Origin of the sequence: Bifidobacterium ruminantium DSM 6489 (assembly GCF_000770925.1) — a bacterium.
Lineage (GTDB): Bacteria > Actinomycetota > Actinomycetes > Actinomycetales > Bifidobacteriaceae > Bifidobacterium > Bifidobacterium ruminantium.
In genome coordinates, this window is record NZ_JDTK01000017.1 from 1 (window position 1) to 57,671 (window position 57,671).

The following is a 57,671-nucleotide window of genomic DNA, read 5'->3' on the forward strand; positions in this document are numbered from 1 at the left end:
AACGGCACACCAGCGCTTGACAAAACACACTTCAACTCCAGGCTGCCGGACAGGTGCCTGGAGCTCGGCGGGAAACCCCACCACGCCAGGGACGAGGAGGAGGCGCTCCTGTTCGACGAGGACCGCGGGGCCCTGCTGCCCCTGCCCGCCAAGCGCTTCGACGTGGTCACGTGGAGGCGCATGAGGACCGACAAGTACGGCATGGTCACGCTCGACGGCAGGCACCGCTACTCCACGGACGCGTCCCACGCGCGGAGCGACGTGCTCGTCGGCCTGCGCCCTCGAGATAGAGATCCTCGACGTGGAGGGAACCTGCCTGGCCGCGCATTCGAGGGCGTACGGCCAGGCCAGCACCAGCAGCGAGGACCCGTCCATGCAGTTGGCGATGCTGTGCAACAGGCCGAACGCGTGGCGCAACAGCCTCGTGCGGCAGATGCTGCCCGACCCGTTGCGCGAATGGCTCGACCTGCAGGACGAGACGGCGAGGCGAGGCGCGTTGCAGACCCTCAAACGCGTGGACAGGGAATCCGGCTGGGCCGACGCGGTCGAGGCGATGCTCACGGCCCTTGAATCGACCGGCGGGGTCGGCAGGGCCGACGTCACGCTCCTCGCGGCCAGGCTCGCGGAGGGCGTGGAACGCGTCGAATACGAGGACGACAGGCCCGACCCGGGCGAATACGACATCGCCTTCACCACCACGGACGCGGAAGGAGCGCAATGATGGCCGCGAGGAAAGACGAGGGGCTCTACGCGAAGGCCAGGAGACTGTTCATATCCAAAGCGACGATGGACGATTTCACGGGCTGGGCCACGCCCCGGCAGACGGAGGCCGTGTCCAGGCTGTTCGACACGGAACTGGCCAACAGGGAACGCTCGAAACGCGAGCGTCTCCTGCGCCGCGCCAGGTTCCCCGTCGTCAAGGGCCTGGACGGCTACGACTTCTCGAACGTGAGGCTCCCGGACGGGTACGCGCTCGACGGCCTGCTGGACCTGGACTTCGTGCCCCGCGCGCAGGACCTGGTGTTCTACGGCAAGACCGGCAGGGGCAAGACCCACCTCGCGATCGGCCTGGGCATGAGGGCCGTGGAACGGGGCCTGAACGTGCGGTTCCACCAGACCGCGGAGCTCGTGCTCCAGCTCGGCAAGGCCAAACGCGACGGGAGCCTGGACGCGATGCCCGGGGACTTCGGCAGGGCCGACCTGATCATCCTGGACGAGTTCGGCTACGTGCCGTTCGACATCGACGGGGCCCGTCTGCTCTACCAGATCATCGCGGGCAGTTACGAGAGGCGGAGCATCGTGTCCGCCACGAACATCGAGTCCGGCAAATGGGGCACGATATTCGCGGACGACAAGCTCGCTGCCGCGATCATCGACAGGATCGTGCACCACGGACGCCTGCTCGAGTTCACCGGGCAGAGCCGCCGCGTCAGCGAGGCGCTCATGTTCGGCAGGACTCCCGCGGGGACCGCGTCCGGGTCCAAGGAGAAGACAAAGGAACCGGCCGGAGCGCTCCTTGACTAAAACCGAAAATTTTTCGTGACTAATCACGAAACGCCAACTTGACTAAATGCAAACCACCGGAATCCCTCGTGACGCTTCGAAGGCGGAGGGAACGAGCCTCTTTTGGGAATCCCGGCCGACGGCCTCCACGCGCGCTGCTGGGCGTCTCGGATAATGAGACAGGACGGGGTTATAACGCGTTATCATCCGGCGTCAATTCGCGTTTCTGACACGTCCTATAAACAAAACATATGGCCGAGGATTTTACATCCCCCACTTTCCCGGCGTACCGTCCTACGTCATATACGGTAACGCTTTCCGAAGAGAGGGAGACAAATGAGAAGGAACAAACTGTTCACCACGGTGGTCGCGGCGCTTGTGGCGGTCGGCTCGTTGGGTGCGCTGGCCGGATGCGGCACCGCGAACGCGAAGGAATCCGACAACGGGGTCAAGACCGTTAAATTCGTTCTCGAGTCCCAGGATCCGCCGTACTCCTACGCGGACAAGAACGGCAATCCGGCCGGTTTCGACCTCACCGTGCTTAAAGCCATCGACAAGAAGCTCGACAACTACAAGTTCGAATACAGCGTCGTCGACTACCAGACCGCGTTGGTCGGAACCAAGCAGGGCAAGTACGACGCCCTGATCGGCGCGTTCTTCGAGACCCCCGCCCGAGCCAAGCAGTATCTGCTCTCCAAGCCGTACAACTATTTCTTCATGAACCTCATCGTCCCGGAGGACAGCAAGATCGAGAGTCTGGAGGATCTTGATGGCAAGACCCTCGACCCGATTGTTCCGACAGACGGACGTTACGTGGCCATTCAGAACTGGCTCAAGCGCAATCCCGATGTCAAGATTGAGGTTCCCACCGTCACCAACCAGGAGACCTTCCAGGATATGTTCAACGCGGTGCATGACGGCACTTACGACGCGGTCTATCTGTCCAAGGCGCAGTACGACGGCGTGGCCGACACGCTCGGATACAAGCTCAAGGTGACCGATCCGGTGGACGCCGCGGGAACCGTGATCCTGTACAACAAGAAGAACGGCGAAGTTCAGAAGGCCATCGACGAGCAGATCGATGCCTTGATCAAGGACGGCACTCTCGGCAAGATCAGTGAGAAGTACTTCAAGCAGGACAACTTCCAGAAGGCCCGCGAGCTTGGCGCCTTCAAGGACTGACCCGACGGAACGAGGTGAAACGTCATGCCGTCCGACCTGTTGACGGGCGTGCTGCCCAGAATACTGCAGTACCTGCCGGCCACTTTGCTGTACTGGATCGTGCCGTCGGTGCTGGCCCTGTTCCTCGGCACACTGCTCTGCGTCGTCAGGGTCGGACGGCATAACATCCTCTACTGGCTCTGCACGGTGTTCATCTCGTTCTTCCGCGGCACCCCGGGGATTGTGCAGATTTACCTCGTGTTCTTCGGACTGCCGAAGGTGTTCTACCTCTTCGGATTGGACATCGACGACTGGGATCCCGGGGTGTTCTTCATCATCGCGACGGCCCTGAATCTTTCGTGCTTCATCTGTGAGACGTTGAGGGGAGGCTATCTGGGCGTCGACAGGGGACAGATCGAGACGGGGCTGAGCATCGGCTACAACCGAGTCCAGAACTTCATCCACGTCATCGCCCCTCAGACACTCAAAGTCGCGGTCCTCAACCTGAAGAATCTCGAGATAGACGTGCTCAAGGACACTTCGGTCGCCTACACGATTGGAGCCGTCGAGATCCTTGGTTCGGCCAAGGCGATCATATCCGCACAATACGGCACCGGACAGCTTTGGATACTAGGCCTCGTCGCGATTATCTACTTCGTGCTGTGCTCGTTGATAGAGGTCGGCTTCACCCTCGCCTCGCATCGCATGGAACGCTATGAAAGGAGGTATGCCTGATGGAACTCGACTATGATTTCATGGTCACGGACTTCCCCACCGTTTTGGCGGGATTGCCGAAGACCCTGATACTCACTTTTTGGTCGACGCTGTTCGCGCTGCTGATCGCCCTGATATTCGGATGCGTGATCCTGTCCAACGCCCCGGCGTTCAAACAGCTGGTGGTCGCCCTCAACACGTTCATCAAGGGCGTACCTCTTGCCGTGCAACTACTCTTCTGCTATTACGCGGTCCCGTTCGTGGCAAAATGGCTCGGTTCCATCGGCATCTATGACTTCAATCCACGGCACATCCCGTATTTCCCCGCGGCGGTAGTGGCGATAGCCTGCAATTTCGGCGCCTACATAACCGACGTGGTCGTCTCGTCGGTCAAGGCCGTGGACCGAGGCCAGATCGAAAGCGCGCAGTCCGTCGGCATGACTGGACTGCAGACGGCTCTGCACGTCATTGTCCCGCAGGCGGTTGTGATATCGCTGCCAAGCATGACCAACTACTTCATCTGGTTGTTGAAGGGCACGAGCCTGGCCTCGTTGATCAACGTGACCGAAATGCTCATCACCGCGCAGATCAGTGCCGCCGACGGATACCAGTACTTAGAGGCATACATCGATGCGGCGCTGATTTACTGGGTCGTGTGCGCGGCCATCGAATTTGGGTCGGAACGACTCTTCAAACGCGTGGGATTCTTCCTGAAGCCGGCACGCGCGTAAATATTGGACATTCAGACAGAACAATCAAACAAACCCAAGGAAGAAGGCCGATCATGGCATTCGAAAACAACACTCCTCATCTGCGCAACAAGACCGTCGACGCCACAAGAGAGATCTCGGAACGCCGCGCGGCGACCATCAGCAGGATGGTGGACGAGGCCGCGAAGCGAGGCCTCGACGACGAATTCGCGTACGATGCGGTAGCCGATTACGGAAGGGACAACGCCAAGGAATTCCGCAAGACCCTGAAAGATCCCGATTCATTCCAAGAGTTCATCGACAATTTCGGCACCGACCACAACCGTGAGATTTACGAGATGGAAACGGTCAAGAAGACCGACGACGAGCTCGAGATCGACTTCCACTACTGCCCGTACGTCACCCAGTGGGTACGCCAAGGAAAGAATCCGCAGCAAATTGCCCGCTTGTGCGAGATTGCTATGGCTGGCGACCACGCCTTCGCGGCCCAGTTCCCACATGTGAAGTTCTCCCTCGAAGGCACCATCGCAGACGGCAAGCCGGTATGTGTGTTGCGTTTCAAGAAGCAGTGAAAGGAAACAGGCTGTATGACTGGACATGATACCGGCGAAACGGTCGTTTCGCTGAAGGGAATCCGCAAGTCCTTTTCCGGGAACGAGATCCTCAAAGGCGTGGATCTGGAGGTGCGCAAAGGTGAGGTGCTGTCCATCCTTGGACCAAGCGGCTCCGGTAAGACCACGCTCCTGCGCTGCGTGAATGCCTTGGAAAGACCGGACGCCGGTATCGTCCGCGTCGATGGAACCACCATCGATTTCAGCGGCAAAGTGCCGAACAAGCAGATACTCGAACTACGCCGCAAGACCGCGATGGTGTTCCAGAACTACAATCTGTTCAAGAACAAGACGGTTCTGGACAACGTCACACAAGGTCTGACCGTCGTGCGTGGCGTCGCCAAGAACGAAGCCAGGGAAAGAGCGTTGAAGGCCCTGTCAAGCGTCGGGATGGACGGGTATGAGGACAGGTATCCGGTGCAGCTGTCCGGAGGACAGCAGCAGCGCGTCTCCATCGCTCGCGCTCTCGCGATTCGCCCGGACGTGATTCTGCTGGATGAACCCACTTCAGCCCTTGATCCCGAACTCGTCAGCGACGTCAACGATGTCATCACAAAAGTCGCCGGCACCGGTGTCACGATGATCCTTGTGACCCATGAAATCCGTTTTGCAAGGAATGTAGCGTCACGGGTCGTTTTCGTGGAACAAGGTAACATCATCGAGGAGGGAACCCCCGAACAGGTCATCGATAATCCCCAGTCACCCCGAATCAAGGAATTTCTCAGCAAGATGATGGCGAAATGACTTCCGACACGGGCAACGACCAAGCACGCCCCCGAATGGTTCATGCGGGGGCGTGCTTGTCTTTACCGCTCCTGTCCCACGGCCAATGGCGATGTGGAACAGGATCCCATCACCTCAATGTCTCGACCATTCCCATGTCGAATGATGGTCCGGCGAACGATTCGCCGAAATACATGCCGTAGATCGCGGACAGGGCCTCGCATGCGGGCACCCGCACATCCAGCAGACGCCCGAGTTCGACCAGCGGGCTGATGCCGAAGGGCACGTCCTCGTGGATAAACCGGTGCGAGACGTCCATCGGACCATGGACGTTCGTATACACCGGATTGTTCGAGAAGAGTTCCCGCAACGTCGCATAATGGCGTCCCCAGAACCTGTTGAGCTGCCTGACGATCGGGGTGTATCCGCATCCAAGCGCCTCCGCCAGGGATTCACGCTCGGCGTCGACGGCCAGGATGAGCCCCTCCGCTCTTTCCGTGAACCCGTCCACCAGCATCCTGTAGGAGGCGCCTTCCTCGATCCTCGTCATGTTCAGAAGGCACAGCGGGGCATGAATGATCGGATTGGGGGCAGCCAGGGAAGTGGCGAAGACGGACGCGTCATGGTGCACCTCACCGTACACGGTCCGCAGGAAGGAATCGATGACATGATCCACGTCATGGTCGGTCGCGTATGCGACCTCGATGGACGACTTGACGCCACTGACATGGACCGACACCGGAGAATCGCCGGTCCCGTCGAACGACGCCTGCGCCACATACGGCATCCCGGCCGCCTCGGCGATGGTCACGTCTTCCGGAACAACGTATTCCTCAGAGAAAGCCTGGTACGCCTCGTACGCGCCCCAATTGCCGTTGAATACGAGAATCCGCAAAGGCCGGCGAAGCGATTCCCGCCAGGCGCGTCTTATCGTTTCGAAGATTGCGCGGTGCGCGTTCGCCCACGCGCACACGATTACAAGATCGGCACCGGCCAGGACCTGAACGGCATCGTCGCTCGCCGGTATGTTCCAAGAACCATCCAGCACGCCAGTCGACCTGACCGCATGCGATTGGATTGTCCGCGCCTTACCGGTGTTACGCGTGTACAGCATCGGCTCGAAGCCAAGGGACGAAAGATGGATCGCCGTGGCCAATCCCGTGTTTCCCGCTGAGAATACCACTACCTTCATTGCGTTTCCTTCTTACTGTGAGACAATCAAAACCAATGGTATGTAGAAGGAAGCAGGGAAAACGCTTCGTCCGTTATACAAATTCCATATAAGGTATCACAGATACGAATCGCAACATCAGGCTCATGCTACCGACAGGGGGACGCTGACCAGTCTCAAATACAGAGCAACACGAGGCCATGACATGCAATTTGTCAGGAAGCCGCTACTATAGTCATACCACGTTTCAGCCTCGGCTCACGTATCCCATAGGCGGATGCTTCCTCCCATTGCGAATTCCAACACCGCATGGAATCATTTGATGATGCACAATCCTCCTCCAGAGATGCTGACTCTCCTAGCTTTTAGCAGTCCGTGGATTGCCTCCTCGAGGGCGTCATGTATCTTGTTGCTGAAACTCGTGAAACCATAAATCAGGTAGGCTTCGTCAAACAGCGAAAGGCCAAAAAAGACCGTCACGGAATCCAAGGAGCCATCCGCCAAGCCGACCGTGGTCCCAAACATGTCGGATGTGGCCGGCCTGGCGGACGCGCTGGCGTCGATGGAGAGGAGACTGGCGGAGATGCAGGCCCGCCTGGACGAGCTGGACGCCGGCATCGAGGCCAGACGGCGGACCGAACGCGAGCTCGACATCCAGATCGCGATCCGGAAGGGCACGTTGGAACTGTTGGGAAAAGAGCCGGGCGCAGCCCCGGAAAACCCGGCCAGCCGCGAGAAGACCCTCCTCGTCAAGACCGCTGGCGAGACGATGGGCGTGACGGCCAGGAGCCTGCTGCCCGTAGTGGGCATCGCGCGCAGCGCGTACCACTACCAGCTCGCCGCCATGAAACGGCCCGACAAGGACGCGCCGCTGCTGGAGCTCGTGCGCGAGGCGTTCGGGAACGGCGAACGCAGGCACGGATACAAACGCGTCCATCTGGAGCTGAAGAGCATGGGGATACGGGTGTCGGCGAAACGGGTCATGAGGCTCATGGCCAAGCATAGCCTGGTGCCCCTGTTCAAGAGCGCGAAACGGTACAGCTCGTACAAGGGCGAGCTGACCAAGGCGCCGAGGAACCTGGCGGACCGCGATTTCCACGCCGAGAGGCCGAACATGCTGTGGGTCACGGACCTGACTGAGTTCTCCATCCCCGCGGGCAAGGTCTACCTGTCGCCGGTCATCGACTGCTACGACGGCATGCCGGTGGCGTGGACGATCGGCACGAGCCCGAACGCCGCGCTGGCCAACCAGATGCTTTTGGACGCGTGCTCCACGCTCAAGGACGGAGAGAAGCCGGTCATCCATAGCGACCGTGGCTGCCACTATAGGTGGCCGGAATGGATCCGCATCTGCAAGGAGCATGATCTGACGCGTTTCATGAGCGCGAAGGGCTGCTCACCGGACAACGCCGCCGCCGAGGGGTTCTTCGGCAGGCTCAAGCAGGAGTTCTTCCACAAGCGCAGCTTCAGGGGCGTGTCGATGAACGGGTTCATCGGCATGCTGGACGACTACATGGTCTGATACCGGGACAAGAGGATCAAGACGGAGTCCGGACATGGGCATCATGGACCGGCGCAGGATGCTGGGTCTTGTGGCATGATTGGTGGTGATGGAATCAACGACGAGTCCAACAAAACGGCACCAGTCCCATCACGAAACGCCAACTTGACTAAATACAGCACGGCGAATCCTAAGGACGCCGAACGGGACGACGATGTGGCGTAGCTGCCTACCTCGCCGGACTGGTGGGTGCGTGTGTGCCTGCTCATCGGCGGCGTGCTGCTGTTCCTCGTATTGGCGTCCTTGGCATGGTGGAAACGGCGCGTGTCACGCTCCGTGACGTTCGTCCCGCGTCATTCACGGCGCCACGGTCCGCCACGAAAACGGTCGTGACGGACCGTGGCGTTGCCGGATCCCGACGACGTACGGCCTTCCGTTCCGGTCTCCGGGCCTGAGCGGGAAATCCGCGGATCGCGTGGTGCCACCATGCCCGGCGGACGGACGGCTTCGCCGTCCCTATGCGTGGGCGAGTTCGCGGGTCAGTGTGTCGCGCATGAACTGGCTGCGGGTCTCGCCCAGAGTCTTGGCTCGCGCGTCCAACGCGTTCCTCTGGGCCTTTGTCACCTTGAACGTGATGCTCACCAGCTCCTCGCCGTCGAGCGAGGGCCTGCCCTGCGGGCGTACGACCCATTCGCCCGGGGTTCCGGGGTACTCGCCGCGTTCGGCCTTGTCGGCCATGCGTTCGAAGTCCGCGTCGCTGAGGGTGATGCCGCCCTTGAGTTTGTATTCCATCGTGCGCTCCTTTCCTAAAGCTCCAGTTCCCTTGCCATCTTCCTGGTGAGCCTCATGGCGTGGTAGGCGATGAAATCTCCGTCCTCCTGCTCCGCCAGCAGCAGCTCGATCAGGTTGCCCGACTTGTCGGGGCCGGCCGCCGCGTAGATGCAGGGGATATCGAAGTTGCGGCGTCTGACCGCTGTGGCGTTGCGCCACGCGCATCGGATGTCCTCCTCCGACAGCCCGTGCTTCAGGGCTCGTGGCAGGATGATTACTTTGCCTTCCAATGGTTCTCCAGACATCGGATCCAACCGTCTTACTTTATTATAATACGATATCGTAGGACGATTTATGGAAAATCATGTTCCTAAAACGGACGTTTCCGGAACGGAGGACGGACCGGCCGCCGCGTCCGCGACACTCCGGCGGAAAGCGTTCCGAAACCCGTCCCGTAATCAGCGTTCCGGAACTCCGTGCCTGTGACGGGTAGTGGTATGGTCTGTGGCATGGCGAGCATGATTTACGGATACGCGAGGGTCAGCACCGGCGACCAGACCACCGACCTGCAGAAGGATGCGTTGGTGAAGGCGGGATGCGACCGGATCTTCACGGACGTGGCGTCCGGCGCGAAGGCGCACCGTCCGGAACTGGACCACATGCTCGACCTCCTGCGTGAAGGCGACACCGTCGTGGTGTGGAAGCTGGACCGTCTCGGCCGAAGCATGCAGAATCTGGTCGACCTGATGACCATGTTCGACGAGAGGGGAGTGCAGTTCCGCTCGCTGACCGAATCGATCGATACGAGCACTCCCGGCGGCACGCTCGTGTTCAACATCTTCGGATCGCTCGCACAGTTCGAGCGCGACCTGATCCGTGAACGCACCAGCGCCGGACTCGAAGCCGCGCGTGCCCGCGGCAGGAAGGGCGGACGTCCAGCCAAGCTCGATGAGAAGCAGGTCAAAGAAGTGCGGCGTCTGTATGGGGCTAAATCAGTGACTGTTAATCAGATTGCTGCGATGATGAACGTGGGGCGTTCTACCATCTATAGGTGTGTGAAAGATGAATAAGTAGCTCCAAATATCGAACGTTGATTCGTTGTGCTTGGGCTGCGATTGAATTACCGAATAATATCGGCTACAGCGGTGTTCAAACTATATCCAACTGGCCTCATTGACTCAAGTAAGTTCGGATCCGGTGTACAGGTGGCCCCCATTCATAATGTCTCCAAACCCCGCTCCATCATTGATTCGGGCACATTTATCTAATGTGATGAGTTTATTGTTATAGGGGGGAAACGTGTGATGCTCATCAAAATCCGCTATTGTACATGGAAAATCATTACTAGTTCCAATTACGTCTTCGGCTGATAGAAGCCTCCCTAAAAGTCTCTATCAGCTATTGGCGCACTGTTGTGATGGATAAATTGGCATTATGGATGTTTTAGTGCAGGACGAAGGCGAAAAGGGTGGTTCGGACGATGAGGTCTGGTCGTGGTGTCCAGTTGCCAATGTCGTGGACGCGCACGAGACCGGCCAGGACCATCACATCATGCACGGTACGAAGATATTCTCGGCCGGAACGAAGGTCTATATCTCCAGTGAGTGGGCGGATACGAGAACGATTGGCGGTTCGTTCAAGGTCATCGGTCGCGCGCGCAAAAGCCATCGCTTGGTCTGCGCGTGGCTGAGATGGGATCGTATGGAAAATGTGCGCTTGCGCAGGGTGTTCTCTCCGGCAGTGTTGAGGATTATGGCCAGGATGAGCAGGCAGACGGGTGAGGTCGATCCGTCAGGGTTCGTCTCCTGGTGGGGCAACAGCAACGAGGACCGCGACGGAATCATCCGCCGGTTCGGGCTAAAAGAGCATGAGTAGTGCACGCTTTTAAAGCGTCTTCGATGTTGTAAGACGTACTTTATTGGCCGGATAAGTGTCCTGCGACAGCACTACCGGATGGCCAGTGGAATCAAGCGCTCTGGAAAATACGCGCAACAGTGGAGCGCCTGTCTGCAATTTCAGATGTCGTATGCAACGGCCCATTCCCGGCACAACTTCGATGGATTCCTCGACAGTATGGATGTCGGCGCTGCAAACCGTTCTCAACAGTTGATAGATGGACCGGGTCAAATCCAGCTCTAGGAATGACGGATAGTCTCGCTGATTGATGTAGGTTTGCTCGTATGAGATGGGTTCTCCGTCAATCGTACGGGTTCGTTCGATACGCATCAGCTGGCTGCCGATAGATAAGCCGAAGCCCAGGCAAATGTTTTCTGGACATTCGCGCACATCAGCTTGGAGCACTGTCGTTTCGCATTTCAGCCCCTGTGAGGCAAGCATGATAGGCAATCCCGAAGCAGAGCCGCTAGATCTGTCTATCAGTCCTGCGGACTTTGTGACTATATCGATTCGTGATACCTGCGCGTGGGAAGCGATGTCTTTGATGATGACCGTTCCGCCACGGCCTGGAAAAGTCTTGATTTCGCCTTGGGTGCGCATGAGATTCAATGCGGCACGGATGGTGGCTCGAGAAGCAAACAGCGTTTCGGCAAGGGCACGTTCCGAAGGTAGTTTGTCTCCGATGGAAAGTTCCTTCTGTTCCGCAAGGAGATGGATGTCGCAAATGGCCCGGCGCACCGCCGGGCCTGGTGTTGTGTTAGCTGTCATGCACATAAGGACAGTTATAGTGCCTCGGAGTCTCTTTCGTTGGTGCGGATGCGCACGGCGCGTTCCACATTACGCACGAAAATCTTGCCATCGCCGAAACTGGAAGTGGCTAGTCTGTCGACGACCGCGTCGATGATTGCGTCCACCTGCTTATCCGGTACGACGGTGCGTACGCTGATTTTCGGCAGTAGGTTGACGCCTCGCTGCTCATCGCGCGTGTATACCTGCTTGAGGCCACGTTGATGTCCGTAGCCCATGACGAAGTCGACGGTGATGCCGCAACTGCTGCATTGGTCGAGGACGTGTTTGAGGGCTTCGAGTTTTTCGGAATTTATGATGAATTCGATTTCCTTCATGATGCTCCTTAGGAAGGTCGCCGACAGGGTATATGGGAAATGAGGCGGGGAGGCACCATGGTGTTGATGCCTCCCCTCAATGTGAATCAGGGAAAGAAAGAGCTAGTATTCGAGGACGCCTTCCGGAGTCTTCATCCACACGGTGGAGTTCTCTCCCCTGCCGTGCCATTTGACGAGCATGCACCCCCAGAGAACCAGGCCGACGGCCATGTATCCAGCGAAGCCGAGCCAAGTCTGAGTACCGATGCCAATGGTGCAGAAGAACGCCACGACGATAGAGATGATGAGCGATGCGATTTTCATGGCCATGCCACCAGGAGTGACGTACGGACGATCCCATTCGGGATGCTTAAGTGCGAGACGGATGGACGAAATGCTGGACAATGCGTAGCAGATGGCGCATGCGAAGGCCATCAAGTCGAAGAACGCGGTGATGGACTTCATGGCAAGGAATGCTACGGAAATGGCCAGAATCAGGATGTTTGGCAGGATGGGCTGTCCGTAACGGTTGCACTTGGAGAAGGACTTCGGCAGGAAGTTCTGTCGTCCCATCGCGAAGAGCATGCGGACCGCGGAGTACCAGAATCCAAGCACCGAGGTGCCGATTGGAAAGAGCACTCCGAAGATGCCGAGCAGTACCACAAACCAGCTCATGAAGCTCGCGCCGCCGAATGTCTGGCGTAACACTTCGAAAGTAATGAACGCAGAACCATCAAACGAGTAGGACGACCAGTTCATGCAGCCGGCGACTGCGAAGTAGAAGATGGCATAGATTGCGCCGCAAGTCAGTACGGAGCCGAGGATTGCCTTGCTCTGGCTCTTGATCGGGAAGGTTCCTTCCTCGACCATTGCCGGCACTGTTTCGAAACCAAAGTATGGGGTGATGAGGAACGCGCAGCCGATAATCCATCCGATGCCGGTTCCGTAATCGCTTGCTTTGGCGTTTGCGAAGAAATTGGTGAAGTTGGCGATATCCCAATGGCCGGAGAAGAAAAGCAGAAGGGAGGTCAGCACGATGCCGCCGATGGCGGTGAACAGCATGATGGTCTGCACACGTCCGGCCACCACGTTCTTGCATAGGCTGATTCCGCACCAGATGCACAGGCAGATGGCTCCCACGATGGTTGCCTTGGTGCCGGAAAGCGAGTTCCCTAAGAACTGGTAGTTCAGCCAGTCGAGGATGCCGAGCACGCCCGCGGCGGGAACTGCAAGCCAAGCGCACATGATGAGCCATGCGGACCAGAAGCCGGCATGCTTGTTAAGTCCTACCGTATTGAACACGAGGCATGATCCGGTGCTTGGCAACATGGTGGACAATTCTGCGTATACGAAGCCGATCGGAAGAATCATCGCGGTCATGAGAATGAATCCAAGGAAGGTGGCCGGACCGCAGTACGACAGGAAGATGCCGTCCCAGTAGCACATGAAGGTGAAGATGGCTCCCGTCGCCAGCGTGTAGACGTATAGGAGCCGGAGTGATCTTTTCAATCCTCCTGTGGGTTTTGTTGTGGTCGCGGCCGATGTTCTCGGCATTGTTTGGGTGGTCATGGTCTTTTTCCTCTCTTATGAATGAGTCTGCTTTCTATTCGATAGCTGTTGCTTTCTGTGTCGTACGGGTCTCCTTCCTGGTCATCCGAACAGTCGGAGGTAACGATCGGCGAGTTCCATGGTCCCTTCGGTGAATCCGACGGATAGGTCTTTGACTGGATCGGAGTCGAGGTGGCTTGCGATCCATGCCATGAGTTGCATACGCCGCATCATGATGAACGTGTCGATTTCCATGAAATCCGTGTCGGTGAATGGTAATACTTTACGGTATCCGTCGAGCCATGCGTTCACCAGATCGGGAACAATCTGTTTGGTCTCGATGAAGGATAGGGCACTGGCCAAGTCGTGTAGATGCCAGCCGAATCCGCAGTCATCGAAATCGATGACCTTGACCTGGTCACCTTCCACCAGCAGGTTGGAGACTCGTAGATCCGCGTGGATAAGACCGAAGTTCCGTTCATTACGCCCATACCGTTCGAGTCGTTTTTTGATGACGTGTGAGCAGCGGTCCAATTCGTGTTCGATTTCGGCAGTCAGGTCCGGCATCGCCTTCCACGGACCCCAGATCGCATGGTCGCCGATGATGGTGTCGTACGTCCATGTGCAACGCTTGAGACGTTTGGTGCCATTCCAGATTTCGGTTTGACGATGCAGATACGCGGTGGTCTCGCCAAGTGCTTCGTACTGGCGGACAGCGTTCTTCTCGTCATTTTCATCTGGTGATGCGCCTTCGAGGAATTCGCAGATTACGCAGTAATAGTCTTTGCCGTCGGGCCCTTTGACGATTTGGATGTTCGAGCCGTCCATGGCCTCCAATGGGTTGGCTACGAGCAATGGAGTGTAATCGTTAATCTGGCGCAGCCAAGCCATCTCACCTTGATATTCCTCCAACGTATGGTAACCGGGACGTCCCACGCGCAGCACGCCGTCCTTGCTACCGGTTTCGGGATTCACGACTAAGTAAGTTGCGTTCTCAGACAATTGAAGAAGACGTGCTTCGTCGGCCGCTCCAAATGGGTACCTACGGAGTGCCTGAGTGGCGACGTCATTGAATAAGCCAGTGTTCGCAAAGATCGACATAATGGCTCCTTCACTGTCCCATCGACGTTGTTTCCGGCAGCGTCGAGCCTCCGTCGATGACCATCTGCGTGCCGGTCAGGTAGCTTGCCTCATCACTTGCGAGGAACGCGCACAGTTCGCCACATTCCTCAGGAGTGCCGAGACGTCCCAGCGGAACCGCTGATGCGATTGCTTGAATGGCACGTTCCGGATTGTCGGGATCGGATTGGCGTGCCATGCCCTCGACCAGAGGTGTGCGGATATAGCCGGGACAAATGCAGTTCACACGTATGTTCTTGTCCGCGAACTCACGGGCGAGTGCTTTGGTCAAACCGACCAGAGCGGCTTTAGTGGTCGCGTATGCGGCCTCGCCTGGGTCGGCCACCATGTCTCCGGTTACCGACGAGGTGATGACGATCGCGCCGCCTCCTGCCGCGATGATGGACGGAATGACCGCTTTGCAGGCGTTCCATACGCCTTTGATGTTGACATCGATGTGGCTGTCGCGCCAAGAATCATCCTTAGTGAGGAAGTCTCCCAGCACGCAAATGCCGGCATTGCAGTCGAGCACATCAATACGACCGTATGCGTCGAGCGCGGCCTGGGCCAAGGCCTTGCAACTGTCGTAGTCGCTTACGTCACAGCGAACGCCTATTGCATCATATCCGTCACTGCGCAGCTCCTCAGCATATTTGAGCACATGTTCACCACGCGCTGCAAGCACTACTTTCGCGCCCTGCTGGGCAAACACTCTGGCGATGCCGGATCCGATGCCTTTGGATGCGCCGGTCACGATTGCGACTTTGCCTTCAAGCTTTCCCATTATTGTCTCCTTACGCTATGTACGATGTCGCCGGTCACAGCCCAAGCGCCGTGAGGGATTCTTCCAAGGCCGTCATGTAGCGGTTCACATCGGACTCGCTGAATACCAGCGGCGGACGGATCTTCATGATGTTGCCGTATGAGCCGCAGTTCGAGGTGAGGACGCGATGCTGACGCATCTGCTCGATAAGGCTCAGCACTTCGATGCTGAGTGGATCACCTGTTTCGGGATCGTCGAATTCGACTCCGATGTACAGGCCAGCGCCGCGCACGTCGGCGATGGACGGATGGTCTTTTGCAAGTTTCTGGAGTTCGTTTTTGAATAGAGCTCCCACACGATGCGCATTGCCCATGATGTCCTCGCCATCCATGACCTCCAAAGTGGCTTTAGCGGCGGCCATTGCGACGGGATTGCCGGCGAACGTGTTGAAGTATGGAATCTTGTCGTTGAACGTGTCGAGGATTTCGTGGCGAACCGCGGTCGCCGAGCAGGCAATGCCATTTGCCATCGGCTTGCCCATGGTCACGATGTCCGGAACGATGCCATGGCGGGCGAATCCCCAAAAGGCCTCGCCTGTACGACAGAATCCCGGTTGCACTTCGTCGGCAATGTAAAGGCCACCTTCCTCGTGGACTGCATCGGCGACCTTGGCGAGCCAACCCGGTTTGCCGGGGAAAATTCCATCGGATGAGAAAATCGAGTCGACCAGCAATGCCGCAAACTTGATGCCGTGCCTCTTCATACGTGCGATTTCCGCTTTCAACGCTTTGATCATGTAATCGCCGATTTCATCCTCGCCAATCGCGTGGGTGTCCGGCGTGGGAAGGATGCCGGCTTCGAGTGACAATGCTTGTCCTTTGCCGATGGATGGAGAAAAAGAGGAAACCAAATCCGTGTTGCCATGGTAGGCCTCGTTCGTAATGATGATGCCACGACCGCCGGTATAGTTTCGTGCGATGCGGATGGCCAGATCATTCGCTTCCGAACCGGTGCACTGATAGGTGATACGATCGATTTCCCTCGGCATCTTCGCGATGAGCGCTTCGGAATAATCGAGAATGGTCTCATGAAGGTAACGGGTGTGCGTGTTCAGCGTGGCGGCCTGTTTGGCGATCGCTTCGACTACATGCGGATGGCAATGACCTACTGAAACCACATTGTTATAGGCATCGAGATAGTCGTTGCCCTTTTCATCGAAAACGTGGCTACCTTCACCCCGAACGATTTCAACCGGGTCCTTATAGAACAGACGATAGCCCTTGCCAAGGATGCGGCGGCGACGAACCAATTCGCGTTTGTTCTCATCCAGTCCGTCAAGATTGGAATCATCGAATCTGTTCATGTCGAGAATCGTTGTCTTCTCAGCCATGATTCCTTCTTTCGCTCCATATTTTTCATGTGATGCGCTTAGGAATAAGTTCGAATTGTTTCTTACTGATGACGGAAAAATTGCTTTAAAGCATTTCAAACCAAAAAACAGACCAAAGGAGCTGCGGACGTTTTCTTGGAGACTGAACGAAAGGATTATGGTATGTCCGGTCCCGAGGAACGACGGTGCGCGGTGGACTTGTACTCCGCCACGCCGATGACCACGGCCCAGGTGGTGAGGCATCTGGGCCATCCGACCAGGCAGTGCCTGGAACGCTGGCTGGCAAAGGATCCCGGGCATGCCGGCCATATGGCGGAACCAATCATCCCACTGGAGACGAGGACCAAGGCAGTCGAACCGGTGCCGGGCGCATGCGCGGAAGCGGGCCGCAACTGCTCGGCGCGGGCGTCGGAGCTGTCCACAACCGGGTCAAGTGTTTATGGTCAAATAAACGTGTACGGCGTCACCACCAAATCTGAACGGCATGAGCGTTCATATTGGACACGGACGGCGGCCGGAAACGGCATCGGCGGAAGAAAAGCGCCGGTGCCGTACGGTTCCTGATAGATTCCCGAGTGCTAACAACCACACATGGTTCTCGGGAGGAAAGGAATGACGACACCGGTGCGTGTTCAACAGAGTATCAGGCAACTCGAGACGAAAGGCCTGACGCATACCCAGATAGCAAGGGAACTGGGCGTTTCTCGGACGACCGTGGTCAAGTACGCGACCCGCGACTATTCGCCGACGCCCACGGCGGGGAGGGAGGGAAGCCGGTCATTGGTAGTCGGCGAGTACGCGCGCAAGGCCGACGAATGGCTCGAGGCCGACCTGCGTATGCCGCGCAAGCAGCGGCATACCGCCCGGCGCGTGCACGAGCGGCTCGTGGATGAATGCGGTTTCGAAGGCAGCTACTCGTCGGTGCAGCGTTGGGTCAAGCGGTGGCGGCAACGCCACCGGGGGCGAGGCCGAGGGGTTCAGCGAGCTGGAATGGGCGCCAGGCAGCGCGCAGGTCGATTTCGGCCAGGCCCTGGCCGTGATCGCGGGCGTGGAACGGACCGTGCATTTCCTGGTGGTCTCGTTCCCGTATTCGAACATGCGGTACGTGGCCGCGCTGCCGGGAGAGACCGCGGAATGCGTGTGCCATGGACTGAACAGGGTGTTCTCCCATGCCGGCATGGTTCCCCGCGTGCTGGTGTTCGACAACGCCACCGGGGTCGGCCACCGCAGGGCCGACGGGACCGTCACCCAGACGAGGCTGTTCTCGCTGTTCTGCGCGCATTACGGCTTCGAGACGAGGTTCTGCAACCCCTATTCCGGTTGGGAGAAGGGAAGCACGGAGAACGCGGTCGGCTTCCTGCGCCGCAACCTGATGGTGCCGACGCCGTCCGCGGAGGGGTGGGACCGGCCCGCCGACGCGTGGCTGGAACGCTGCGACGGGCTCGCGCGCGGCGACCACTACCGCGAGGGCGTGCCGATCCGCGGCCTGTTCGAGACGGATCTCGACCACATGCTCCCGCTTCCGCCGTCCATGTTCGACGCGTGCGACTGGCGTGGCGTGAAGGCCGACGGGACCGGAACGGTCACGATCGACTCGAACCGCTACCTCGCGGGCCCGAAATGGCATTCCATGCGTCTCATGGCCGGCGTGCGGGCCCTGCGGGTCGAGCTGCGTTCCATGGACGGCGAGCCGATCGTCACGTTGGAGCGCAGGTGGGGGGCGGCCCCGATACGGCGATGGATCCGCTCTCGCTGCTCGCCATCATCGCATGCAAGCCGCGTTCGTGGGGAGAGAGCCCGATACGCTCCGAGTTCCCGGAGGAGACGCGCGCGCTGCTTGACCGGATGGAGCCGCGCGAACGCGGTCTGCTGGTCGACGACATCCGCCACGCTGCCGCCATGGCCGTCGCCGAGATCGCGGCCGCTGGCAGGAGGCCCGACAGGGCCGCGATCGACCAGACCGCCAGACGGCTCGCGCAGGGCGACGGCCCCGAATCGAGGGCCAGGCTCGACGCATACAGCAGGTTCATGAGGGAGGACCGTGATGAGTGAGACGACGGACACCGCGGCAGGCGGGCGCAGGGGCGGCCGGACCGTGAGCAAATCCACCCCGGACGAGGTCATGGGACTCGCATGCGGCCTGCCGTTGACCAGGAGCGTGCTGCGTTCCGTGGTCGCGGACGCCACACCCGGCCAGCTCGGCGTGCTGGCCGACCTGTTCAGGGCCGAGAACGCCAGCCGGATGGAATCCAGACGCGCCAGACTGATCAGGAGCGCGGGGTTCCCGTGCGTCAAGGGCTTCGACGGATACGACTGGGGCATGGCGTCGTTCCCCGCCGACTGGGGGCGCGAGCAGCTCATGGACCTCGGCTTCGTGGACCGGGCCGAGGACCTCGTGCTCTACGGCGATGTTGGATGCGGCAAGACGCACATGGCGATCGCCACGGGCATGCTGGCGTGCGAGAGGGGAATGCCGGTGGGGTTCTTCACCGCGTCGTCGCTGGTGATGCGGCTGCGGCGCGCGAGGGACGAGAACCGGCTCGACGCGGAACTGCGCGCGATAGGGCGCGCCAGGCTGCTGGTCGTCGACGAGCTGGGCTATCTGCCCATCGACATCGACGGGGCCAGGCTCCTGTTCCAGGTCATCGCGGATTCCTACGAGAAGCGGAGCGTGGTGTTCACCACGAACCTGGAGTTCGGACGGTGGGGCGAGGTGTTCGGAGACGGCGACATGGCCGCCGCGGTCATCGACCGTATCGTGCATCACGGAAGGATCGTCAGGTTCCGTGGCGAGTCGTACCGCAACAGCCACTCCCTGATGAGATAAACGAAAAGAGCGGAACCAACCCGGCCGCCGGTGACGGTGTCCATTTTGAACGCCGATGGTGTTCAGATTGACTGGTGACGACACACAGATTTATTTGACGAAAGACAGACCGTCCGCGCCCGACGTGTTCACTCAGCCCGATCATGCTTGCCCGCGTATCGCGCCGAGCAGCCGCCTACTGCCACCACGCCAGGCTCGGCGTTGACAAATACGCCGGGCTGCTTGTCCGGGTGGCCGAGGCGTTCGCCGCCTCCAAGGGAAGGTACGGGTACCGCAGGATCAGGGCCATGCTCCGAACCCGCGTCTCGGAGAAGGTGCTCCGCAGGATCATGGCCGAGGCCGGTCCGACGGCGCACGTGCCGAGACGACGGCGCTACAGTTCCTACGAGGGCGAGACGACGCCGGCTCCCGACAACCTCGCAGACCGCGATTTCATGGCTGGGATGCCGAACGGGAAACGACCCGCGGACATCCACCCGGGATCAAGGCCCGGGACGGGAAGGGCGTGCCTCTCGCCGCCGGTCGACTGCCACGACGGCAGGATCGTCGCGTACACGGCCGGTTCCGGTCCCGACGCCGGGCTCGCCGACAGGATGCTCGTCAAGGCCGCGGAATCACTGCCTGTGTCTGTTCAATAGAAGTTAGGCCGATGCGGCATAACTTTCCGGTCCGAAAAAGCGGTAGGAATTAGTCCGTTTCACCGAAATGGCGAGATGAAGGGCACCGGCCCGCCATAACCCGGCTATTTTCCCGAGTCGAGACACACCCGGCCGAACAAGGCCGCTCGGGAAAGGAAAGGAATGACGAAACCGGTGTCGATACAACAACGTATCAGGATTCTCGACGCACGGGGCGTGTCATGGCGCGAAATCGCCAGACGGCTTGGCGTGTCGAGGGATACCGTCAGGAAATACGCGACCATGGAGGACTGCTCCCTGAAGCCCGCGGTCAGGAAGGGACGGCGCTCCCTGATCGACGCGCATTCGGAGACGGTCGACTCGTGGCTGGCCGCGGACAGGCTCATGCCCCGCAAGCAGCGCCACACCGCCAGGCGCGTGTACGACAGGCTCGTCGAGGAGGAGGGCTTCCGGGGCTCCTACTCGTCGGTGCAGCGCTACGTGAGGAAGTGGCGCGAGGGGCACCGGCCCGACGGCGACGGGTACCTCGAGCTCGACTGGCGCGCCGGGGCCATGCAGGTCGATTTCGGCGAGGCCGTCGCCACGATCGGCGGCGGGGACGTCAAGGTCCACTGCCTGGTCGCCACGTTCCCGCACTCGAACATGCGCTACGTGGCGGCGATGCCGGGCGAGAACGCGGAATGCGTGTGCGAGGGGCCGGCCCGGATCTTCGACCACATCGGCATGGCTCCCCGCGTGCTGGTGCTCGACAACGCCACGGGAGCCGGCCACCGCGTCGCGTGGAACAAGGTGACAGTGGTGCGCGTGTTCGCCATGTTCTGCGACCACTACCGGCTCGAGACGAGGTTCCGCAACCCGTATTCCGGGAACGAGAAGGGGTCCGTCGAGAATGCGGTCGGCTTCCTGCGCCGCAACCTCATGGTCCCCAAGCCCAACGCGGAGAGCCGCAGGCAGCCGGCGAGGCACCTGCTGTCGAGGTGCGACGCGATCGCGGATTCGGACCACTACCGCTCCGGCAGGCCGATACGCGAGCTGTTCGACGAGGAGCGCGGGGAGCTGCAGCCGCTGCCGCGCGCGCGTTTCGACGCGGTCGAATGGGTCGAGCGCAAGGCCGACAAGGAGGGCAACATCCAGATCGGCTCGGTCCGCTACCTCGCGGGCCCGTCATGGCGCGGATGGACGCTGCTCGCAGGCCTTCGAGCCTTCGAGGCGGAGATCCGCACCGCCGACGGCAGGCACGTGAACACCCTTCCACGCTCCTACGGGAACGGCGGCCCGACGGTCAGGAACCCCGCCACGCTGCTGCCCGCGCTTGCCCGCAAGCCCAACGCGTGGAACGAGTCGCCGTTGCGCGGCGAGCTTCCCGACGGGCTCGCCGCCCACCTCGACGCCCTGGATCCCAGGGCGAGGCGGCGCGAGCTGACGATGCCGCACAGGGCCAGCCTGCTCGCCCTGGCCAGGCGGGTCGCGCAGGGCGACCCGCCCGACGCGGACGACGGGGCCGGCAGGCTCGCCGTCTACGACGCGTTCAACAACCCCGGCGGGAAAGGAGGCGAATCATGACGAAGGCATCGCGGACCGCGGCCGACACCAGACGCAGGCGCGCGTCCACGGGCAGGATGATGGACGAGATCATGGAGCTCGCGAGGAGCCTGCCCCTGACCAGGCAGGTGCTCGCGGACAGCCTGGAGGCCGCGACCCCGGCCCAGATGGAGTTCATGCTCTCGTGGATGAACGAGGAGCTGGCGTCAAGGGGGCGGTCGTTGATAATGGTTATACCGGTTTCCTATCAGTGATAATGGTATATGACGGCCGGGGCGGTGACCCCCGATTTGACTGACGCCATCGGTTTCGGTGACTGTCCTTATTTTGATTTGTCCCGCCGCGGCCGCCGACCCGTGGGCCATGGATGCATGACCTCATAGGAGCGTGGCCGCTCCCATCGAATCCCGCAAGAGTCATGGTAGCGTGTCCCGTCAACGTCCTGTCTGCGCCGCAGGCCCCGGGAGGCATCCGAACGCATGGAAAGGAACGACGACGATGACGCCTCCGAACGGAATGGTGTGGGCTGGGATCGATACCCACACGGACACGCACACCATCGCATTGCTTGACGAAAGGGGAAGGCCGTTGGGCTCCGAAACGTTCGCGGCGAACCCGGACGGATACGACAGACTGATCGACATGCTGCCCGGGCCGGGCGCGGTCGCGGCCGTGGGTGTGGAGGGCACGAACTCGTTCGGCGCGGCCCTGGCCCGCAGGCTCGCGGCCGCCGGATACGAGGTGCGCGAGGTGCTGCGTCCCAAGCGCAACGTGCGCCGCAGGAACGGCAAGTCCGATCCCATCGACGCGGTCGCCGCCGCCCGCAGCGTCATGGCCGGCGACGACGCCGGCCCGCCGAAAAGCTCGGACGGCTGGGTCGAGGCATTGCGCCACCTCAACGCCCAACGCGCCCAATTGGTGTCGGCGATGACGGCGATTTCCAACTCGACCAACGGCTTGCTCGTCACCGCTCCGGAGCCCGTCAGGGAACGGTACCGGGGATTGAAGGGCGGGGCCCGTATGAACAGACTCGCCGAGTGCAGGCCCGCCGGCGGCCTGGTCGAGCATAGCGCGCTGGTCGCGCTGAAATCCGCCGCCAAGGCATGGAAGGCGCTCAAACGGCAGTCGGGCCTCTTGGAGGAGCGCATGCGCGCGATCCTCGAGGAGCACGCGAGACCGTTGCTCGACATGTACTGCGTGGGCACCGTCATCGCCGCGGCCCTGGCCATCGTCGCCGGCGACAACCCCGAACGCATCCGGAGCGAAGCCGCGTTCGCCAAACTCTGCGGCGCGTGCCCGCTGCCCGCATCCAGCGGCAGGACCAGCAGGCACAGGCTCAACAAGGGCGGCAACCGCCAGGGCAACGTGGCGCTGCGCCGCATCGCCATCGTCCGCCTGCGATACCACCAACCCACCAGGGACTACGCCGCCAGGAAGACCCGCGAGGGCAAAGGCAAGCTCGAGATCATCCGCTGCGTCAAACGGTTCGTCGCCCGCGAGGCGTACCGGGCGCTCATCGCCATACGCAACGGCGGGAACGGACGCGGGACCTCGGGCGAACGCGGCGCCAGGCTGCGCGAACTGCGCATGAACCATGGCATCACCCAACAGCAGGTCGGCGAGGCGCTATGCGTGCCGTCCAGCCGCATCAGCGAAATCGAACGAGGTAGACGAGACCTGCCCGAACTCGAACAACGGGCCATCCAATGGATTCACTCCATCACCGACCCAAAACAACACGCCCAAACACTTGACAATGTATAGGAGCATCGTTGCTTGGAATAGGGCGGAGACTCCGTATGGCAGAGCAGAGGTGGTGACGTTTTCTTGGACTTCCCGACCGGGAGGAGAACCCCCTATGGCGAAGTGCAGCAAGGAGCAGCGTGACAGGGCAGTGACCGTATCTAGCGTCTTCTGTGCCATGGCGTCGGCGTCGATTTTGGACGTGTCTGTTTCCGCCTCCCCGGTTTGAATCGCTTTCTCGACTATAGACGTATAGGTCTTCGGTAGGTGTTTCCCGCCTGTGAAATTCCGTTTCTTTCAGGGGACCACCATGATGGAAGTTTCATACGCCAATATCGCGACGTCTGACGTACCAGCAACGATGACGAGGTCAGCTTATCCATCTGAGTCTGCCGTCCGAGGCTTCCTGGCATGTCAGGATATTGTCTGATCTGTCGGATATGGCGGTATCACCTTCCGTGGAACAGAACGCTCCGCCATGGGCCTCCTGTCCGCTTGCGTCGCGTTCTTGCTGCTGTTCCTCGTGACGCCGCTTATCTCTATAGTCTTCGACTATTATTGCGGGAAGATTATCGGCATCTCCGTCCGAGACGCTTTTCACGTAATACTGGGAATAATCTCCCATTGCGCCACCGACGTAGATGTAGTCGCAGCCTCTTTCCAATCCTGCCGACCGCAGTTTTTCGAAGGCCTCGTCCCATGGGTCGTTCACCGCGACGAGATTCGAGATGGTGCGGGTCCGGTCCTTGTGGACGGTGAGCCGCACATGGGTGTCGGTGCTGACCCCGGTCTTCCCGTTGTGGGGATTCTGGCTGGCGATGTGGTATCCAGTCTGGTCCAGCCTGACTGTGGATTCGGTACCATCGTTCTCCTCGACGGCTTCCACATCTGTCCAACCTTCCCCATGGAGCGTGGCGATGGCTTTCTCGAGACTCATGTGTCTGAGGTCCGGCATTTCCTTGTATTCGGGAGCCGTGTATTCGGATGAGGAGGACGATGGGCTTTCATCCTCCATTTCGGAGCACGCGTTAAGCATGCCTGCTGTGATAAGGACGATGACCACACCTGTCAATAGTTTCTTCATACGATTCATCCTTCTCCATTGCAGAATGCTGTTCCACAATTCTATCGTGGTTGTTCGATTGGATTGCTTGAAGCTTCATATGGAGGTCTCCGATACAAGTTCACGAATGAATATTTCATGACGTTGAAATTCATCCTTTGGACTCGTCATCATTCAGAAGGTTTCGGAGATGAATCGGTCTGGAGGGAAACCTTTCTCCTGCCAGAATTCGTACATATCGTTGTCAGTTCGGATAACGAATCTTTTGCCCCAATGGATTGTTGGAGCAAAAGTTAGGTGCTGATTCCCCAGCTGCCGGTTGCGCCACGGAGGCCGGCAACAGACCCGCTCGCCTCAGTTATTGAAATCCACCTCGCCAAGCTTCTCGATCAGCTTCATATTCTCGCCATAATCAACCGGACAAGCAATGATGTCGACGCCACTGCCGGCCTGCAGCGCCTCGCATAACGTCGGATACAATTCATCCGCGGATTCGATCATATGGCCGCGCGCGCCGAAGCTGCGCGCCAGCTCGCACACGTCGGGATTGTCGAAATCGACGCTCTCGTACGAGCCGTTGTGGATGTTCATCTTCCATTTGATCAGGCCGTACGCCTTGTCAACCCAGACGAGCGCGACCATGCGCGCGCCGATGCGCACTGCGGTCTCGATTTCCTGCACGTTCATCAGGAAGCTGCCGTCGCCCATCGCGGCCAACACCGGCCGTCCCGGATTCTCCAGCGAGGCCGCAACGGCGCCCGGCAGCGTCCATGCCATCGTCGACAGGGAATTGTCGATCACGCACGTGTTGGAATAGTACGTCGGGTACAAACGCGCCATCCACATCTTCAGCGCGCCGGTGTCCACCAGCGTGATATCGCCGTCGGCCATGGCCCTTCGGGTGTCGTAGACGATGCGCTGCGGCTTCATCGGGAACGAATCATCCTCGGCGTACGAACGGAATTCGCCGTCGAGCAGCTCGTGGATCATCGGATGCGATTCGTCGAATTTGATGCCCTTCACGCGCAGCCTGTCGATCAGCGCCTCCAGCGTCTGGTCGATGTCGCCCATGATGTTGAGCGCGGTCGAATAGTGCGCGTCGGTGTCCTCGACGAACGTATTGATATGGATGATCGTCTTGTCGTCGTCCGGGTTGATTTTCTTCGGGTCGAATTGCTGAATTGAGAAGCCGACGGCGATGATCAGGTCGGCCTCGTCGAACGCGAAATTCTCGTAATCGTGCTTCATGAATCCGACCACGCCAAGCGCGTTGGGAATGTGATCCGAGATCACACCCTTGCCTTCGAACGTGGTCGCGACCGGCACGTTAAGTTGCTCAGCCAATGCGAGCAGCCGGTTTTCGGCATGCGCTCGAGCCACGCCGTTGCCTGCAAGGATGATCGGATGGCGTGCCCGGCCGATGATGTCGGCCGCGCGGGCGATGGTGTCGTCGGTTGGACGGATATGCATGGTGTGGGGGAGTGGCAGCGGTCCGATTCCGGCCGGCACTGGCATTTCCGCGACGTCCTCGGGGAGGATAAGGCAGGTCGCGCCAGGACGTTTGCGCTGCGCTATGGAGAAGGCTTTGCGTACGATTTCCGGCACGGCGCTGGGGATGGTGATCATGCTGGTCCACTGGGTGATCGGGCGGAACACGGAGACCAGGTCCACGATTTGGTGCGATTCCTTGTACAGGCGGGTCACGTTGCCTTGGGCGCAGATGGCTACCATGGGTGTGGTGCTTGCGTTGGCCTGCGCGACCGGCAGGGTGAGGTTCAGCGCACCGGGGCCGAGCGTTGCGAGGCACACGCCCGGTTCGCCGGTCAGATGGCCTTGCGTGGACGCCATGAATCCGGCGCCCTGCTCGTGCCGCGTCAGGACGAAGCGGATGCGTCCGTCGCGCTCCAAAGCCTCCATAAGGGGGATGTTCTCCTCGCCGGGAATGCCATAGATGACGTGCACGCCTTCGTTGACGAGGCATTCGACGAACAGGTCGGCGACGTTGCGCTCATGTGTGGCGGGTTCTTGTGTGGAGCGTTCGTGCGCGGCTGGCTCATGCGTGGCGGAAGCCGTTTCGACCGCTTGCTCAGTGGTGGTTTCGTTTGCTGTTTCGGTGCTGTTCATGGGGTCACATGCTAACGATTCGTTTGTAACGGTTCCGATAACGTTTCGCACGGTTATGCAAACGATGTGCCGTGCATAATCCATGCAACATCGACGGCAGACGCTCCAAATCGGCTGAAAACCGGGATTTTCACGCACAATTATCATGGCGTCTCATATTTTCTATACCTGAAACGGGTTCGGCACCTTTCGGCGGTAGGGTATGACGGCATACATGGGGTATGACGGATTTTGCGTCCGTTCCGCGATGCGGATACGGGTTCATTCGGCACGCAACGTGTGACACATAGACCAATGGGGAAGAAGAATATGATGGGCGAAAACGACAAGGCGGACGAGACAGTGGAGAGGGGCATCGAATCGTTTGCCGACAAGGCCGCGGAAAAGGAGATTCGCGAGCTGACGGACTTCGAAAACGCCATCGATGAGACGCTGGCCACCGGGTATCTGGACGACACCCTGACCGTTACCGATTCCGACGGAGTCGCCCAGGTGCTGCCGGTATTGGATTCCGAACCGATTTCCCATCTTGTTGAAGGACTAGAGGACATCGGCGGCAAGGCGAACGTGTATGTGCACACCGCGGATGGCGTGGTCGCGCTCAGCGTGGTGGAATACGATCCGGAAACTGCGAAATAGTCCTTATCCGGCATTGAATGTTCGTTGCGATTAACGGGTGGAAATAGCGGCATCGTATTTAAATATATTTAACCAACCTTTCCGATATCCAGCATATGCGTGGCGGATAGCGGTCGGATGAAACGTGCGGATATTGGCAAAAGCCGTCTTAGGTGGTGAACTGGCGATGAATGCACGGCTACGATACCGTGACATGCATACGGAAAACGGGAACATCGCAAAAACCGTCGCCGTCGTCACCGCGACCGCCATACTGTGCTGCATCGTGCCGATGATCGGCATCGCACTACGTAATTCGGCGATCGCGACGACGCGTGAGACCGGCGTGCTGCAGGCGCTTTCCACGTGGCCGGAATATCTGTACGACTGTTCGACGGTGCTGGCGTACCTGTTCTCCACGGTCGGCTGCATCGTGCTGGTCGCCATTCTCGCTGCGATCGACCTGCGCATCACCGACAGCAGGCGGACGGTTTTCCGCGACGTCGTCGTTTCGGCGGCTCCGATCGTGTATGTGACCGGCGTGAAATGGCTGGTCGAACGGCCACGGCCGATCACTTCCGTCGGCAGCGGCCTGCTGCCGGGCGATCCCAGCTTTCCAAGCGGGCACACGGCGGCCGCGGTGATCGTATCGGTCATGATGATCCTCACCGTGCGCAACCTGGCGCGCAAGCGTTTTCCCGACAACGAAACCAACAAGCGGCGGGTGTTCCTCCGCAGGGCGGTGCTCGGCGCCGTGGCGCTGGTTTTCGCGGTCGCCTGCTCGCGCCTGCTGCTCGGCCTGCACTATCCGACCGACGTGATGGTCTCGGCCACCATCTGCCCGCTGATCTCGTACGCCGTGTGGTGCGTCTGGCAGATCAACGCGCGCTGAACCGTTCGTTTAATATCCGCTGAGCTGGCGTAAAATGTAAGATGAAACCGGCGTAAAATGTAAGATGAAACCGGCGTAAAATGTAAGATGACGGTTCCTAATCGTTGAAAATAGGCGGAAATATGGCATTGCAACCACAAGGTTACATTCCAAGGCTCATTGATAGGCAAATCGAGACGCTGCTGCAGATATTCGGTGCGGTTCAGATCGACGGGCCGAAATGGTGTGGGAAGACATGGTCCGGTCAGGCGCATGCCAACAGCATGACCAGTCTGGATGACCAGAATGTGCTTCCCCTGGCCGAAGCGGATCCGGCCATCGCCCTTATCGGCGATCAACCGCACCTCATTGACGAATGGCAGAACGTGCCCAAAGTGCGTGACGCCGTCCGGCATGACATCGACAGCAACGCCAACCGGCCGGGGCAATACATTCTCACCGGCTCCAGCGCGCCGCCGACCGAATCCTACGAGCATAGCGGCGCCGGACGTATCGCTCATCTACGCATGTGGCCCATGAGCCTTGCCGAACTTGGAGCATCCTCCGGCGAGGTCTCGCTACAGGGTCTTTTCGACGCCGATTGCCCACGCGCTGCCGCGTCCACGTCATTGACGGACATCGCGGAATGGGTTTGCCGTGGTGGCTGGCCCGCGTCGAAAGATCGTTCCCTGCAAGCGGCGTTATACATTCCACGGCAATACCTGAACGCCATTGTGGAAGACAACGCGCCCAGAATGGGCAAAAGCCCAGCCATGACGCGTCGCACCATCATGTCGCTTGCCCGAAACAACGCCACAGCGGCGACGATGAAGACCCTGATTCGCGATCTCTACGCGGATGACCAAGCACAGGATGAGGAACCCGCGCGGTCGACTGTCTCCAGTTACATCCAGATGCTGCAGCGCGAATACCTCATCGAGGAACTGCCCTGCTGGGATGCGTCCATCAAGGCGAAGAACCGGATGCGTGTCAAGCCGAAGCGGTACTTCACCGACCCCTCGTTGGCGGCGGCCGCGTTGGGTCTAAACCCGACACGCCTGCTTGCGGAGGGACAGATCTTTGGCGATTTGTTCGAGAATCTGGTGATCCGAGACCTGAGAATCTACGCTTCGGCCTGGAATGGACCGGACAAGCCATCGTTGTCGTTCTACCGGGACGAAAAGGGATTGGAGGCGGACGTCATCCTCGAATTGCCGGACGGCCGGTGGGCGGCCATCGAAATCAAACTTGGCGAGAGCAAGGTGCCCGAGGCGGTTGAATCGCTGTTGCGGGTGAAAAACAAGGTCACCGCGAATCCCTATGCCCGGCAGCGGGATCCATCGTTCCTTATGGTGCTGGTGGGCAACGGCGCGTATTCCTATACCACTCCCGAAGGCGTCCATGTGGTGCCGCTGACCCTGCTCGGAGCGTGAGTGTCCAAAAAAAATCGGAAACGGAATACAAGCGTTTCCGCATTTCGTGAACTACAACGAAGGCATCTACGTCGGCTATCGCTATTACGAGACCGCTTCGGACGAGGGTTTAATCGATTACGATTCGACCGTGCAGTATCCGTTCGGCTATGGCCTGTCCTACACGTCGTTCGATCAGAGGATGGGCGATGTGAGGTACGACACCAAGTCCGGCAAGGTCAGCTTCGACGTGACCGTGACCAATACGGGAGATAAGGCCGGCAAGGACGTGGTCGAGGTCTACTACAACCCGCCGTACACCAATGTGAGCCGCAAGGACCACTTCGCCAACGCGAAGGCAGCGCTCGCAGGCCCGACCGACTACTCCATGTCCGACAAGGACAAGTCCACGTTCTACAACACCGGCAACTATGATCCGACCAAGTTCGACAAGACCTCCGACAAGATGCCGACCACCGGCGCCAAGAACGGCGTCCGCCTGGCCGAGCTTCGCGGCGCGGATTATGACGACGCCAAGTGGGACAAGCTGCTTGACGAGCTTACCTTCGACGATATGGACAACCTCATCGCCAACGCCGGTTACCAGAACGCAGCCATCAAGTCGATCGGCAAGGTACGTCTGTCCGACGTGGACGGCTCCGCCGCGCTGAAGGACAACTTCACCGGCGTACGACGTCCTGCCGTGCGCAACAGAAGAACAGCCGATTGTGCCAGCAAAACGACAGGTTGTGTAATACGGGCCCATGGGCGGGCCGAAGACTGGTTCAATCAAACTAGCAGCGAAATCTCACATGCGGTGCAGCGGTGGGAAATCGCATAACGAACAGCGCAGGCCGAGGATGGGCCCAGCGGGTTCCGCAAACTACTGTGAGGGAGAACCCATGGAACTTGAAGACCTTTCGGTTGTTGAGAAGGCGGCGATGCTGTCCGGCGGATCCGAATGGGATTCGCGCGGCAACGATCGCGCCGACATTCCCAGCTTCGTCATGAGCGATGGCCCGCACGGCGTGCGTCGCCAGCTTGGCGAGGGCGACCATCTCGGCCTCGGCGCATCCAAGCCGGCCATCTGCTTCCCGACCGCGGGAACCGTGGCCAACTCCTGGGATCCGGCGCTAGCCGAGGAAATGGGCAAGGCGCTGGGCAAGGAAGCGCACGATCTCGACGTGAACGTGCTGCTCGGCCCGGGCATGAACATCAAGCGCAACCCGTTGTGCGGACGCAACTTCGAGTACTATTCAGAGGATCCGATCGTCGCCGGCCGCATGGCCGCCGGTCTGATCCGCGGCATCCAAAGCAACGGCATCTCCGCATGCCCGAAGCATTTCGCGGTCAACAGCCAGGAATTGCGCCGCCAGGCCAGCAACTCCGTTGTGGACGAGCGCACCATGCGCGAACTGTACTTGACCGGTTTTGAAATCGCCGTGCGCGAGGCCAAGCCGATGAGCATCATGACCTCCTACAACGAGGTCAACGGCGTCTACGCCCACGAAAACAAGCATCTGCTGCAGGAGATCCTGCGCGACGAATGGGGCTTTGACGGCATGGTCGTCTCCGATTGGGGCGGCTCCAACTCCGCCGTCGCCGCCGTCAAGGCTGGCGGCTCGCTGGAAATGCCGTCGCCGGGCTTCACTTCCGTGCGCGAGCTGGAAGGCGCGGTCAAGGCGGGAACGCTGTCCGAAGCGGACATCAACAAGCGTGCCGCCGAAGTCGCCAAAATCGCCGCCGCGACCAAACTCGTCGGCGTCGGACGCAACGACCTGCTCAAGGACGACATCGCGAAAGCGCACCACAATATCGCCAGAACGGTCGCCGAACATTCCAGCGTGCTGTTGAAGAACGACGCTGCCACGCTGCCGCTCAAGCAGGGCACCCGCGTGGCCGTCATCGGCGACATGGCAGCGACCGCGCGCTACCAGGGCTCCGGCTCGTCCAAGGTGAACGCCACCAAGGAGGAAAGCATCCTCGACGAGGTCAAGCACACCGAAGGGCTCGTGCTGGCCGGCTATGAACAGGGCTATGACCGTCAGGGCCAGCCGGACCAGGTGCTGCTGAACGATGCCGTGGCGCTCGTCAAGAAGGACACCGTGGATGTGGTGCTGGCCGTCGTCGGTCTCGACGAACGCAGCGAATCCGAAGGCCTTGACCGCTCCACCATGGCGATCCCGCAGGTGCAGAACGCGCTCGTCGAAGCGTTGACGAAGACCGGCAAGCCGGTGGTGATCGTGCTCGTCGCGGGCTCTCCGGTGGAACTGCCGTGGTTCGACGACGTTGCCGCCATGCTGTACGTAGGATTGTCCGGCCAGGCCGGCGCCTCCGCCACCGTGCGCGCGCTGACCGGCGAAGTCAACCCGTCCGGCCATTTGGCCGAAACCTGGCCGATGCGGTACGAGGATTGCCCGAGCTCCGGCTGGTATCCGGCCATCGGACGTGACGCGATCTACCGTGAGGGCCCGTTCGTCGGTTACCGCTATTACGAGACCGTGGGCGTGCCCGTACGCTTCCCGTTCGGCTACGGCCTGAGCTACTCCACGTTCGCGTACAGCGCGATCACCGCCACCGCGACCGGCGTGGATTTCGTCGTCACCAATGATTCCGATATCGCCGGCTCCACCGTGGCCCAGCTGTATGTGCGCGCTCCGCAGGGTGGTGTGCTCCATCCCGACCGCGAGCTGAAGGGTTTCGCCAAGGTAGAGCTGGCAGCGCATGAAAGCAAGAGCGTGCACATCGATTTCGACCGCTACACGTTCCGTCATTTCGATGTCGCCGCCAATGCATGGAAGACGGAAAGCGGCGAATGGACGCTGATGATCGGCGACAATGCCGAGCATCTGCCGCTTTCGATTCCGCACACCGTTGCCGGCGATTGCACGCCCGCTGAATGCGCCGCAGACCCCGCGCTCGGCCACTATCTGACCGGACAGGTCAAGGACGTGACCGATGCCGAAATGGCCGTGCTGTTCGGCCATGAGGCGCTTGCTCCCGGCAAACCGACGACGTTCGGTGTCAACGATCCGATCATGTCGTGGGTGGATTCCAAGGGATTCGCGGCGCGCACTGTTGCCAGGACGCTGACCAAGCGCGAAGCGAAGATTCGCCAGAAGACCGGTTCGCCGGATCTGAACACCCTGTTCATTCTGAATATGCCGCCTCGCGCCATGAGCAAGATGACCCAGGGCATGGTCGATTCGGCGATGGTCGACGCCATCGTGAAGATCGCGAACGGCCATACCTTCCGCGGATTGGGCGGCGTGATCGCCGGCTTCTTCCGCAACCAATCCGCAAACAAGCACACTGCAAAGGAGCTGAACCATGACTGACAACAATGCTGCGAAGCCGGCTGAAACCGGTGCCGGCGAGAAGAAGGTCGGCCCGATCCGCCAGTGGATCAAGGATCATCCGAACATCTGGGAGTTCATCCTGTTCAACGTGCTGTCGAACATCTCCACCATCACCCGCTTCGTGGTGACGTGGATCGGCACCGCCATCTTCATCACGGGTCTGGGACTCACGCAGCCGTTCCACTTCCTGATCTTCAACTATGACACCAAGGGCAACGGCCTGGGCGGATTCCTCACCTTCCTGCTGGCCGAGGTGCTTGCGCAGGTGGTGAACTTCTTCGTGCAGATGAAGTGGGTGTTCAAGTCCGACTCCAGCTTCAAGGACGCCGCTTGGAAGTATGTGATTCTTGCCGTGATCATCGTGGTGGTGAACCTCGTGCTGCCGGGCTACGTGACCGGTCTGTGCCAGGGTTGGGGCATGAACGCTGGCATCGCCGGCACGATCGCATCCGTGGTCAACACCCTGCTTGCCGTGATCGTCAGCTACCCGCTGCTCAAGTTCTGGGTCATGCCGAAGAGCGGCGACAAGAAGGAGGCCGCCAAGTAAGCCCGCACTGATTCCTCTCTTCCTTTCCTTGTGCCCGTCCAGGTCTTCCCTTTTCCCTGGACGGGCTTTTCATATCTGTTCCGCGAATGTGCGCAGCCGGCGCAGGCCTTCGCGCAGCTCATCCGCATCGCCGGCGTACGACAATCGCACGAACCCCTGGCCTTCCTCGCCGAACGCTTCGCCGGGCACCACGGCGACGCGTTGCTCGTCAAGCAGCCTGCGGGAGAAATCGTCGGAATCCAAGCCGGTGCCGCGCACGTCCACGAATGCGTAGAACGCGCCTTCCGGCTCCACCAGCCGCAGAACCGGGCTGCCGGCCAGCTCGTCGATCACGATCTGCCGCTTATCCAAATACTCCTGCCGCATCTGCTCCACCATCTCCTGCGGGCCGGTCATGGCGGCGATGCCTGCATATTGAGACAGCGAGTTGACCGAGGAATGCAGGTTTTCCGCGCTTTTGCCGGTCTGCTCGATCACTTGCGGCGGTGCCAGCAGATATCCGATGCGCCAGCCGGTCATGGCGTATGTTTTGGACAGGCTGTCCACGATAATCGTCCGTTCCTTCATGCCGGGGGCCGCCGCGATGGACGGCGCCGCTTCGCCTGGCGCCGCATTGTAAACGATCGAATGGTAGACCTCGTCGGAAATCGCCCAGATATGATGTTCGACGCAGATTCGTGCGATGTGCGCCAGCTCATCGGCGGTGGTGACGGCCCCACTCGGATTGCCAGGGGAGTTGATGATGATGGCGCGCGTGCGGTCGGTGACGGCCGCCTCGATGTCCGCCGCATTCAGATGCATGCCATGCTCCGGCTTCAACGCCACAGGAACAGGTTTGCCGCCGCACATGATGACGGAAGCCGTGTAGGATGTGAAATACGGTGAGGGGACAATCACTTCATCTCCGGGTGCCACGACGGTGCTGATGGCCAGGAACAGACCGATGGTGCCGCCGTCGATGGCCTGGATCTCGGTGCGCGGATCGTAATCAAGGTGCTTCACGCGTCGCGTGTAATCCGCCGCGGCCTCACGGAACGCGGGAACACCGTTGATGTTGCTGTACTTGGTCTTGCCGTCGCGTGCGGCTTGCACGGCGGCTTCCACGATATGCGGCGCCGCGGTGTGGCCCGGTTCGCCGACGCAGAGCGAGATCACGTCGTCGGCGGCGAGTGCGCGGTCGAACACGTCGCGGATGCCGGAACGTGGTACGGCTTTGACGGTGCTGGAAATGGGCATCGAAGGGTGTGATGGCGTTTGCGGGATTGCTTCCGTGGTTGGGCTGATGATGGTCATGGCTTCTCTCTTCCGTGTTGCGATGGCGCTCCGAATATGTTGAAGGAATATGGTGATTCCATCGATATCACGGTTATGAAAACGGCAAAACAGGAAGATAACGCCAATATTTCCGGTCTGCGGCGGTTGTGTTACGGGTGGATTCCTTCTCAGGTGCGCATGGTTACGTTTTTGACATGCAAGCCACGTACGTCATTCTGTTGCGTTTCGCATTACGGATTCATGTTCTCTCTGGTGTGATGGAGGTCTGACTCTCTGCTTTTTGGCTGTGGTAAAAATATCTATTTTGTGCAAAAATGGCGATTTAAAAATGTCTATTTTGTGCATTCTATGTCTTGAATGTCATGATTTCCAATACTTTCCCCAGTATCACCGTGGTCACTGTGCTTGAGACCAGCCCAGTGAAAAGGAAAATGACGACGGTTGAATCCGAGGGTGGGGACATTCCTCGCAAAACCAAGCTGATTTCGCAGGGAATAAGCAAAGTCTCTGTAGTTAGACCAATTTATTAACTGGTTCAGTTATAGAATCACATTCTCGAAAACTGGTTGAAACATTGCTGAATATTGCCGTTAATCGGCGAATTCTATTTTGATAGTGGTTCAATCAATGAACCAGTTAGAGAGGAACAATCATGAATGTCAAATCTAAGATGCTGGCCGGGGTTCTGCTCTCGGTGGCTGTTGTGATGCCGCTCGTCTCTGCTTGCGGCTCCTCCTCCGCATCGGATGGCGCTGCTTCCGCTTCGGGGGCCAAGGTCTCGTCTCCGGCAATACAGAACAATGGAACGTTGACCGTATGCGCCGCATTCAGTACAGGAAATCCTCCCACGTATTACACGGATTCCACGAATAATCCTGTCGGGGCTGAGGTTGAGATGGCCAAATGGATCGCCAATGATCTCGGGCTTCAGATCAAATTCCAGGATGTGGCCTTTGCATCCATCATTCCCGCGTTGCAGGCGGGCAAATGCGACACCATCATGTCCTCCCTTTACATCAAGCCGGAGCGTGAAAAGGTCGTCGATATGATTCCGTACCTGATGTCCGGTTCCAAGGTCGCCGTCAAGAAAGGCAATCCCAAGAAGGTGACTGGTATGGACGACAGTCTTTGCGGTCTCAAGGTCAGTGCTGCGGTCGGTAAGACCGCAACACTTCAGGCGGAAAAGCAGGCCAAGCAGTGCAAGGCCGACGGCAAGGCGGACCTGACCGTCGTGCAGACCGACCAGACGACTGCCGCCGTCCAGCAACTGGTCAACGGACAGGTGGATGCATATGTTGGCGAGACGCCGGTCGTCCTGTACTACCAGAGTAAGCAGCAGGGCGCTTTCGAACCGGTTGGTGATGAATTTGGCGTCATCAAGGTAGGCGCCGCGGTCACGAAGGGTAATACTGAACTTGGCGATGCGCTCAAGCAGTCGTTCGAAAAGATGAACAAAACGGGCGATTACAAGAAGATTCTCGACAAATGGGATATGCCGAGCCTTGCCTACGACTTCAAGTGATGGGCGGTGAATGGAGATGCATTTCGATTGGGCGTTTTTCTGGCAAAGCCTGTTCCATCCGTCGGGGGCATTCCTCTCCGGTTTGGGAATGACGGTGGCCATTTCCGTGGTATCCATGGTGCTCGGCTTGGTCTTGGGCCTGATAGTGGCGTTGATGAGGCTTTCCCGTAACCGCGCGTTGCGTATCATCGCCTCGGTGTACGTATGGATCTTGCAAGGCATTCCGCTGCTGGTCGTATTGGTGGTCATCTACCTTGGACTCGCCGCTGCGAATATCTACAAATTCCAAGACACTTCCGTGATGGGTGTGGTGTTGGCTGGTTCCGTGAAGGCCGCCGTCGTAGGGCTTACGCTGAATTGTGGGGCGTATGTTTCGGAGATCATTCGATCGGCCATTTCCGCCGTTCCGGAAGGGCAGACGGAAGCCTCCATGGCGTTGGGTATGACTGGTTTTTCCTCGATGCGGTGGATCATTCTTCCGCAGGCGGTAAGGACGATGATCCCCCCGCTGGGTAACCAGTTCAATACGCTGATGAAAAACACGTCCCTCCTGAGCATCATTGGCGTGAGCGAGATGTTCCTAGTGACGCAGTCCATTAGCTCCGCGACTTTCAAGACTTTTGAAATCTTCCTGGTCACAGGCGTCTACTATCTGCTGTTGACAACGGTGTGGACGATTTTGCAAAACGAAATCGAATGTCATCTGAGCAGGCAGCTCGGTATCCCTGTGAAAAGCATGCTGTCGAAAGCGCAAGTATAGGTAAGGAATGGGGTATCAATCATGATCGTGCAAAACAAATTGCCCGCCGAAGACGTCATCGTGAGCGCTCGCGACATCTGTATGACGCGCGGCGACAATAAAATCCTCAGGAACGTATCGATGGACGTCCGACGCGGCGAGGTGGTGGTCCTGCTCGGACCTTCTGGCGCCGGCAAGACATCTTTCTTGCGTACCATCAATCTGCTGAACTCCTTTGAATCCGGAGAGATGTTCGTGGATGGGCACCGTATGGGATATAAGAAGACGAAAGCCGGCGCGTACATGCGTGACAATCATCATCTCACAGAGCAGCGTCGGAACATCGGATTTGTATTTCAGCATTTCAATCTGTTTCCTCACATGACGGCCTTGGAAAACGTCTGGCACACACCAGTGCGGATTATGAAGCAGCCGAAGGCGCAATGCGTCGAGGAGGCGAAGAAACTGCTTCAACAGGTCGGACTGAGTGAGAAAATGGACCTACATCCACGTGAATTGTCAGGTGGTCAGCAGCAGCGTGTGGCGATCGCCCGGGCCCTAGCTATGCATCCTGCGTTGATGCTGTTTGATGAGCCAACCAGTGCCCTCGATCCAGAGATGACCATCGAAGTGCTTAATGTGATGCAACATCTTGCTTCGGAAAGCGGGACGACGATGATTATCGTAACCCACGAGATCGAGTTCGCGAGAAAAGTTGCCGACAGGATTGTCATCATGGCTGACGGGCAGATCATTGAGCAAGGCACGCCCGAAGAGGTGCTGGATGCTCCCAACCATCCTAGGACTAGGGAATTCCTCGCCAAAGTGGTCTAAAGATTGAACCAGTCGCGTTATACTTCCCATGGGCTCCGCCCAATGTGGCAAAGTGGGCGACGCGGAAAGTAAGGCGATATGAAAAGCAATGATGTCGGGGATGTGTTTCTGAAAACCGGTACTGGAAAAGCATCGGAGATCGCATCGCTGCTGGAACAGCGCATCGCGGCCGGCGGCTATCCAGCCGGATCCAAACTGCCTAGCGAGCGTGAGCTTGCGGTGAGTTTCCATGTATCGAGGAACACGATTCGTGATGCAATAGCCTTGTTGGCTGCGCGCAAAATCGTGTCGACCAAATGGGGCTCCGGCACTGTCGTTCTTGGACCGAACGAAGGGGCCATGGCTATTGAGGCCAGACTTGCGGATGTTTCTCACGAATGGAGCAACATCATAGAGCTTCGCGATCTGGTTGAGCCGCATGTGGCCGCGCTTGCGGCATCCAAAGCCACAGAGTCGGATCTCATCACGTTAAACGCGATAATCGAGCGTTCGAATCCTCGGATGCAGCCGAAGGAGTCGTTGCATTTTGATATGAATTTCCATCTTGCGGTGGCGAAAAGTACCGGAAATCCTTTGGTGGCGGCTTTGCTGGAATTTGTCAACGATTCCACTGAGTCAGCTCGATTGAAGACCCATGAAACCATGGTGTTGAGGGAATTGTCGATTGAGGGCCATCGTCGGATTTTCGATTGCATCCGGAGGGGAGATTCCGAAGGCGCGCAATTCGCCATGGAACAGCATCTTCGCGAGGTCGGAGGAGTGGTAGACGAGTAGATGACCTGATGTCTTCCACTGTAAAAGGGTCATTTTGAAGGAGTGAATGATGGCGATCACGCATATTGCAAGTACGCCAGATACCGTGCGTTGGGGCACGTTGCCGTTGCCGGGGGACCGGCCGGTAGCTACCGTGGAATCGGATGATATTCTGCGTATCGACACTGTGAGTCATGAGGGTCTTTTGGAGGATCAGGGCCGTGATCCGTTGGCTTTCTTCCATGCGCAGGGAGTGCGTGACGAGGATGTGCTCGCCGATGCGATTGATATCGCCGAACGGGTCGAGCATCCGCAGGGGTCTGGGCCACATGTCATCACACGGCCCATTGCCGTGAAAGACGTCCATCCGGGTGATTGGCTGGCGATCGATGTGCTATCCCTGAAGCCCCGCGTGCCGTATGGAGTTATCTCCAATCGTCATGGAAAAGGTGTTTTGATGGGAGGGCTGCCGCGTGGGAGAAAGACCGTCAGCATTTTTGCCCGTGCAATGGAATACCAAGGGCGGTTGCAAGGCGTGATGCGTCGCAGCGGGACAGACGCTATTGAAACGTTTCGTTCCGGAAGAACCTTGCGACTGCCGGATCCAGCCGACGGCGATATCGTGTTCCCGTTGGCTCCGTTTCTTGGAATGATCGGCGTTACCCCGGACACCGATGAGCATCTGAGCACTGTGCCGCCGGGGGATTTCGGAGGCAATATCGACATCAATCTTCTGGTTGAAGGCACACGCCTGTATCTGCCGGTATTCACTGAAGGTGCCGGCCTGTATGTCGGCGATCCCCATTTCGCCCAAGGCAACGGCGAAGTGGCTTTGACCGCCTTCGAAGCGTCGTTGGATGCGACGCTTCGCGTGCGGGTGGTGGCACGCGACCGTTTCGTGCGTAATTTCGGTCCATTGCATGGTCCGTTGGTGGAGACAGACGATTATCTGGTGCCGACCGGCCGGGCGTTGCGTCTGGATGACGCGTTGGCCGACTGCACGCAGGAAGCGATTCGTTTGTTGGGTGCATGTGCGGGTTTTGATGAGAAACACGCGTACGCTTATCTCAGCGCCGCTGTCGATTTCGATATTTCTGAAGCTGTCGACATTCAGCGCGGTGTACATGCGAAGATTCGCAAACGGGATATCGGACGATAGATCCGTTGCCGGCGTCGCAGCGGCGGCGGGGGATGGAAACAACACAAACAACGAGACGGACTGAAGACGAGGTGCACGCAACGTGAGGGAAGCAATGGTGTCGGATCAAACGCAGGACGAGACGGAATCGCAGCCGAACATCGGCCGTATTCCGGCGCTGATCGCGGCAGTGGCCATCGTCGGCGTCGCCATCGGCGCAGCCGCGGGCCTGCTGACGCTCATGCTGTACCAGGTCGAACGGTTCGCGCTTGGATATATCGAGAATGCGCATGAATCCGGTCCCTTCAACGTGCCCGCTCTCCGCCGGCTCATTTCCGTGACTGCCGGCGCCTCTATCGCGGCCGTGATTTGGTGGCTATTGCGCACGCGTGCCACGAAAGTGCCATCCGTCAAAAAAGCCGTAGGCGGCGCGCTGATGCCGGTTTGGCAGACCATCGTGCATGTGCTGCTGCAGATCTTCATCGTCGGCACCGGCATGTCGATCGGCCGCGAAGTGGCGCCTCGCGAACTTGGCGCGATGTTCGGCCAGCGATTCGCCCGCTGGGTGCGTCTCGACGCGAAGGACACACGCATGCTGGTGGCCATCACCGCCGCAGCCGGTCTCGCGGGCGTCTACAACGCGCCGCTCGCGGGCACGTTCTTCGCGGTGGAGATCCTGCTTGCCGACGTGACGCTCGAAACGGTCGCACTCGCGTTCGCCTGCTCGGCGCTCGCCTCATGGGTGGCGAGCCTAGTCAAGGGCACGCACACGTTTTATCTGATCGGCAAGGCGGATGGCCTGTTTACCCCCGACTACATGGTGTTCGCGCTGATTGCCGGTCTGATGCTTGGCGTCGCCGGCGCGCTGTTCCGCCGCGGCTCCCAGTGGGCGGAGAAAAACAAGCCGTCCGGAGCGGGCATTCTGTGGATGATGCCGCTTGCCGGCCTGCTGACGGGCGTTGTGGCGATTGCCGTGCCGCAGGTGATGGGCAATGGCCGCGCCACCGCGCAGCTGAGCTTCTCCTCGAAGGCCGATTTGGCCGTCATTCCGGTGCTGTTGCTGTCTTTCGTGGCCAAGGCGATTGTTACGTTGCTGACGATTCGTTCCGGCGCGTCCGGAGGCGTGCTGCAGCCGGGCATTGCATTGGGCGCTTCCGGAGGCGCGATTCTGGGCATGCTATGGATGCAGGTGTTCCACACGAATTCGATCGGCATGTATGCGCTGCTGGGCGCATGCGCGCTGCTCGCCGCCTCGCAGCAGGCGCCGTTGATGGCGATTTGCCTGGTGATGGAGTTGGCCGATGCTCCGATCAACCTGTTCGTACCGATCGGACTCGCGGTGGCCGTCAGCGCGTTCACCGCCTCTCACCTGGCCAAGTCGCTCGCCGCTTGGCATCTACCGCGGGCGAAAGCTGCAGATCGTTAGCCTTCGCATTGCCGGCTCGCCATCCTCACATGGACGCCATCCTCACATGGCCATCAGGCCGGTCTGGCGGGGAAGCAGCACGGTGAGCACGAACCAGTGGTCGTTGGTGCGGATTGTCACCTCGCCGCCGTACTGCTGCGCGATGTGCCGAATCGACTTCACGCCGAAGCCATGCCGATGCTGGTCATCGCGCTTCGTGGTGCGCAGATTGCCCTCGGCATCTTTCTTCAGCCGCGAATCGTAATAATTTTCGACGCGGACCACGGTGAAGGAATTCTGCTCGAACAACGCCAGTTTGATGAGCCGTTGTTCCGGATCGGCCAACTTCGACGTGGCCTCGATCGCATTGTCGAGCGCATTGCCGAACAGCGAAGCGATATCCATCGACGACATATTGGACAAGAGCGACCCATCCGCCACGGCGGTGAAACTGATGCCACGATCGGCACAAGTGCGCTCTTTCGTGGTGAGGATGACGTCGAGCACGGGATTGCCGGTATGCTGCTGGGCGCTGTAGCGCTGCACCGACTTCTCCAGCTGCTCGAATCCTGCCGCCGCGTGCTCAGGATCGACTTCGGCGCGCAATGCCGCGATCTGATGCTTCAGATCGTGCGCAAGCCGCCCCAATGATTCGATGTTCTCCTTCGACTGCAGGTACTCCTGATGCTGGCTTTCCAGCTGCGCGTTAATCGACGCGATTTCCGCGCTCGCTTCCATGCGCCGGGCCTGTTCCTGCTGCGCATACAGAATCGCGAATCCGCAGAAATCCACCAACGTGCGGATGTAGAAGATTTCCTGGCCCACCGAACCGGAGAACGGCGTATTCGTCGAAATGAAGCTCAGGTTGCTCATGGCGAAGGTGACGATCGTGATGGCCACCGTCGCGGTCGCCGCGGAAGCCGTCGGCAACGTGGGCGCGGTCTGGCTGAAATTGCCGCGTTCCACTAGCCAGGCCAGGCCGAAACACAATGCGTAGGTGGCAACGAGCAGTAAGACGGCATGCCAATCGTAATCCGCGAATCGGCCGTTGCGCATGCCGATGAACGTGACGATCTGCCAATGCAGCGACGCCACCAGTTCCGCCAGCACGAACGCGCGTGCCGTGATGTACAGCCCTTCGCGCTTGCCGGTGCCGGCACCGAACAGAATCGTCAGGTACATGCAGCCGAAGGCGAGCAGCATGCCGACGATCCAAAACCAGATCGGCATACTGCCGTCGAAATACTGCACGGCGATGAGCGCCGCCAGTCCGATTGCGCTCACGATGACGGAGCGGCGCGGCGGCACGCGGCGGAACAGTACCGCGATATACACCACGCATGCCGCCCATTCGCAGATGGCGGTGTACGAACGGGGGATGTCGGGCAGCGCGTTGGTGATCATCGGCCGCCGCCCATGTAGTCGGCCAAGGCGGCGAGGAACGCTTTCTTCCGTGGTCTGCTCACGCGCAGCCGCTCGTCGTCGGACATGATGCAATCCTGGTCGGCAACGCCCGTCACATGCTTGAGATTGACCAGATAGCAGGAGTTCGAGCGGAAGAAGTGCCGGTCGGCGAGCTTGGCTTCCATGTCTTTGAGTGTGCCGTTGATGGAGTATTTGCCGTCAAGCGTGTGGATGACGATGGTGTGGCGAATCGACTCGAGATAAAGGATGTCCGTGAGATTCATCCTCATCTGCCCCTTGCCAGTTTCGATGAGCATGGAATCGTCGCTGTTGCGGCGCACCATGTCGATCGATTTCTTGAGCTCCTGCGAGAACGCGAACCATGGCAGCGGTTTGAGCAGATAGGACAGGGCGCGCACTTCGTAGCCGCTGATGGCGTATTGCGGGGCCGCGGTGATGAAGATGATCACGACGTTGTCGTCGCGTTCGCGGATGCGGCGGGCGGCGGCCATGCCGTCCATCTCCTTCATTTCGATGTCGAGCAGCAGGATGTCGTAAACGGGGGTATATTTCTCCACGATGCGCGCGCCGTCGTCGAATACGGAGACGGTGAATTGTTCGCCGGTCTCGCTTTGGTAGCGATTGAGGTAATCGAGTACCAGTTGGCAGCTTGCAGGGTCGTCCTCGACGACTCCGATTCGGATATTGCGCACGATGAACCTCCACGTCTCACCGTTCAGACTACCGTCCATTCTCTCGCGGAATGAGGATATTGCGATGAAAAAACGGCAAATTTGAGGGGCTGTTAACCCCCTAATAAAACCGTTTTGAGCAGTGAAAACCCGCGACACGCATTGACGAGTCGTAACGGTTGTGTATAGTAGGTCATGGCTCAACGAAGAGATCTTCGCCAAACCAAAAAGTAAACGCTTTGAATTGTGGCTTTGTCAAAGTGGTAAGCCGCGAGGATGGGCACCGAATAAAAAATCCCTTTACAACGGATCGTGAGGCACGTACCTGCCTCTGAAAGGATGAAAAATCATGGCAGAAGTCGTATTCGACCATGTTACTCGTATCTACCCGGGCAATGATAAGCCGTCTGTGGATGATCTGAACCTCGACATCAAGGATGGCGAGTTCCTGGTGCTGGTTGGCCCGTCTGGCTGCGGTAAGTCTACGACCCTGCGTATGCTCGCTGGCCTTGAAGAGGTCAACAAGGGCCGCATCCTCATCGGTGGCAAGGACGTCACCACGATGCAGCCGAAGGACCGCGACATCGCAATGGTGTTCCAGAACTACGCTCTGTACCCGCACATGACCGTCGCCGATAACATGGGCTTCGCTCTGAAGATCGCCGGCACCCCGAAGGACGAGATCCGCAAGCGCGTCGAGAAGGCCGCTGAGATCCTCGACCTGACCGAGTACCTCGATCGTAAGCCGAAGGCTCTGTCTGGTGGTCAGCGTCAGCGCGTGGCCATGGGCCGTGCAATCGTCCGTGAGCCGAAGGTCTTCCTCATGGATGAGCCGCTGTCCAACCTCGACGCCAAGCTCCGTGTCCAGACCCGTACCCAGATCGCCGCTCTGCAGCGTCAGCTGGGTGTCACCACCCTGTACGTGACCCACGATCAGACCGAGGCTCTGACCATGGGCGACCGTATCGCCGTCATCAAGCTCGGCGTTCTGCAGCAGGTCGGCGCTCCGACCGAGCTGTACGATCGTCCGGCCAACGTCTTCGTCGCTGGCTTCATCGGCTCCCCGTCGATGAACATCAACACCCACCCGGTGGTCAACGGCAAGGCAAAGATCGGCGAGGACACCGTGGATCTGCCGGCCGAGGCCGTCAACAAGCTCACCGCCGAAGACAACGGCCAGATCGTGGTCGGCTTCCGTCCGGAAGACGCCTCCCTGGCTGCTCCGGATGAGGCTAACGCCTTCTCCCTCAAGGTCATGAACGTTGAGGATCTGGGCTCCGACGGCTACATCTACGGCAACATCATCACCGATGGCTCCGCTGCTGAGGCGTCCACCATGATGTCCGATCAGAACAAGCTCACCACGATCCGCGTGAACCCGCGTGCTCTTCCGAAGGTCGGCGATACCGTCAAGATCAAGATCGACCCGTCCAAGATGCACCTGTTCGCTCCGTCCACTGAGCTGCGTCTGAACTGAAGCTGATTACGAGTAACCAACCGTCGGGTATTTCTTCTGGGAAACCTGACGGGTGGTTGAACAACACTTGACGGGAATGCCTATTCCCGTCAACCATTAAACGAGACATTCTCTTCCTCTCTTATTGTCTCGTTGGAAAAGCCCCGCGTTGGCGCGGGGCTTTTCTTTTTTCCTTTGTCTGTGCTGTGGCATTTCCTCGTCATGTGGGGTAGGTCAACAGGTAAATTGGAGAACTATGGAATCAAATGAATTGCCGCAGATGGATCCCCGCGTGCTGAAAGCCACTTCCGTGAAGGCGGAGGATCCCGCAGCGCAGAGTCCAGAGCCGCAGGCGTTGAAGATTACCGCGGCAAGCTCGAATCCGAAGATGTTCACGTTGCCATGGGAAAAGCCGTTGGCCACTTGGCCTGAGGATCTCTTGGCAAATCTGCCGCGAGGCATCTCCAGGCACGTCGTGCGTTTCGTGCACGTGGGCGACGAAGTCTACGCCATGAAGGAAATCACACGCAACGTGGCGGAGCGCGAATACGAGCTGCTGCGTCGCCTGCAGAAACTGGAGCTGCCGACGGTTCAGCCAATCGCCGTGGTCACTGGTCGTCATAACGTCGCGGGCGAGCCGCTGGAAGCCATTTTGGTCACCAAGCATCTGAAGTTCTCGCTGCCGTACCGTGCGCTGTTCGCACGCAATTTGCGTCCTGACACCGCCGAGCGTCTGATTGACGCGTTGGCCGTGTTGATGGTGCGTCTGCATTTGGCGGGCTTTTATTGGGGCGATGTGTCCCTGTCGAATGTGCTGTTCCTGCGCGACGCCGATGCGTTCTCCGCTTTCCTGGTGGACGCCGAAACCGGCGATTTGCAGGTGAATCTGACCGAAGGCCAGCGCGAATACGATGTGGATCTGGCCCGCACGAACATCATTGGCGAACTGATGGATTTGTCTTCCGGCTCATTGCTGCCGCATGATGTGGACGAGATCGAAATCGGCAATCGTTTGGTGGATCGCTACCACTCCTTGTGGAGCGCGCTGACCGACACCGACAAGTTCGGTCCGGACGAGATGTGGAAGATTGAGAAGCGCGTCAACAAGCTCAACGAGCTCGGATTCGACGTGGACGAGCTGGAAATGAAGACCGCCGAGGATGGCAAGCGTGTGTTGGTGCGTCCTCGCGTGGTGGATGCGGGCTATGCCAATCGCAAGCTGCTGCGTCTGACCGGTCTCGACGTGCAGGAGAACCAGGCCCGCCGTCTACTCAACGATCTGGACGCCTACCGTGCCTCCACTTGGCGCGACGGTGAGGAACTTGAGATCGTTGCGACTGATTGGATGCGCGAGGTGTTCGAACCGACCGTGCGCATGATTCCGCGCGAGTACCGTTCGCAGATCGAGCCGGCGCAGTTCTTCCATGAGGTGCTAGACCATCGTTGGTTCCTGGCCGAGAAGGCCGGTCACGATGTGCCTATGGCCGAGGCCGTGAAGAGCTACGTGGAGAACGTGCTGCCGCAGTACAAGCTCGATTCGAAGGATGTCGACGCGCTGAACGCAGAGGCCGACTCCGGTGTGATCGATGACGAATACACTTACGGCACCGACGAGGACGGCTACAACCCGGACGACGATCCGGACGCTGCGGTGTGGAGCCATTAGCCGTTAAACAAAGGCTCCGGTGGAGCCTTTGTAGGCGAGCCCCGAGCGAGGCGGTAGCCGTAGCGAAGGCAGCGTTGAGTCCGCGCGTAGCGCGGTCCGAAATTGCAGGACCCACTGATTCAGTAACGTGGACAAACAAAAAAGCTCAAGCCATAAGGCTTGAGCTTTTTTCCATAAGCAGCGTAATCGACGATTACTTGGCTGCCGCGGCCGCTTCACGACGTGCGCGTGCCACGGCATACAACGTGATGCCCGCTGCCACGGAGGCGTTCAGCGACTCGACCATATTCGACATCGGAATGCCGGCGATGGAATCGCAAGCCTCTCGTACCAGACGGCTCAGGCCGTTGCCTTCCGAACCGAGCACAACCACCAGCGGATCGGTTTCGAATCCGGTTTCGCCGACGAGCGCATCGCCGCCACCGTCAAGACCGACGCTGTAGTATCCGCGTTCCTTCAGGCTTTCGATTGCCTTCGTCAGGTTCACCACGCGTGCCACCGGCATGTGCGCGGCCGCGCCCGCCGATACCTTCCAAGCGGCTGCAGTGACCGAAGCGGAACGGCGTTCCGGCAGAATCACGCCGTTCGCGCCGAATGCGGCCGCGGAACGGATGACCGCGCCGAGATTCTGCGGATCGGTGACGCCGTCCAGTGCGATGAACAGCGGTCGTGCCGCGATACGCGCGCTTTCCGAATTGGCGGCTTCCATGGCGCGCGCCTTCTTGTCCGCGCGATCCACGAGCTCCGCCAGCGAGGAATACTGGAACGGCTGAGCCTTCAGCACCACGCCCTGATGGTTGGACGAGCGTGCGATGCGGTCCATTTCCAGCCTGTCCGCTTCCAGCAGGTTCAGGCCGTGAATGCCTGCGAGGCGCACGATTTCGCGCGTGCGGTCGTCATGTTCGATGCGTGCCGCCACGTACAGCGTGGTCGCCGGCACGCCGCAGCGCAGCGCCTCGAGTACGGCGTTGCGGCCAATGACGAGGTCATCGGATTCCGAAGTGAACTTTGCGGCGCGACGGCGTGCGGCCAGTCGCGGATCGGCCATTTTGCGGCGGTCTGCCGCCTGCTTGGCCTTGTATGCCTTGTGATACACGCGATTTTCGGCCTTGGGGGTTGGCCCCTTGCCCTTCAGCGCGTTACGATGCTTTCCGCCCGACCCCTTGGTCGGTCCTTTTTTCATTGCCATAACTGCCTATTGTCCCAGCACCCCGGGAAAACGGAGGCTCTGTTTCGGCAGTGCTTCGTCCCCAGTGGATCGCTTCCCGGCAGACCATGTTAGATAAATCGGTACAATCGCATCGCCTGCGAAGCTGCCATCGAACTTGCCAGCAAGTTTAACATAACTTAACAGCAACTTCGCAGCGGTTAAGTTATCTGTTAAGTTCGCTGTTAAGTTGCTGGCAAGTTCGTTAAGTTCGTGCGAAGCTGGCGAAATCTCCGAAAACGGGCTATTTTCTGACCAGACAATACCGTTGCTTCGGGCTGCGTGCCGGCTCCGTCGGCTCCACGACATCGTTGGCGATCATAGTTCGCAGATGACTGGTGATGGTCGAGCGGGACAGCCCGGACAGTTCGGACAGTTCCTTCGAAGTCGCGGAGCTTCGCCTGCCCAGCAATTCGGTGATCGCCTCCTCCACGGATAACGGATTGGTGTCCGTCTTCTCGTTTTTCGTCATTCTTCGCTTATCGAAGGTCAGGGAGAAGAACGTCAAGGTATTGAGCGGCTTCGGCGGATTCATAAGCGCGGCCTGCAGCTGCTCTTCGATGACCTGGTAGCCCGTTCCCCGGTTCTCCACCACATATCCGCCATCGGGGTATGGCGTGGTTTCCAGAATGTTGGATAGGAACTGATTCCTCGAAGAGGAGATGCCCACGGTGCCCAACGTGTCGACCGTCACATTGCCGAAAAGTCCTCCTGGGTTAAGGATTTCCAAACGGTCGGCATACAGGTTCACCTGCACCTGCGAGCCGCGGGCGTCCGGTGAATAGTCGCGATGCATGAGCGCGTTGGCGATCGCCTCGCGGACCGCTTTGCGTGGATAGTCGGGCACGTCCTGTCGGAATGCGCCTTCGATCACGGCTCCGGTACGCATGTTCTTGGTGACGGCGTTCAGGGCATCCTCGATCATGAAAGGAATCGGACCGATGATGGTCTGCGCGTCGAGGAATCTGCGGTCCTCGTCCACCGTTTCGGCTTTGGTGACGCCTGGAAAAGCGGTGAAGGTGATATTGAGCCTCGGAAAGAACTGTTGGGGGAACGAGCCGAGAGCCAGCAAACCTCCGAGCGTTGGTCGGATGGTTCCCGCGTCGTCCTTTTTCGTGACGTGCATGCTGATGGCGATGTTCTCATCGTCGCGCGTGCCGAAAATGCGTGGATGCAGCTCCCGTTGGCGTGCGATGAATTGGGAAAGCAGATTGGGATCCAAGTCATCCAAGGTGGCCTGCGGAACGATTTCGTCGTCGAATGTGGGCTGACCGTGTTCTTCCATAAGACGGTCGATCTCGTATTGGGTGAGTTTGCGATCACCATCGCCGGTGCGGATGTATGAGCCTTGGTATCGTCCTTTGGATGTGATGAAGCACGGTTTGTCCTTGAGCGGCATCGCGGGCACGTGCGCCACGAGGACATTGGTTCCCTCAAAGGGGATTATTTCCAGAAACGGCCGCACCCGGGGAGTCATCTGCTCGCATTTCGCGTTGAAGGCCTCCTGCATGGCTCGTGCGTTGAAGGATTCCACCGGCGTGAATCCTTCCTTTTCGGATACGCCGAGGATGATGATGCCGCCGTCGCCGTTGGAGAAGGCGGAAAGCGTGTCGGGAATGCTTTCGGAGATTTTGTTGCGCGATTCCTTGACTTCGCATGCCTGCGTATCGTTCCCGATTTGGCGCATCTGCAGGATGAGATGCTCAAGCTCGTTTGCGTTCATGGTCGCTTCCTGATATGAATCCAACTACTTGCCAGCAAGCTTAACATAACTTAACAGCAACTTCGCAGCTGTTAAGTTGCTGGCAAGTTCGTTAAGTTCGCGCGAAGCCGGTCGGTGCAATCGTGTTCCGTGCCGTTCGTCGTGCGGTCGCAACGTATCGAAACGAATGTGCGCAATAATATGCAAACGATTGCAAAAGAACCGGTTCAAGAAAAGGCGCAACGATGGCGATTCGGTACGTCGAACGGGTTCGTTGTGCGTCGGGGGAATGGTGTTCGAAAACGATTTCAATGCATTTGAAATCGCAAAATCGCAATAAATCAACAATATTAACCCGTTTTATTTGGAAGTCGTTTTTTCTTCGGGGGTGAGAAAAATGTAAGCGTTTGCAAAAATTTGTTTCTGAGCGCACAATATTTGAAGTCGGCAATTGCAAGGACGTGGCTCAATGGAGGAGCTTGCGCATGCCGACAGGGTAATAATCAAGGAGAGAAAGGTGCGGTCATGAAGCGCACAGTAAAAGCGGCAATCGGTATGGTGGCCATCGCGGCGATGTCCATCGGCACTCTGGCGGCGTGCGGCGGTTCCGATTCGGGATCCGACAACGGCAAAGGCAAGGTCTACTACCTGAACTACAAGCTGGAGACCAACGACGCATGGCAGGCGCTGGCCAAGAAGTACACGAAGCAGACCGGCGTCGAGGTCAAAGTGCAGACCGCCGCGTCGGAAACGTATCCGCAGACGCTGAAATCCGAGCTGGCCAAGTCCAATGCGCCGACCCTGTTCCAGATCAACGGCGTGGTCGACTATCAGACATGGAAGGCCTACACCACGGATATGTCCGACACCGAACCGTACAAGCAGCTCAAGGATCAGTCCATGGCGCTGAAGGATGGCGACAAGGTGGCCGGCGTCCCGTATGTGGTGGAAAGCTACGGCCTGATCTACAACAAGGATCTGCTGGCCAAGTACATCGCTACGGACGGAGCCAAGATCAAAAGCGTCGATGACATTGACAATTTCGACACCCTGAAGGCCGTCGCGGACGACATCCAGGCCAAGAAAGACCAGCTTGGCGTCAAGGGCGCGTCACCTCCACTGGTTTCGATTCCAGCTCCGATTGGCGCTTCAAGGGCACTTATCTGCCGCAGTTCAAGCAGATCTTCGATCTGTGTCTGAAGGACTCCACCTGCCCGAGGACTCAGGTCAGCTCCAAGACCGGCGATGACGCCAATTCGGAATACGCGCAGGGCACCGGCGATTGGAGCGCCGTCAAGAAGGCCTTCGTCGACAATTGGAAGACGGAGTACGACGCGTCCCACTGACGGCTGGCGAGCTGACGCCGGACGTGTGAAGCTGCGCTGACGGCATAAAGCATAAAAAGTATATGAAAAAGCGGGAGTGCGCGATTCGATTGGGAATCGCGCACTCCCGCTTTGCGATTTTAGTAATCGAAAGGACGGAAAGTGGAGATCCGCGCGCACCGTGTTGTCCACGGCGAACCGGATCCTGCCTTACGCGGCCGGCCTCTGCGAGGTCGCCTTACGCGGCTTGACCACACCGCCTTTCGCCTGAGGGCCTTACTTGTTGAGAACCTTCTTCATCAGATCGGCGGAGACTTTGGCGAATGCGAACTGGCCGAAGCCCGGGTCGACGGAAGCGAGGTTGGAATTGACGATCTGATCGAAAGTATTGTGCTTCATGATGTTTCCTTTCGGACGGCCGCTGGTTTTCTTCTTTATTTCTGTCTTCTCACATCGCGCGGCGCGTCGCTTTTTATGCTGTTTTCTTGTTTCTTGCTTTTCTGTTGTTTTTCTGTTGTGCCTTCACTATAGGCAGGCCGGCATGGTTAAGGCATGCCGCAATTGTCTTTTTTATGGTAAATTCATCGGGTCATCTTGAAGAAAATGCAAACATATGGTTGCATTTTCTTCTGCGCATGTCGATTGCGCGCGATTTGTCGGAAACGACAGCGCGATGTGAAGCGGCTGGGCGGCAGAAAGCGATTCAGCGCGAATCGACGCGGATTACAGGCTGCTACTGCAGAATGAAGCCGGCGACGTCGGTCGGGCCGATCTCCAGCACCTGCCCCTTGGTTGTGATCAGCACGTGCTGATGGCCATTCCATTGGAATTTTCCGTAGAACAGATTGCCTTCGTGCAGCACTGCGCCGATCGCGCCCTTGCCAGTTGCCGCGGAAGCGGGCTGCGTCTGCTGGACGGGTTGCTGCGTCTGTTGCGGCACGGGCTGCTGCGCTGGCTGGGTTTGCGGTGTTGGCTGTACGAATTGGGTTTGTTGCGAGTCGATCGGCAGCTGTGCCGGCTGTTGCGCGTCGATGGGCTGCGCCGCCGGCTGCACAGGTTGCATAGGCTGGACAGGCTGGACAGGCTGGACGGGCTGGACGGGCTGGACGGGTTCTTCCACGGGAAGATGGCGCAGGGTCTCCGCGATGCGGTCGAGCAGATCGTCGATCTGGCCGATGTCGTATCCGTTGGTGAACCGGACGGTCGTGAACATCTGCTGCTCGACCTCTTCGGGAGACATTTCGGCTTTGCCATCAAGCGCGTCCGCGCAACGTTCGAAGAACTCGTTCACCTCGACGATGTTGTATCCCGCGGAGAGATACGTTGTGGTGAGCCGGACGTTTCGTAGCTCGCGTGCCGTGATTGTAGATACCATGTCCACCATTATTCCACGAATGTGATGATTTTGCGCATAAAACGGAAAACGGTCGCAAAACATGCGGGAATCATGCCGTGCGACCGTTTGTATTGATGCCTATTTTCCGGGCGATGTGTACGTTATCCGCGCTTCGACTTGCCGACCCTGCCGAACGTGAATGCGCGGACGATTGCCACGATGCCAAGCACCACCAGCGCGCACCCGCCAAACAGAATCAGCCAGCCGGTGGAGGCCAGCGGGCTGAACAGCATCACGCAGCCGGCCACAATCGAAATCAGCGCGTATATCACAGCCCATGCGGAACTCGGCATGCGCCACGATTCGACAAGCGCCATCACGCCTTCCATCATCCAACCGAGGCCCACCACCATGGTGACGAGCACTGCCAGCATGGCGCCGGACAGGGTCGAATTCTTCAGCATGACCACGCCGCCGATCGTCAGCAACAGACCGACCAGAATGTCAAGCACGCGCCAGCCACCCGGCAGGCCAAGCTCCACAATCGCGGTGACGATGCGGATCACGCCGGACACCACGAAGTACGCGCCGAGTGCAATCGCGGCGATCTTAAGCGTCGCGCCCGGCCAGATAAGCAGTGCCAGGCCAAGGACGATCGCCATGATGCCGAGCACGCCGTACACGTCGCGAATGGCGTTCTTAGCGCGCTGTGGCAGCCACGATTCCACCAACTTGAACGGGCTTACCGGCTCCCACTCGCCACTGTCGTTGCTATGGCTATTCGGGTCGTAACCATACGGATTACCGTACGGATATCCATACGGATTGCCGTACGGGTTGCCGTATGGATTGCCGGAATAGCGAGGGGTCTGCTCGGCATCTGGTCCGCCGCTTTGTGGACCGTCCTGCTGTTGCGATTGCTGCGCTTGCTGGCTCGGTGCATAGGCGCCGTATCCCGGCTGCGGTGGTTGACTGGGGTCGTCGGGATTGCCGGGATTCATATTTGGATAGCTCATGATGCCCTCCTTCAGAAAAACATGCTTTGAGGCGTCGTTTGCTTCAAAGACATGCTTTCATTTTAGGCACCCTGCCTGTTTTCAGCCATCAACAGAATCGGCCGGCCTGCCTATTGGCAAGTCGGCCGGAATTATGCCGCGAATCGGCGGTTATGCTTGAGGCTGAAGCTGGCTTAGCTTAGAACAGTTCGAGCCGGACGTTGAGGCTGAGCGGCTGGTCGGCGGGCAGCTGGTACTGCGCGTGCACCGGCGACATCCACGAATCGTCGCCGCCGACGCCCATCTGCGCGGCCAGCAGACGCAGGAACATGTGCCTCGGCTTCGGCAGCTCATCCTGATGTAGCGCCTCCTCCAGCATCGCGCTCGAATAAGGCAGCAGACTCATCGCGAAAGGTTTCACAGCATGTTTCACGCGCAGGCCGTGGCCTGAATCGTCCGTGATTTCCGCCCAGCGCACGTCCTCATGGTTGCCGGTCTCCTGCGGCAGCAGATACGGCGCACGGTCGCGGTACGCATCGGTGCTCCACACGCCCAGCTTCGCGTGCTTGCGATCGGCGTACGTTTCCTCCGGGCCGACACCATAGAATCGCAGATTCGAATATTCCACGGGCAGCGCCCATTCGATGCCGAACGCCGGAATCGTAGGCAGGCCGCCGTTCTTCTCGCCCGGATACTCGACGTCGAGCTCAACGCGGCCGTCCGTATCGGCAACGTAGCGGACCGTTACTTTTGTGTGCTGCGGAATCGCCAATTCATATGTATACGTGGCTTCCACGGTGTTCTCTCCGCGGGGCGCGATTTCGCAGCCGACGCAGCGGGCGTACTTTCCCGCGACCGCCCAGGCGGCGCGTTCGAAGGCGTGCCCGGCTCCGCGGTCGTTGTCCGTCAGCGGACGGAACGTGGTGATGGAAGGTCGACGCAGCACGAATTCACGCTCGCCGAGCGTGTATGAGACCATGCCTCCCTGCGCTCGGGAGAAAAGCACCTCGCGGCCCTGTCCGCGCACGCCCACGTTCCAGCGGCCGAAGGTGATGGCTCCGTCGGCCGCGCTAGCCGCGCTGGCCGTGCCAACAGTCGCATCGGTACCCTTCGCGCCCTCCACCACGCACTGGCCGAACGCCAGCTCATAGCCGGCCGGAGCCCAATCGCACGCCTCGCCCAACTGCTGCGAGACCTCCAGAACCAGCTCCTTGGCGTTGCCGAGGTAGTCGTCGATCGGCCAATCGACATCGAACAGAGCGCTTTCGCCGGCCGGCACATCGAAGCGACGCGTGGCGCTCCACACCGGCCTGCCATCGGCCAGCACGAGCAAGACGAAGGCGTATGCGCCCGTCGACACGAACAGGTTGTCGTTCGTGACGCGCACGCCGTCCTGCGTGACCGCGATTTTCACGTTCGCATACAGCTGCTTGACTTCCTGCGCCTTCGGAGAGGGGGTGCGGTCGGCGAACAGCAGTCCGTCGCCGGAGAATTCGTAGTCGCTTGGACGATCGCCGAAATCACCGCCGTAGCACATGCGCGTCGTGCCGTCGGGCAGTTTGGCTTCGATTGCCTGGTCGATGAAATCCCAGATGAAGCCGCCTTGGTACATTGGATAGCGTTCCAACGCCGTGTATTCGTCCATGTTGCCGCACGAATTGCCCATCGCGTGCATGTATTCGCAGGAGATGTACGGCTTCTTCGGGCCGTCCGTATGCACCGGGCTGCCGTCCTGCAGGTAGCGTTCGATTTCGTCGGCATGCGCGTACATGCGGCTTTCGATGTCCGTCACGTCCTCGAATTCGCGCATGTGCACGGACCCCTCGTAATGCACCGGACGATTCGGGTCGATCGCGTGCGCGTGGCGGTACATTGCGCGGAACACCTCGCCCGCGCTCGATTCGTTGCCGAGCGACCAGATCAGCACGCTCGGATGGTTGTAATCACGGCGCATCATGCTGTTGATGCGGTCCACGCACGCGCCCTCCCACTCGGGGCGGCTGCCGGGGATGCCATCCTCGGGGCGTTCGACGTTGTTGGCCACCCAGGTGCCGTGGGTCTCCATATTGGTTTCGTCGATCAGATACAGGCCATACTTGTCGCATAGGTCGTACCAATATTCCTGGTTCGGATAGTGCGAGGTGCGGATAGCGTTGATGTTGTGCCGCTTGCAGAAGATCACGTCGGAAAGCATGTCCTCGCGGGTGATGGCGCGGCCGCGCTTCGCGTCGAATTCGTGGCGGTCCGCGCCTTTGAATACGACGCGTTTGCCGTTGAGCGTCATGATGCCGTTTTCGATGCGGAACGTACGGAAGCCGATGTTCTGCGTCACGGTTTCGATGGTTGCGCCGTCGTGCCCGATGACGCGCACGGTCAGCGTATACAGCGTCGGCGATTCGGCGCTCCACGGCGCGATGTTGGACAATTTACCGGAATCAAGCGTGATTTCGCCGTTGCAGGCCTGCGTCGATTCCCATACGACGTTCCCATGGCCGTCGCACAGCGCGCTTTCGATGGTCGCCGCGCCGGCTGGATTGCGCAGGACGAGCGTCGCGTCCAGCTTGGCGGTGTCGGTGATGCCGGTCGTGTCGTAGTCGACTTCGATCTGCATGGTTTCGACGTGTGTGCGCGGCTGGGCGGCGAGTTCCACGGAACGGAACAGGCCGTGCAGCCGCCAGAAATCCTGGTCTTCCAGCCAAGATGCGCTCGAATATTCGTAGCAGGCGACGGTGAGCGTATGCTCGGCTTCGGGGGAATCGGCGGCGTTGCCATTGCCGTTTCGCAGCGCTTCCGTCACATCGAATTCGCTCGGCGTGAATCCGTCCTCGCCGTAACCCACGAACGTGCCGTCAAGCCATACGTAGATCGCGGTTGCCGCGCCATGGAACGTCAGGCTCACCGTGCCCCCGTCCCTCAATGTGCGCACGAGCGGCGCATCCAGCGAGAACCGGTGGCGGTAGATCGCCACATGGTTGTTTTCGGGGATGTCCGGCGCCTGCGGATCCTCATGGCCGTCCCATGGGTACTGGATGTTGACGTACTTGTTCCTGAGGTATCCGGCCATCTGCAGATGGCCCGGCACTTCGATCGCACCGAAATCGCCATCCTTGAAATTGGCGGCGGCGAACGGCGCGTCCGCCACGTCCACGTCGTGCGCCTGCTCGATGCGCACCTTCCATTCGCCGTCAAGGCTCTGCTTCGGCTCCGTCGTTTCGCCGATAACGTAACGGTGGTTCGAATGCGCCGGCCTCCGATTCACTGCGAACACCGTCGGATCGGTGAGCCAGTCCGCGCTCGCTTTGGTTGCGTGGAGTATCGTGTTTTCGATTGCATCCGCCATGTTGGATCCCCTTACGTTACTACGTTGTTTACTGCGTCGTTGCGGTTGCGCCACATATGCCGTGCGGCTGTGGTAATAAAATTTACCAACAATCGATAATATATCATACTTCACGATTCCGCACGCAGTTCGCCGTACACTGATTCCTTCCATGTCCGTTTTCCGCACGCCTTGGATGTGCAATAATGGCAGGAATGCACCGACGGCGTCCGCCCGGTGCCCGCAACCGCGCAGCGTTGCCCTGCCTGCAGCAATGATTGCGATGCACGGATTTCCGCGATTCGCAAGCATACGCGGGTGGGGGAGAGCTGACTACTCCGCGGCGATCCCAAGGAGATCACCATGGTTGGTCGCAAGGAAGATCAATCCATACAGCCCCATGCCGGTTCCGACGAAAATTCCGCTGTCGGCGATGACATGAGGGCGCAACACGGCCCGCAGCCACCCCAACTTGATCCGTCGCTCGCCGACGCGCAGGCGGTGGCCGCATCCCTCGGCGTCGACCCGGACACAGGCCTGAGCCAGTCAGAGGCGCAACGCAGACTCGGACAGTACGGTCCGAACGAGCTCGCGTCCGCACCTGCCGTGCCGAAATGGAAGAAGTTCCTGGCACAGTTCAGGGACCCCCTCGTTTACCTGCTGCTCGCCGCCACCGGCATCTCGCTTGTCGCATGGTTCATCGAGCGCGCCAACGCCACGCCTGGTGCGGAAGGCGGCGAGGCGCTGCCGTTCGACGCCATCGTCATCGTGCTGATCCTCATCGTCAATGCGGTGCTCGGCTACATCCAGGAATCGAAAGCGGAAGCGGCAGTGGAGGCGCTATCGCAGATGACCGCGCCGCAGACCAACGTGTTGCGCGATGGTGCCGTCACCCGCATCAACACCGTGAACGTGGTGCCGGGAGATGTGATTGTGCTCGGCGAAGGCGATTCCGTGCCTGCCGACGGCCGGCTGGTCGCCGCCGCAAGTTTGCGCGTCGCCGAAGCGAGCCTTACCGGCGAAAGTGTGCCAGTCGGCAAGAACGTCGATACGCTTGCCGAGGCCAAAGCCCTCGGCGATCGCGCCAACATGGTGTTCAACGGCACATCCGTGACGCAAGGCACCGGCCGTGCCATCGTCACCAGCACCGGAATGCGCACGCAGGTCGGCAAAATCGCGGATCTGCTGCAGGCCACGGATGATGACGATAGCCCGCTGCAGAAGGAGATGAACTACGTCTCCAAAATCCTCGGCATTGCGGTGTGCATCATCGCGGTTGTGGTGCTCGTGGCGCTCGCGTTAACCGAAAGTTTCAACGACGTGCATGATGTAATCGACTCGCTGCTGCTGGCCGTTTCGTTGGCCGTCGCTGCCGTGCCGGAAGGCCTTGCCACGATTCTGACGGTGGTGCTTGCGCTCGGTGTGCGGCGCATGGCCGAGCACCACGCGATCGTCAAGAAGCTGCATTCCGTGGA

General features: G+C 59.3%; 48 protein-coding genes and 5 pseudogenes (1 of these 53 running past the window's edge). 33 read left to right on the forward strand and 20 right to left on the reverse strand.

The window, feature by feature from the left end; genetic code table 11:
• The 7 genes and pseudogenes from OU26_RS09510 to OU26_RS06990 form a co-directional block, all read left to right on the forward strand.
• A pseudogene (locus tag OU26_RS09510) lies at positions 1-721 on the forward strand (IS21 family transposase); the annotation flags it as partial.
• Positions 721-1,524 (forward strand): IS21-like element helper ATPase IstB, encoded by an 804-nt coding sequence (gene istB, locus OU26_RS06965; RefSeq protein WP_237743834.1) that lies wholly within the window; start codon positions 721-723, stop codon positions 1,522-1,524. The pseudogene OU26_RS09510 and the gene istB (OU26_RS06965), both read left to right, overlap by 1 nt.
• Before the next feature lie 315 nt (positions 1,525-1,839).
• Positions 1,840-2,685, forward strand: coding sequence for an amino acid ABC transporter substrate-binding protein (locus tag OU26_RS06970; protein WP_026646809.1), 846 nt, complete (start codon positions 1,840-1,842; stop codon positions 2,683-2,685).
• 24 nt (positions 2,686-2,709) lie between these two features.
• Positions 2,710-3,399 carry an amino acid ABC transporter permease gene (locus OU26_RS06975; RefSeq protein WP_026646808.1) on the forward strand — a complete coding sequence of 230 codons (690 nt, stop codon included), beginning with the start codon at positions 2,710-2,712 and terminating at the stop codon, positions 3,397-3,399.
• Positions 3,399-4,109, forward strand: coding sequence for an amino acid ABC transporter permease (locus tag OU26_RS06980; protein WP_026646807.1), 711 nt, complete (start codon positions 3,399-3,401; stop codon positions 4,107-4,109). The genes OU26_RS06975 and OU26_RS06980 overlap by 1 nt, the downstream gene beginning before the upstream one ends.
• Before the next feature lie 53 nt (positions 4,110-4,162).
• Positions 4,163-4,660 carry an L-2-amino-thiazoline-4-carboxylic acid hydrolase gene (locus OU26_RS06985; protein ID WP_026646806.1) on the forward strand — a complete coding sequence of 166 codons (498 nt, stop codon included), beginning with the start codon at positions 4,163-4,165 and terminating at the stop codon, positions 4,658-4,660.
• Positions 4,661-4,675: 15 nt separating this feature from the next.
• Positions 4,676-5,443: an amino acid ABC transporter ATP-binding protein gene (locus tag OU26_RS06990; protein ID WP_026646805.1), complete on the forward strand. Its 768-nt coding sequence runs from the start codon at positions 4,676-4,678 to the stop codon at positions 5,441-5,443.
• Positions 5,444-5,552: 109 nt separating this feature from the next.
• Here OU26_RS06990 and OU26_RS06995 read toward each other — a convergent pair whose 3' ends face one another.
• A complete protein-coding gene (locus OU26_RS06995) occupies positions 5,553-6,614 on the reverse strand; it encodes an NAD/NADP octopine/nopaline dehydrogenase family protein (RefSeq protein WP_026646804.1) in 1,062 nt (353 codons plus the stop codon).
• A gap of 631 nt (positions 6,615-7,245) precedes the next feature.
• Here OU26_RS06995 and OU26_RS09715 point away from each other — a divergent pair.
• Positions 7,246-8,194, forward strand: a pseudogene (locus OU26_RS09715) (IS3 family transposase); the annotation flags it as partial.
• Between the two features lie 416 nt (positions 8,195-8,610).
• Here OU26_RS09715 and OU26_RS07005 read toward each other — a convergent pair.
• Together OU26_RS07005 and OU26_RS07010 are read right to left on the reverse strand one after the other, a co-directional pair.
• Positions 8,611-8,886, reverse strand: coding sequence for a hypothetical protein (locus OU26_RS07005; RefSeq protein ID WP_033499016.1), 276 nt, complete (start codon positions 8,884-8,886; stop codon positions 8,611-8,613).
• A 14-nt stretch (positions 8,887-8,900) separates the two neighbouring features.
• Positions 8,901-9,170: a hypothetical protein gene (locus OU26_RS07010; RefSeq protein ID WP_033499017.1), complete on the reverse strand. Its 270-nt coding sequence runs from the start codon at positions 9,168-9,170 to the stop codon at positions 8,901-8,903.
• A 204-nt stretch (positions 9,171-9,374) separates the two neighbouring features.
• Between OU26_RS07010 and OU26_RS07015 the strand changes: the two genes are divergently transcribed.
• Complete coding sequence (locus OU26_RS07015) at positions 9,375-9,935, forward strand: recombinase family protein (protein WP_425338886.1); 561 nt, start codon at positions 9,375-9,377, stop codon at positions 9,933-9,935.
• A 364-nt stretch (positions 9,936-10,299) separates the two neighbouring features.
• Positions 10,300-10,740: a hypothetical protein gene (locus OU26_RS07020; RefSeq protein ID WP_026646800.1), complete on the forward strand. Its 441-nt coding sequence runs from the start codon at positions 10,300-10,302 to the stop codon at positions 10,738-10,740.
• A 9-nt stretch (positions 10,741-10,749) separates the two neighbouring features.
• Here OU26_RS07020 and OU26_RS07025 read toward each other — a convergent pair whose 3' ends face one another.
• From OU26_RS07025 to OU26_RS07050, 6 genes are all read right to left on the reverse strand, one after another.
• Positions 10,750-11,529, reverse strand: coding sequence for a GntR family transcriptional regulator (locus tag OU26_RS07025; protein ID WP_160257604.1), 780 nt, complete (start codon positions 11,527-11,529; stop codon positions 10,750-10,752).
• A gap of 14 nt (positions 11,530-11,543) precedes the next feature.
• Positions 11,544-11,885 (reverse strand): P-II family nitrogen regulator, encoded by a 342-nt coding sequence (locus tag OU26_RS07030; protein ID WP_026646798.1) that lies wholly within the window; start codon positions 11,883-11,885, stop codon positions 11,544-11,546.
• Between the two features lie 102 nt (positions 11,886-11,987).
• Positions 11,988-13,373, reverse strand: coding sequence for an APC family permease (locus OU26_RS07035; protein ID WP_026646797.1), 1,386 nt, complete (start codon positions 13,371-13,373; stop codon positions 11,988-11,990).
• A gap of 141 nt (positions 13,374-13,514) precedes the next feature.
• The gene (locus OU26_RS07040) at positions 13,515-14,414 is read right to left on the reverse strand and encodes a phosphotransferase enzyme family protein (RefSeq protein ID WP_202805804.1); all 900 of its coding nucleotides are present in this window, start codon (positions 14,412-14,414) and stop codon (positions 13,515-13,517) included.
• A 109-nt stretch (positions 14,415-14,523) separates the two neighbouring features.
• Positions 14,524-15,315 (reverse strand): SDR family oxidoreductase UcpA, encoded by a 792-nt coding sequence (gene ucpA / locus OU26_RS07045; protein WP_026646795.1) that lies wholly within the window; start codon positions 15,313-15,315, stop codon positions 14,524-14,526.
• Positions 15,316-15,349: 34 nt separating this feature from the next.
• A complete protein-coding gene (locus tag OU26_RS07050) occupies positions 15,350-16,684 on the reverse strand; it encodes an aspartate aminotransferase family protein (protein WP_026646794.1) in 1,335 nt (444 codons plus the stop codon).
• A gap of 162 nt (positions 16,685-16,846) precedes the next feature.
• Between OU26_RS07050 and OU26_RS10540 the strand changes: the two genes are divergently transcribed.
• The 7 genes and pseudogenes from OU26_RS10540 to OU26_RS07085 all read left to right on the forward strand — a co-directional run bounded on the left by OU26_RS10540 (position 16,847) and on the right by OU26_RS07085 (position 23,455).
• Positions 16,847-17,248, forward strand: coding sequence for a helix-turn-helix domain-containing protein (locus OU26_RS10540; protein ID WP_237743831.1), 402 nt, complete (start codon positions 16,847-16,849; stop codon positions 17,246-17,248).
• A 48-nt stretch (positions 17,249-17,296) separates the two neighbouring features.
• A pseudogene (gene istA / locus OU26_RS09515) lies at positions 17,297-18,736 on the forward strand (IS21 family transposase).
• A complete protein-coding gene (istB, locus tag OU26_RS07065; RefSeq protein WP_026646793.1) occupies positions 18,729-19,511 on the forward strand; it encodes an IS21-like element ISBad1 family helper ATPase IstB in 783 nt (260 codons plus the stop codon). Before istA (OU26_RS09515) ends, istB (OU26_RS07065) begins: the two are co-directional and overlap by 8 nt.
• Before the next feature lie 143 nt (positions 19,512-19,654).
• The gene (locus OU26_RS10545; RefSeq protein ID WP_033499024.1) at positions 19,655-20,149 is read left to right on the forward strand and encodes an IS3 family transposase; all 495 of its coding nucleotides are present in this window, start codon (positions 19,655-19,657) and stop codon (positions 20,147-20,149) included.
• 162 nt (positions 20,150-20,311) lie between these two features.
• Positions 20,312-21,712 carry an IS21 family transposase gene (gene istA / locus OU26_RS07075; RefSeq protein WP_026646792.1) on the forward strand — a complete coding sequence of 467 codons (1,401 nt, stop codon included), beginning with the start codon at positions 20,312-20,314 and terminating at the stop codon, positions 21,710-21,712.
• Positions 21,709-21,945 (forward strand): hypothetical protein, encoded by a 237-nt coding sequence (locus OU26_RS10335; RefSeq protein WP_026646791.1) that lies wholly within the window; start codon positions 21,709-21,711, stop codon positions 21,943-21,945. The genes istA (OU26_RS07075) and OU26_RS10335 overlap by 4 nt, the downstream gene beginning before the upstream one ends.
• 244 nt (positions 21,946-22,189) lie before the next feature.
• Positions 22,190-23,455: an IS110 family RNA-guided transposase gene (locus OU26_RS07085; protein ID WP_026646790.1), complete on the forward strand. Its 1,266-nt coding sequence runs from the start codon at positions 22,190-22,192 to the stop codon at positions 23,453-23,455.
• Positions 23,456-23,804: 349 nt separating this feature from the next.
• Here OU26_RS07085 and OU26_RS07090 read toward each other — a convergent pair whose 3' ends face one another.
• Together OU26_RS07090 and OU26_RS07095 are read right to left on the reverse strand one after the other, a co-directional pair.
• On the reverse strand, positions 23,805-24,518 hold the full coding sequence (locus OU26_RS07090; protein WP_026646789.1) for a PASTA domain-containing protein: 714 nt from the start codon (positions 24,516-24,518) through the stop codon (positions 23,805-23,807).
• A 333-nt stretch (positions 24,519-24,851) separates the two neighbouring features.
• Complete coding sequence (locus tag OU26_RS07095; protein WP_237743830.1) at positions 24,852-26,621, reverse strand: acetolactate synthase large subunit; 1,770 nt, start codon at positions 26,619-26,621, stop codon at positions 24,852-24,854.
• Between the two features lie 309 nt (positions 26,622-26,930).
• Here OU26_RS07095 and OU26_RS07100 point away from each other — a divergent pair, with 309 nt between their 5' ends.
• The 6 genes and pseudogenes from OU26_RS07100 (at position 26,931) to OU26_RS07125 (ending at position 33,428) form a co-directional block, all read left to right on the forward strand.
• Positions 26,931-27,260 (forward strand): hypothetical protein, encoded by a 330-nt coding sequence (locus OU26_RS07100; protein WP_026646788.1) that lies wholly within the window; start codon positions 26,931-26,933, stop codon positions 27,258-27,260.
• A gap of 193 nt (positions 27,261-27,453) precedes the next feature.
• The gene (locus tag OU26_RS07105; protein ID WP_026646787.1) at positions 27,454-28,131 is read left to right on the forward strand and encodes a phosphatase PAP2 family protein; all 678 of its coding nucleotides are present in this window, start codon (positions 27,454-27,456) and stop codon (positions 28,129-28,131) included.
• A gap of 122 nt (positions 28,132-28,253) precedes the next feature.
• Positions 28,254-29,543 (forward strand): ATP-binding protein, encoded by a 1,290-nt coding sequence (locus tag OU26_RS07110; protein ID WP_026646786.1) that lies wholly within the window; start codon positions 28,254-28,256, stop codon positions 29,541-29,543.
• Between the two features lie 16 nt (positions 29,544-29,559).
• A pseudogene (locus OU26_RS07115) lies at positions 29,560-30,213 on the forward strand (beta-glucosidase); the annotation flags it as partial.
• Between the two features lie 211 nt (positions 30,214-30,424).
• Positions 30,425-32,860: a beta-glucosidase GluB gene (gene gluB / locus OU26_RS07120; RefSeq protein ID WP_026646784.1), complete on the forward strand. Its 2,436-nt coding sequence runs from the start codon at positions 30,425-30,427 to the stop codon at positions 32,858-32,860.
• Positions 32,853-33,428 (forward strand): GtrA family protein, encoded by a 576-nt coding sequence (locus OU26_RS07125; RefSeq protein WP_026646783.1) that lies wholly within the window; start codon positions 32,853-32,855, stop codon positions 33,426-33,428. Before gluB ends, OU26_RS07125 begins: the two co-directional genes overlap by 8 nt.
• 69 nt (positions 33,429-33,497) lie before the next feature.
• On the opposite strand, the gene OU26_RS07130 is transcribed toward OU26_RS07125, so the two are convergent.
• The gene (locus tag OU26_RS07130) at positions 33,498-34,664 is read right to left on the reverse strand and encodes a pyridoxal phosphate-dependent aminotransferase (protein ID WP_026646782.1); all 1,167 of its coding nucleotides are present in this window, start codon (positions 34,662-34,664) and stop codon (positions 33,498-33,500) included.
• Positions 34,665-35,355: 691 nt separating this feature from the next.
• On the opposite strand from OU26_RS07130, the gene OU26_RS07135 reads away from it, so the two are divergent.
• From OU26_RS07135 to OU26_RS07160, 6 genes are all read left to right on the forward strand, one after another.
• Positions 35,356-36,225 carry an ABC transporter substrate-binding protein gene (locus OU26_RS07135; protein WP_033499019.1) on the forward strand — a complete coding sequence of 290 codons (870 nt, stop codon included), beginning with the start codon at positions 35,356-35,358 and terminating at the stop codon, positions 36,223-36,225.
• Between the two features lie 10 nt (positions 36,226-36,235).
• Complete coding sequence (locus OU26_RS07140) at positions 36,236-36,985, forward strand: amino acid ABC transporter permease (protein WP_202805802.1); 750 nt, start codon at positions 36,236-36,238, stop codon at positions 36,983-36,985.
• A gap of 21 nt (positions 36,986-37,006) precedes the next feature.
• A complete protein-coding gene (locus OU26_RS07145; RefSeq protein WP_033499020.1) occupies positions 37,007-37,798 on the forward strand; it encodes an amino acid ABC transporter ATP-binding protein in 792 nt (263 codons plus the stop codon).
• A 78-nt stretch (positions 37,799-37,876) separates the two neighbouring features.
• Positions 37,877-38,572: a FadR/GntR family transcriptional regulator gene (locus OU26_RS07150; protein ID WP_051592964.1), complete on the forward strand. Its 696-nt coding sequence runs from the start codon at positions 37,877-37,879 to the stop codon at positions 38,570-38,572.
• Between the two features lie 247 nt (positions 38,573-38,819).
• Complete coding sequence (locus OU26_RS07155; protein ID WP_202805800.1) at positions 38,820-39,710, forward strand: acetamidase/formamidase family protein; 891 nt, start codon at positions 38,820-38,822, stop codon at positions 39,708-39,710.
• Between the two features lie 94 nt (positions 39,711-39,804).
• Complete coding sequence (locus OU26_RS07160; RefSeq protein ID WP_026646778.1) at positions 39,805-41,115, forward strand: chloride channel protein; 1,311 nt, start codon at positions 39,805-39,807, stop codon at positions 41,113-41,115.
• 42 nt (positions 41,116-41,157) lie between these two features.
• On the opposite strand, the gene OU26_RS07165 is transcribed toward OU26_RS07160, so the two are convergent.
• Together OU26_RS07165 and OU26_RS07170 are read right to left on the reverse strand one after the other, a co-directional pair.
• Positions 41,158-42,498: an ATP-binding protein gene (locus tag OU26_RS07165; protein ID WP_026646777.1), complete on the reverse strand. Its 1,341-nt coding sequence runs from the start codon at positions 42,496-42,498 to the stop codon at positions 41,158-41,160.
• A complete protein-coding gene (locus OU26_RS07170) occupies positions 42,495-43,211 on the reverse strand; it encodes a LytR/AlgR family response regulator transcription factor (RefSeq protein WP_026646776.1) in 717 nt (238 codons plus the stop codon). The genes OU26_RS07165 and OU26_RS07170 overlap by 4 nt, the downstream gene beginning before the upstream one ends.
• Positions 43,212-43,539: 328 nt before the next feature.
• Between OU26_RS07170 and OU26_RS07175 the strand changes: the two genes are divergently transcribed.
• Positions 43,540-44,667: an ABC transporter ATP-binding protein gene (locus tag OU26_RS07175; protein ID WP_026646775.1), complete on the forward strand. Its 1,128-nt coding sequence runs from the start codon at positions 43,540-43,542 to the stop codon at positions 44,665-44,667.
• A gap of 235 nt (positions 44,668-44,902) precedes the next feature.
• Positions 44,903-46,312 (forward strand): DUF4032 domain-containing protein, encoded by a 1,410-nt coding sequence (locus OU26_RS07180; protein ID WP_026646774.1) that lies wholly within the window; start codon positions 44,903-44,905, stop codon positions 46,310-46,312.
• A gap of 193 nt (positions 46,313-46,505) precedes the next feature.
• On the opposite strand, the gene rlmB is transcribed toward OU26_RS07180, so the two are convergent.
• Positions 46,506-47,501, reverse strand: coding sequence for a 23S rRNA (guanosine(2251)-2'-O)-methyltransferase RlmB (gene rlmB / locus OU26_RS07185; RefSeq protein WP_026646773.1), 996 nt, complete (start codon positions 47,499-47,501; stop codon positions 46,506-46,508).
• Between the two features lie 262 nt (positions 47,502-47,763).
• Positions 47,764-49,242, reverse strand: coding sequence for an ATP-binding protein (locus OU26_RS07190; protein WP_026646772.1), 1,479 nt, complete (start codon positions 49,240-49,242; stop codon positions 47,764-47,766).
• A gap of 504 nt (positions 49,243-49,746) precedes the next feature.
• On the opposite strand from OU26_RS07190, the pseudogene OU26_RS09520 reads away from it, so the two are divergent.
• Positions 49,747-50,525 (forward strand): annotated as a pseudogene (locus OU26_RS09520) (ABC transporter substrate-binding protein); the annotation flags it as partial.
• 297 nt (positions 50,526-50,822) lie between these two features.
• On the opposite strand, the gene OU26_RS10645 reads toward OU26_RS09520, so the two are convergent.
• The 4 genes from OU26_RS10645 to lacZ all read right to left on the reverse strand — a co-directional run bounded on the left by OU26_RS10645 (position 50,823) and on the right by lacZ (position 56,217).
• Positions 50,823-50,945: a hypothetical protein gene (locus tag OU26_RS10645; protein ID WP_259302545.1), complete on the reverse strand. Its 123-nt coding sequence runs from the start codon at positions 50,943-50,945 to the stop codon at positions 50,823-50,825.
• A 334-nt stretch (positions 50,946-51,279) separates the two neighbouring features.
• A complete protein-coding gene (locus tag OU26_RS07200; protein WP_160257605.1) occupies positions 51,280-51,921 on the reverse strand; it encodes a DivIVA domain-containing protein in 642 nt (213 codons plus the stop codon).
• 122 nt (positions 51,922-52,043) lie between these two features.
• Positions 52,044-52,898 (reverse strand): HdeD family acid-resistance protein, encoded by an 855-nt coding sequence (locus tag OU26_RS07205; protein ID WP_026646770.1) that lies wholly within the window; start codon positions 52,896-52,898, stop codon positions 52,044-52,046.
• A gap of 178 nt (positions 52,899-53,076) precedes the next feature.
• Positions 53,077-56,217, reverse strand: coding sequence for a beta-galactosidase, LacZ type (lacZ, locus tag OU26_RS07210; protein ID WP_026646769.1), 3,141 nt, complete (start codon positions 56,215-56,217; stop codon positions 53,077-53,079).
• Between the two features lie 417 nt (positions 56,218-56,634).
• On the opposite strand from lacZ, the gene OU26_RS07215 reads away from it, so the two are divergent.
• On the forward strand, positions 56,635-57,671 hold the 5' end (the start) of the coding sequence (locus tag OU26_RS07215) for a cation-translocating P-type ATPase (protein WP_237743833.1). The gene runs 1,969 nt beyond the window's last position; only the first 1,037 of its 3,006 coding nucleotides appear in the window; it begins with the start codon at positions 56,635-56,637; the stop codon falls past the right edge of the window.

Coding starts and splice junctions, on each gene's coding strand:
- istB (WP_237743834.1), top strand. CDS start 721: ATGGCCGCGAGGAAAGACGAGGGGCTCTACGCGAAGGCCAGGAGACTG.
- OU26_RS06970 (WP_026646809.1), top strand. CDS start 1,840: ATGAGAAGGAACAAACTGTTCACCACGGTGGTCGCGGCGCTTGTGGCG.
- OU26_RS06975 (WP_026646808.1), top strand. CDS start 2,710: ATGCCGTCCGACCTGTTGACGGGCGTGCTGCCCAGAATACTGCAGTAC.
- OU26_RS06980 (WP_026646807.1), top strand. CDS start 3,399: ATGGAACTCGACTATGATTTCATGGTCACGGACTTCCCCACCGTTTTG.
- OU26_RS06985 (WP_026646806.1), top strand. CDS start 4,163: ATGGCATTCGAAAACAACACTCCTCATCTGCGCAACAAGACCGTCGAC.
- OU26_RS06990 (WP_026646805.1), top strand. CDS start 4,676: ATGACTGGACATGATACCGGCGAAACGGTCGTTTCGCTGAAGGGAATC.
- OU26_RS06995 (WP_026646804.1), bottom strand. CDS start 6,614: ATGAAGGTAGTGGTATTCTCAGCGGGAAACACGGGATTGGCCACGGCG.
- OU26_RS07005 (WP_033499016.1), bottom strand. CDS start 8,886: ATGGAATACAAACTCAAGGGCGGCATCACCCTCAGCGACGCGGACTTC.
- OU26_RS07010 (WP_033499017.1), bottom strand. CDS start 9,170: ATGTCTGGAGAACCATTGGAAGGCAAAGTAATCATCCTGCCACGAGCC.
- OU26_RS07015 (WP_425338886.1), top strand. CDS start 9,375: ATGGCGAGCATGATTTACGGATACGCGAGGGTCAGCACCGGCGACCAG.
- OU26_RS07020 (WP_026646800.1), top strand. CDS start 10,300: ATGGATGTTTTAGTGCAGGACGAAGGCGAAAAGGGTGGTTCGGACGAT.
- OU26_RS07025 (WP_160257604.1), bottom strand. CDS start 11,529: ATGACAGCTAACACAACACCAGGCCCGGCGGTGCGCCGGGCCATTTGC.
- OU26_RS07030 (WP_026646798.1), bottom strand. CDS start 11,885: ATGAAGGAAATCGAATTCATCATAAATTCCGAAAAACTCGAAGCCCTC.
- ucpA (WP_026646795.1), bottom strand. CDS start 15,315: ATGGGAAAGCTTGAAGGCAAAGTCGCAATCGTGACCGGCGCATCCAAA.
- OU26_RS07050 (WP_026646794.1), bottom strand. CDS start 16,684: ATGGCTGAGAAGACAACGATTCTCGACATGAACAGATTCGATGATTCC.
- OU26_RS10540 (WP_237743831.1), top strand. CDS start 16,847: ATGTCCGGTCCCGAGGAACGACGGTGCGCGGTGGACTTGTACTCCGCC.
- istB (WP_026646793.1), top strand. CDS start 18,729: ATGAGTGAGACGACGGACACCGCGGCAGGCGGGCGCAGGGGCGGCCGG.
- OU26_RS10545 (WP_033499024.1), top strand. CDS start 19,655: ATGCTTGCCCGCGTATCGCGCCGAGCAGCCGCCTACTGCCACCACGCC.
- istA (WP_026646792.1), top strand. CDS start 20,312: ATGACGAAACCGGTGTCGATACAACAACGTATCAGGATTCTCGACGCA.
- OU26_RS10335 (WP_026646791.1), top strand. CDS start 21,709: ATGACGAAGGCATCGCGGACCGCGGCCGACACCAGACGCAGGCGCGCG.
- OU26_RS07085 (WP_026646790.1), top strand. CDS start 22,190: ATGACGCCTCCGAACGGAATGGTGTGGGCTGGGATCGATACCCACACG.
- OU26_RS07090 (WP_026646789.1), bottom strand. CDS start 24,518: ATGAAGAAACTATTGACAGGTGTGGTCATCGTCCTTATCACAGCAGGC.
- OU26_RS07095 (WP_237743830.1), bottom strand. CDS start 26,621: ATGAACAGCACCGAAACAGCAAACGAAACCACCACTGAGCAAGCGGTC.
- OU26_RS07100 (WP_026646788.1), top strand. CDS start 26,931: ATGATGGGCGAAAACGACAAGGCGGACGAGACAGTGGAGAGGGGCATC.
- OU26_RS07105 (WP_026646787.1), top strand. CDS start 27,454: ATGCATACGGAAAACGGGAACATCGCAAAAACCGTCGCCGTCGTCACC.
- OU26_RS07110 (WP_026646786.1), top strand. CDS start 28,254: ATGGCATTGCAACCACAAGGTTACATTCCAAGGCTCATTGATAGGCAA.
- gluB (WP_026646784.1), top strand. CDS start 30,425: ATGGAACTTGAAGACCTTTCGGTTGTTGAGAAGGCGGCGATGCTGTCC.
- OU26_RS07125 (WP_026646783.1), top strand. CDS start 32,853: ATGACTGACAACAATGCTGCGAAGCCGGCTGAAACCGGTGCCGGCGAG.
- OU26_RS07130 (WP_026646782.1), bottom strand. CDS start 34,664: ATGCCCATTTCCAGCACCGTCAAAGCCGTACCACGTTCCGGCATCCGC.
- OU26_RS07135 (WP_033499019.1), top strand. CDS start 35,356: ATGAATGTCAAATCTAAGATGCTGGCCGGGGTTCTGCTCTCGGTGGCT.
- OU26_RS07140 (WP_202805802.1), top strand. CDS start 36,236: ATGGAGATGCATTTCGATTGGGCGTTTTTCTGGCAAAGCCTGTTCCAT.
- OU26_RS07145 (WP_033499020.1), top strand. CDS start 37,007: ATGATCGTGCAAAACAAATTGCCCGCCGAAGACGTCATCGTGAGCGCT.
- OU26_RS07150 (WP_051592964.1), top strand. CDS start 37,877: ATGAAAAGCAATGATGTCGGGGATGTGTTTCTGAAAACCGGTACTGGA.
- OU26_RS07160 (WP_026646778.1), top strand. CDS start 39,805: ATGGTGTCGGATCAAACGCAGGACGAGACGGAATCGCAGCCGAACATC.
- OU26_RS07165 (WP_026646777.1), bottom strand. CDS start 42,498: ATGATCACCAACGCGCTGCCCGACATCCCCCGTTCGTACACCGCCATC.
- OU26_RS07175 (WP_026646775.1), top strand. CDS start 43,540: ATGGCAGAAGTCGTATTCGACCATGTTACTCGTATCTACCCGGGCAAT.
- OU26_RS07180 (WP_026646774.1), top strand. CDS start 44,903: ATGGAATCAAATGAATTGCCGCAGATGGATCCCCGCGTGCTGAAAGCC.
- rlmB (WP_026646773.1), bottom strand. CDS start 47,501: ATGGCAATGAAAAAAGGACCGACCAAGGGGTCGGGCGGAAAGCATCGT.
- OU26_RS07190 (WP_026646772.1), bottom strand. CDS start 49,242: ATGAACGCAAACGAGCTTGAGCATCTCATCCTGCAGATGCGCCAAATC.
- OU26_RS10645 (WP_259302545.1), bottom strand. CDS start 50,945: ATGAAGCACAATACTTTCGATCAGATCGTCAATTCCAACCTCGCTTCC.
- OU26_RS07200 (WP_160257605.1), bottom strand. CDS start 51,921: ATGGTATCTACAATCACGGCACGCGAGCTACGAAACGTCCGGCTCACC.
- OU26_RS07205 (WP_026646770.1), bottom strand. CDS start 52,898: ATGAGCTATCCAAATATGAATCCCGGCAATCCCGACGACCCCAGTCAA.
- lacZ (WP_026646769.1), bottom strand. CDS start 56,217: ATGGCGGATGCAATCGAAAACACGATACTCCACGCAACCAAAGCGAGC.